Here is a 57,671-nt window from a genome sequence, read left to right on the forward strand (position 1 = left end):
GGGTCGTTAGCTCAGTTGGTAGAGCAGTTGACTTTTAATCAATTGGTCGCAGGTTCGAATCCTGCACGACCCACCAATGTAAAAAAGCGCCCTAAAGGCGCTTTTTTGCTATCTGCGATATTCAAAGATTCGAACCTGCTGCAGGTTCGAGTAGAGCGCAGCGAAACAACGGAGCCGCTTGCGGCGACGGCCCGAAGGGCGAGCGAAGTGAGTCATCCTGCACGACCCACCAATGTAAAAAAGCGCCCTAAAGGCGCTTTTTTGCTATCTGGGATATTCAAAGATTCGAACCTGCAGCAGGTTCGAGTTGAGCGCAGCGAAACAACGGAGCCGCTCGCGGCGACGGCCCGAAGGGCGAGCGAAGTGAGTCATCCTGCACGACCCACCAATGTAAAAAAGCGCCCTAAAGGCGCTTTTTTGCTATTCAGGCATCTCTCAATTTCAATTCTTGACCCTGATGACATACTCCGCGCTTGCTGCGTAAACGACTCTACGTCGGAGGAATAAGACGCAAAGTGTGGCATTCGTCATCTCATACGTATTTCGAGTGACTTTTCCCCACCATTCGACTATCTTGTTTAGCATATAAAACAAATTATGCCGATAATAGCGAATATCACGCTTATGTCGGTTTTAATGTTAAGCCTGTAAAACGAGATGGTAAGATGAGCGTGATGTTTGATCCTGAAGCGGCGATTTATCCTTTCCCCCCGAAGCCGACGCCGTTAAGCATTGATGAAAAAGCGTATTACCGCGAGAAGATAAAACGTCTGCTAAAAGAACGTAATGCGGTGATGGTTGCCCACTACTATACCGATCCCGAAATTCAACAACTGGCAGAAGAAACCGGTGGCTGTATTTCTGATTCTCTGGAAATGGCGCGCTTCGGTGCAAAGCATCCCGCTTCTACGTTGTTAGTCGCTGGGGTGAGATTTATGGGAGAAACCGCCAAAATTCTCAGTCCGGAAAAAACAATTCTGATGCCGACACTTCAGGCTGAATGTTCACTGGATCTCGGCTGCCCTGTTGAAGAATTTAACGCATTTTGCGATGCCCATCCCGATCATACTGTCGTCGTCTACGCCAACACTTCTGCTGCGGTAAAAGCGCGGGCAGATTGGGTGGTAACTTCAAGCATTGCCGTCGAACTTATTGATCATCTGGATAGTTTGGGTGAAAAAATCATCTGGGCACCCGACAAACATCTGGGGCGTTACGTGCAAAAACAGACGGGCGCAGACATTTTATGCTGGCAGGGTGCCTGCATTGTGCATGATGAATTTAAGACTCAGGCGTTAACCCGCTTGCAAAAACAATACCCGGATGCTGCCATACTGGTGCATCCAGAATCACCGCAAGCTATTGTAGATATGGCGGATGCGGTCGGTTCCACCAGTCAACTGATCGCTGCTGCGAAAACATTGCCACATCAGCGACTTATCGTGGCAACCGATCGGGGTATTTTCTACAAAATGCAGCAGGCGGTGCCAGATAAAGAGTTACTGGAAGCACCAACCGCGGGTGAGGGCGCAACCTGCCGCAGCTGCGCGCATTGTCCGTGGATGGCCATGAATGGCCTTCAGGCCATCGCAGAGGCATTAGAACAGGAAGGAAGCAATCACGAGGTTCATGTTGAGGAAAAGCTGCGAGAGAAGGCGCTGGTGCCGCTCAATCGTATGCTGGATTTTGCGGCTACACTACGTGGATAACTAATAATAAGGCGTCACGTTACGCTTTGGGGGAAAGATGGATTTTTTTAGTGTGCAGAATATCCTGGTACATATACCAATAGGAGCAGGCGGTTATGATCTCTCATGGATCGAAGCGGTAGGCACGATCGCCGGGTTGCTGTGTATTGGCCTTGCCAGTCTGGAGAAGATCAGCAACTACTTCTTTGGCCTGATCAACGTCACCTTGTTTGGCATTATTTTCTTTCAGATTCAGCTGTATGCCAGCCTGCTATTACAGGTGTTTTTCTTTGCCGCGAATATTTACGGTTGGTATGCGTGGTCGCGACAAACCAGTCAGAACGAGGCGGAGTTGAAAATTCGCTGGTTGCCATTGCCGAAGGCGCTCAGCTGGTTGGCGGTTTGCGTTGTTTCGGTTGGTCTGATGACGGTATTTATCAATCCGGTGTTTGCATTTTTGACCCGCGTGGCAGTCATGATCATGCAAGCATTAGGATTACAGGTTGCGATGCCTGAACTGCAACCGGACGCTTTCCCGTTCTGGGATTCCTGCATGATGGTGTTATCTATCGTGGCAATGATTCTGATGACGCGTAAGTATGTGGAAAACTGGCTATTGTGGGTGATTATTAACGTGATTAGCGTCGTTATTTTTGCACTTCAGGGCGTTTACGCCATGTCTCTGGAGTACATCATCCTGACCTTTATTGCCCTCAACGGCAGCCGGATGTGGATCAACAGCGCACGCGAAAGAGGTTCACGCGCGCTGTCCCATTAATGATGATGATGTGAATGGCCAGACACCCCTTCATTCAGGTGGCAGTCTGGCCCATGACAAGGTTGATATTCCATCTGGATGGTGGCGTGTGCAATCTGATAGTGATCCATCAGATAATGTTGGATCTGATCCAACAACGCGTCGTGATCGTGTGGCGGGATCACCTGTACATGCAGTGTCATCACTGGCTTTTCACCCACCATCCAAACATGCACATGGTGCACATTGCGGACTTCCGGGATTTCCCGGCACATACGACGCTTCAGTTCGGCGATATCCAGCGATACCGGTGCACCTTCAAGTAATTCATTCACGCTATCTTTCAACAGTCGCCACGCGCTACGCAGAACCAGAAGCGACACCAGTATTGAGAGAATGGGGTCAGCAGGTGTCCAGCCGGTCCAGATAATAATCAACGCGGCAATAATAGCTCCAACCGAACCCAGAAGGTCCCCGAGGACATGCAGTGCCGCTGCGCGCACGTTGAGGTTTTTCTCTTCGCTGCCGTGATGAAGTAACCAGAAAGAAAGTATATTTGCCAGTAGCCCAGCCACGGCAATTGCCATCATCATGTCGCCCTCGACCGGACGCGGCGTGCGGAAGCGTTCTATCGCCTCCCAGACAATCAAAATAGTAATCACCACCAGGGCGATGGCATTCACAAACGCCGCGAGCGTGGTCAATCTTAGCCAACCGAAAGTGTGGCGAATGGTGGGAGGACGACGGGAGAATTGCACTGCGAGTAGGGCGAAAAGCAGGGCGGCAGTATCGGTCAACATATGACCCGCATCGGCCAGCAATGCCAGAGAACCGGAAAGAAAACCACCAATGACTTCTACGAGCATAAACCCGGCAGTCACGCCGAAAGCATACAACAAGCGACGAGCATTATTATCTTCTGGCAGGTGTGAGGAAGTGTGTGAGTGTGAGTGCGCCATGACGAGTCATCCCTTAATTATTCTCACTTAACTTTATGACATCATACTGCTTTTAGAAGGGAAAAATTAAAAGGGAGAGACTCCGCTCTCCCATTATTGGCTATTTCGCAGGCTTACTGCGTGGTACCGTCGGTTTTGGTATCGACATCATTGTTGATGCCATCACCGGTTTGGACTTTTTTATTGATATCCGGGCAGCGACCATCTTTGCACATGGTGTTCTTGTGCTCTTCATCTTTGGTCATGCCGTCATTGTTCATTGAAGAACCATCCGGATGCAGCATTGTGCCGCCAGAACCGGTATTTACCCCGTTATTGTCGACGTTATTTGGCGCGACATTTTCACGGGCATCAGGGGCTACCTGGCCCGCATCAGCTGCGGCGTTTGCTTGGCCGTTATTGCTTTGCGCTCCGCTATCGGCAGCCAGTGCGGCACCGCTGGCAAGGCTTAGAGTGGCAGTCAAAAATAGTGTGGCCAGTTTTGTCATTTTCATAGGATGCTCCTGTTATGGTCGTTATGTCGGATAACCTCTTCCAACAGTGCATTTGCAGGTGAATATAAGGCAATGGTTTAAGATTTCAGCCAGGCAAAGATACCCAGCAGAGAATCTTGAAATAATTAACAAACAAAGGAGTTACAGTTAGAAATTGTAGGAGAGATCTCGTTTTTCGCGACAATCTGGCGTTTTTCTTGCTAATTCCAGGATTAATCCGTTCATAGTGTAAAACCCCGTTTACACATTCTGACGGAAGATATAGATTGGAAGTATTGCATTCACTAAGATAAGTATGGCAACACTGGAACAGACATGAATTATCAGAACGACGATTTACGAATCAAAGAAATCAAAGAGTTACTTCCTCCTGTCGCATTGCTGGAAAAATTCCCTGCTACTGAAAATGCCGCGAATACGGTTGCCCATGCCCGAAAAGCGATCCATAAGATCCTGAAAGGTAATGATGATCGCCTGTTGGTGGTGATTGGTCCGTGTTCTATTCATGATCCCGTCGCGGCTAAAGAGTATGCCACTCGCTTGCTGGCGCTGCGTGAAGAGCTGCAAGATGAGCTGGAAATCGTGATGCGCGTCTATTTTGAAAAGCCGCGTACCACGGTGGGCTGGAAAGGGCTGATTAACGATCCGCATATGGATAACAGCTTCCAGATCAACGACGGTCTGCGTATTGCCCGTAAATTGCTGCTTGATATTAACGACAGCGGTTTGCCAGCAGCGGGTGAATTTCTCGATATGATCACCCCACAATATCTCGCGGACCTGATGAGTTGGGGGGCAATTGGCGCACGTACTACGGAATCGCAGGTGCACCGCGAACTGGCGTCTGGTCTTTCTTGTCCGGTCGGCTTCAAAAATGGCACCGACGGTACGATTAAAGTGGCTATCGATGCCATTAATGCCGCCGGTGCGCCGCACTGCTTCCTGTCCGTAACGAAATGGGGGCATTCGGCGATTGTGAATACCAGCGGTAACGGCGATTGCCATATCATTCTGCGCGGTGGTAAAGAGCCTAACTACAGCGCGAAGCACGTTGCTGAAGTGAAAGAAGGGCTGAACAAAGCAGGCCTGCCAGCACAGGTGATGATCGATTTCAGCCATGCTAACTCGTCGAAACAATTCAAAAAGCAGATGGATGTTTGTGCTGACGTTTGCCAGCAGATTGCCGGTGGCGAAAAGGCCATTATTGGCGTGATGGTGGAAAGCCATCTGGTGGAAGGCAATCAGAGCCTCGAGAGTGGGGAACCGCTGGCCTATGGCAAGAGCATCACCGATGCCTGCATTGGCTGGGAAGATACCGATGCTCTGTTACGTCAACTGGCGAATGCAGTAAAAGCGCGTCGCGGGTAAAGTTTAATTGTCGGATGCGCCGTCACAGTGGTTATCCGATGAATCACCGTAGGCCTGATAAGACGCGCAGCGTCGCATCAGGCAATGTGCTCCATTGTTAGCAACAAAAAAGCCGACTCACTTGCAGTCGGCTTTCTCATTTTTAAGCGAATGACGTTTACTTCGCTTTACCCTGGTTAGCAACGGCCGCTGCTTTCGCCGCGATCTCGTCAGCATTACCCAGATAATAGCGTTTCAGCGGTTTGAAATTCTCGTCGAATTCATAAACCAGTGGCACGCCAGTCGGGATATTCAGCTCAAGAATCTCTTCTTCGCTCATATTATCGAGATATTTCACCAGCGCACGTAACGAGTTACCGTGTGCGGCGATGATCACGCGCTCACCGCTCTTCATTCGCGGCAGAATAGTTTCATTCCAGTAAGGGATCACGCGGTCAATGGTCAGCGCCAGGCTTTCCGTCAGTGGCAGCTCTTTCTCGCTCAGCTTCGCGTAACGTGGATCGTGGCCCGGATAACGCTCATCATCTTTAGTCAGTTCCGGCGGAGTTACCGCAAAACCACGACGCCACTGTTTCACCTGCTCGTCGCCATACTTTTCAGCAGTTTCCGCTTTGTTCAGACCCTGCAACGCACCGTAGTGACGTTCGTTCAGTTTCCAGGATTTCTCAACGGGCAGCCATGCCTGATCCAGTTCGTCCAGCACATTCCACAGGGTATGGATAGCGCGTTTCAGCACAGAGGTGTAAGCAAAATCAAAGCTGTAACCTTCCTCTTTCAGCAGCTTACCAGCTGCTTTTGCTTCGCTTACGCCTTTCTCAGACAGATCCACGTCGTACCAACCGGTGAAACGGTTTTCTTTGTTCCACTGACTTTCGCCATGACGAACCAGAACCAGCTTAGTTACAGCCATATACTTACTCCTCAAATCATCTTTTAATGATAATAATTCTCATTATATTGCCGTGACGAAGCAACAGCAATGCTTACGCATAACCATAGCGAAAATAGTGTCGCAGTGTAAGGTTGTTGTGAATATTGAGTTGCAAATATGTCGGTGTTTGCTGGTGATTTGAACAATATGAGGATAAAGCCCTCATGACGAGGGCTTAACATTACTCAGCAATAAACTGATATTCCGTCAGGCTGGAATACTCTTCGCCAGGACGCAGGAAACAGTCCGGTTGCGGCCATTCAGGGTGGTTCGGGCTGTCCGGCAGAAACTCGCTTTCCAACGCCAGCCCTTGCCAGTCGGCGTAAGGTTCGGTTCCCCGCGACGGTGTGCCGCCGAGGAAGTTGCCGGAGTAGAATTGCAGAGCCGGAGCGGTGGTGTAGACCTTCAGCTGCAATTTTTCATCTGCTGACCAGACATGCGCCGCCACTTTCTTGCCATCGCCTTTGGCCTGTAACAAGAACGCATGATCGTAACCTTTCACTTTGCGCTGTTCGTCGTCGGCAAGAAACTCACTGGCGATGATTTTGGCGCTGCGGAAATCAAAAGATGTTCCGGCGACAGATTTCAGACCGTCGTGCGGAATACCGGCTTCATCAACCGGCAGATATTCGTCCGCCAGAATCTGCAACTTGTGATTGCGCACGTCAGACTGCTCGCCGTCGAGGTTGAAATAGACGTGATTAGTCATATTCACCGGGCAAGGTTTATCAACTGTGGCGCGATAAGTAATGGAGATACGGTTATCGTCGGTCAGACGATACTGCACTGTCGCGCCGAGATTCCCCGGAAAGCCTTGATCGCCGTCTTCTGAACTCAGGGCAAATAGCACCTGACGATCGTTCTGATTTACAATCTGCCAGCGACGTTTGTCGAACCCTTCCGGGCCGCCGTGCAGCTGGTTAACGCCCTGACTTGGCGAAAGCGTCACGGTTTCACCGTCAAAGGTATAACGGCTATTGGCGATGCGGTTGGCATAACGACCAATAGAGGCCCCCAGAAACGCGGCCTGATCCTGATAGCATTCCGGGCTGGCGCAGCCAAGCAGCGCCTCGCGGACGCTGCCATCGGAAAGCGGAATACGGGCGGAAAGTAAAGTCGCACCCCAGTCCATCAGCGTGACTACCATCCCTGCGTTGTTCCGCAAAGTTAACAGTCGGTACGGCTGACCATCGGGTGCCAGTGCGGGAGTTTCGTTCAGCACTGTCCTGCTCCTTGTGATGGTTTACAAACGTAAAAAGTCTCTTTAATACCTGTTTTTGCTTCATATTGTTCAGCGACAGCCTGCTGTACGGCAGGCACCAGCTCTTCCGGGATCAGTGCGACGATACAGCCGCCAAATCCGCCGCCAGTCATGCGTACGCCACCTTTGTCGCCAATCACAGCTTTGACGATTTCTACCAGAGTGTCAATTTGCGGCACGGTGATTTCGAAATCATCGCGCATAGAAGCATGAGACTCCGCCATCAACTCGCCCATACGTTTCAGGTCGCCTTGCTCCAGTGCGCTGGCTGCTTCAACGGTACGGGCGTTTTCAGTCAGGATATGACGCACGCGTTTCGCCACGATCGGGTCCAGTTCATGTGCAACAGCGTTGAACTCCTCAATAGTGACATCGCGCAGGGCTGGCTGCTGGAAGAAACGCGCGCCGGTTTCGCACTGTTCACGACGGGTGTTGTATTCGCTGCCAACCAGGGTACGTTTGAAGTTACTGTTGATGATGACGACAGCCACACCTTTCGGCATGGAAACCGCTTTGGTGCCCAGTGAGCGGCAATCGATCAGCAAGGCATGATCTTTTTTGCCGAGCGCGGAAATCAGCTGATCCATGATCCCACAGTTACAGCCAACAAACTGGTTTTCTGCTTCCTGGCCGTTAAGTGCGATTTGTGCGCCGTCCAGCGGCAGATGATAAAGTTGCTGCAATACGGTTCCGACCGCGACTTCCAGTGAAGCGGAAGAACTTAACCCTGCACCCTGCGGCACATTGCCGCTGATCACCATGTCCACACCGCCAAAGTTGTTGTTACGCAGTTGCAGATGTTTCACTACGCCACGGACGTAGTTAGCCCATTGATAGTTTTCATGTGCGACAATAGGCGCATCAAGGGAAAACTCGTCAAGCTGATTTTCATAATCGGCTGCCATCACGCGAACTTTACGGTCATCGCGTGGTGCACAACTGATCACGGTTTGATAATCAATCGCGCAGGGCAGAACGAAACCGTCGTTGTAGTCGGTGTGTTCACCAATCAAATTCACGCGGCCAGGCGCCTGAATGGTGTGAGTGGCAGGGTAGCCAAATGCGTTGGCAAACAGAGATTGTGTTTTTTCTTTCAGACTCATTTCTTACACTCCGGATTCGCGAAAATGGATATCGCTGACTGCGCGCAAACGCTCTGCTGCCTGTTCTGCGGTCAGGTCTCGCTGGGTCTCTGCCAGCATTTCATAACCAACCATAAATTTACGTACGGTGGCGGAGCGTAACAGAGGCGGATAAAAGTGCGCGTGCAGCTGCCAGTGTTGATTCTCTTCGCCATTAAATGGCGCGCCGTGCCAGCCCATAGAGTAGGGGAAGGAGCACTGGAAGAGGTTGTCATAACGACTGGTCAGCTTTTTCAACGCCAGCGCCAAATCGCTGCGCTGGGCGTCGGTCAAATCGGTGATCCGCAAAACGTGGGCTTTGGGCAGCAGTAGCGTTTCGAACGGCCAGGCAGCCCAGTAAGGCACAACGGCTAACCAGTGTTCGGTTTCGACAACGGTACGGCTACCGTCTGCCAGCTCGCGCTGAACATAATCCACCAGCATTGGTGATTTCTGCCCGGCGAAATATTCTTTTTGCAGGCGGTCTTCGCGCTCAGCTTCGTTAGGCAGGAAGCTATTTGCCCAAATCTGTCCGTGCGGATGCGGGTTAGAGCAGCCCATCGCCGCGCCTTTGTTTTCAAAGACCTGCACCCACGGGTATGTTTTCCCCAGTTCTGCGGTTTGCTCCTGCCAGGTTTTGACGATTTCCGTCAATGCCGCAACGCTCAGTTCTGGCAGCGTTTTACTGTGATCCGGTGAAAAGCAGATCACCCGGCTGGTACCGCGCGCGCTCTGACAACGCATCAAAGGATCGTTGCTTTCTGGCGCATCTGGCGTGTCAGACATCAAGGCCGCAAAGTCATTAGTGAAAACGTAAGTCCCGGTGTAATCGGGGTTTTTATCGCCTGTCACCCGCACATTACCTGCGCAGAGGAAGCAATCTGGATCGTGCGCAGGTAACACCTGTTTGGCTGGCGTTTCCTGCGCCCCCTGCCAGGGGCGCTTAGCGCGGTGCGGTGAAACCAGAATCCATTGCCCGGTGAGCGGGTTGTAGCGGCGATGTGGATGATCAACGGGATTAAATTGCGTCATGGTCGTTCCTTAATCGGGATATCCCTGTGGATGGCGTGACTGCCAGTGCCAGGTGTCCTGCGCCATTTCATCGAGTGTGCGCGTTACGCGCCAGTTCAGTTCACGGTCGGCTTTGCTGGCGTCCGCCCAGTAGGCCGGAAGGTCGCCCTCGCGACGCGGTGCAAAATGATAATTAACCGGTTTGCCGCAGGCTTTGCTGAAGGCATTAACCACGTCCAGCACGCTGCTGCCCACGCCAGCGCCGAGGTTGTAGATGTGTACGCCTGGCTTGTTCGCCAGTTTTTCCATCGCCACGACGTGACCGTCCGCCAGATCCATTACGTGGATGTAATCGCGCACGCCAGTACCGTCTTCGGTCGGATAATCGTTACCAAAAATCGCCAGCGAGTCGCGACGGCCTACAGCAACCTGGGCGATGTATGGCATCAGGTTATTCGGAATACCTTGCGGATCTTCGCCCATATCGCCCGACGGATGCGCGCCAACCGGGTTGAAATAGCGCAGCAGGGCAATGCTCCAGTCCGGCTGGGCTTTTTGCAGATCGGTGAGGATCTGTTCCACCATCAGCTTGCTTTTGCCGTAAGGGCTTTGCGGTGTGCCGGTCGGGAAGCTTTCAACATATGGAATTTTGGGCTGATCGCCATAAACGGTGGCGGAGGAGCTAAAAATAAAGTTTTTGACGTTAGCGGCGCGCATGGCGCTAATCAGGCGCAGGGTGCCGTTGACATTGTTGTCGTAATATTCCAGCGGTTTTTGTACCGATTCGCCAACGGCTTTTAGCCCGGCGAAGTGGATCACGGTGTCGATAGCGTGATCGTGCAGGATCTCGGTCATCAACGCTTCGTTACGGATATCGCCTTCAACAAACGTTGGATGTTTGCCGCCTAAACGCTCGATAACAGGCAGTACGCTGCGCTTACTGTTACAGAGGTTATCAAGAATGATGACATCATGACCGTTTTGCAGTAATTGCACACAGGTATGACTTCCAATGTAACCGCTACCACCGGTAACCAGAACTCTCATAATTCGCTCCATTAGGCTTATGGTATGAAATAACCATAGCATAACAAAGATGCGAAAAGTGTGACATGGAATAAATTAGTGGAATCGTTTACACAAGAATTTAGCCGTTTTTTATGCGCGATTAAGTGATTATAAAACAGCGGCTTTATGAATGATTGCGCTTTTTATCTGAAAAAAAAGACGCGGTTTCATGCCTGGATGCGTCGAACTGTAGGCCGGAGAGGGCGCTTAGGCCGCCTCCGGTACAGTCAGCATTACCGACTCAGTTTATTTTTGTCAGCACATAGCGATAGAGTTCACCGTCCGGCACGAACTCAAGACGATGGGTAATACAGGCAGGCGCATCTTCGGCGTGGTGCGAAACAAACAACAATTGCGTTTCACCTTCGCTAATCAGCACATCAACAAACCGGCGGATAAGCTGGCGATTGAGCGGATCAAGCCCCTGTAGTGGTTCATCGAGAATAAGCAACGTCGGATGTTTCACCAGCGCGCGGACGATCAGCGCCAGACGTTGCTGTCCCCAGGAAAGACTATGGTAAGGCGCGTCAGCCGTGCGTTTATCAATGCCGAGAATATCCAGCCACTGCTGCACCAGTTTTTGCTGGCGATCTGAAACGGCCTGATAAATGCCAATCGAATCAAAATAGCCAGAAAGGATCACATTACGCACGGTAGTGCTGACCCGGTAATCCAGATGCAAACTACTGCTGACGTAACCGATATGCTTTTTGATGTCCCAGATGGTTTCGCCGCTGCCGCGACGTCGGCCGAAAAGTGTTAAATCGTTGCTGTAACCTTGCGGATGATCGCCTGTAATCAGGCTTAATAGCGTCGATTTTCCCGCGCCATTTGGCCCGACAATTTGCCAGTGTTCGCCTGGATTCACCTGCCAGCTAAGGTTATTAAGAATGGGGCGATCGTTATAAGAAACCACGCCATTGTTCAGCACAATGCGCGGTTCGTTGGCGGGTAAGGCGTGACGTGCTGAAGGTACATCCGGCTCCGGCAGTTGTACACCTTCTAGCCGCTCGCTATGCGCCAGTTGCGCGACAAGTGCCTGTTGCAGCAGTTCCTCTTTAGCACCAGTTTCCGCTAACGTGCAATCCGCCAGCACGCCAGCAAACTGGACAAATTCCGGGATCTCATCGAAGCGATTGAGCACCAGTACCAGGGTAATACCGGACTGATGTAACGAGGCGAGTCGCTCAGCCAGCTGCTGACGTGAGGCAACATCCAGGCCATCGAACGGCTCATCAAGAATCAACAAGTCTGGCTCCGACATCAGCGCCTGACACAGCAGGGTTTTTCGCGTCTCGCCAGTGGAAAGGTATTTAAAGCGTCGGTCGAGAAGGGCGGTAATGCCGAACTGCTGCGCCAACTGCGCACAACGCTGTGCATCCTTAATTTCATCCTGAATGATTTCAGCCGTAGTGCGTCCGGTGTCATCTTCGCCAGGGCCGAGCATATCGGTGTTATTCCGTTGCCATTCGTCGCTGACGAGCTTTTGCAATTGCTCGAAGGAGAGACGAGTGATGTGGGAAAACTGACTTTGTCGTTCACCTTTCAAAAACGGAAGTTCCCCCGCCAGCGCGCGGGCCAGCGCCGACTTCCCGCTTCCATTCGAACCGACAAACGCCCAACTATCACCCGCGTTTAACGTTAGCTGAGACAATTGCAGCGTTTTTGTGTCGCTAAGACGAAACGTGCCTTGCAAAATTTGCAACGATGACATTTTATATCCCATTTTTTGCAGCGATTACTGACAGGGATACGTGTTTCATAACAAATTGTCAACACGCTTAGCAAAGCGTAGCGATAATCACGCTGTCGGCGTTAAAGTAAGCCGTGGCATTCTGCCCTTGTTCAAGAGAAGCTGCTTCATTTATCGGCACCGTGGCGCACAGAGTTTGCCCGTCAGGTAACGCCATTAATACTTCGCACTGTTCTGCACCGCGCTCTATATGACGAATAATGCCCGGCAATTGGTTGTCGGCACCCTGGGCGACAGTGTCATCCTGAGTAATGTTCACCCACGGCGCTTTCAGCAGAATCAACACTTCTTTGCCTTCATCCAGTCCCAGACGTGCGCCACTTTGTGCGGTAATCGCGACTTTAAGGCGTGTTTTGCCATCGGCCAGTAAGACATCAACATGTTGTTGAATGTCATCATGATCGCGGGCGGTGATGGTGCCAAACCACTGGTTACGGGCACTGGTCTGCAGTGAAAAACGTGAGATCGCGGCCAGCAGGCTGTTCAGCGGCAAGGCGTCATCGTCACTTAACACATCAAAGGCTTTTTGCTGGATTTGCGCCAGTAAATCATAGAGCTGAATCAGTCGCTGACCATAGCGGGTCAGTACTGCGCCGCCGCCACCTTTACCGCCTGTTGCGCGCTCAACCAGAATATGCTCACTTAACTGATTCATCTCGTTAATGGCATCCCAGGCGCTTTTATAGCTGATACCGGCATCTTTCGCTCCCTGGCTAATGGAACCGGAAAGCGCAATGTGTTTTAGTAACGAAATGCGGCGCGGGTCGGCGAATAATTTTTGTTGGAGCTTAAGGGTGAGAAGGATTTCGGCCTGCATAACAATGTCCTGGCAAAAGTCTTATTGTGACGGAAAACGAACGCCACGCAAAGCTGACCGCACAAAAGGGGAGTGCTTTTCTGTGCTTAGCGGTTAGAATAGTCTCATGACTATATCTGGAGTTGACCATGTTAGAGTTATTAAAAAGTCTGGTATTCGCCGTAATCATGGTACCTGTCGTGATGGCCATCATCCTGGGTCTGATTTACGGTCTTGGTGAAGTATTCAACATCTTTTCTGGTGTTGGTAAAAAAGACCAGCCCGGACAAAATCATTGATTCTCTGAATGCCCGCTTAGTCGGGCATTTTCTTTTTCTCAACTTCCTGCTTTTCCTGCCGATATTTTTTTCATCAACCTCACAAAGGTTAGCAATAACTGCTGGGAAAATTCTGAACTTGCCGTTATATTGTCGCCTACATAACGTCACATTAAGGGGTTACCAATGGCTCGTAAATGGTTGAACTTGTTTGCCGGGGCGGCACTCTCTTTCGCTGCTGCTGGCAATGCACTGGCAGATGAAGGGAAAATCACGGTATTCGCCGCCGCATCACTGACTAACGCAATGCAGGACATTGCTACGCAGTATAAAAAAGAGAAAGACGTGGATGTGGTTTCTTCTTTCGCTTCGTCATCTACTCTCGCCCGTCAGATTGAAGCGGGAGCGCCTGCGGATCTGTTTATCTCTGCCGATCAGAAATGGATGGATTATGCAGTTAATAAAAAAGCGATCGATACAGCTTCGCGTCAGACTCTACTCGGTAATAGCCTGGTTGTTGTAGCACCGAAAGCCAGCGAGCAGAAAGATTTCTCCATTGACAGCAAAACCAACTGGACTTCGCTGCTGAATGGCGGTCGCCTGGCGGTTGGTGATCCGGAACATGTTCCCGCTGGCATTTATGCAAAAGAAGCACTGCAAAAACTGGGCGCATGGGATACGCTCTCCCCGAAACTGGCTCCGGCGGAAGATGTTCGTGGCGCGCTGGCGTTGGTCGAACGCAATGAAGCGCCGCTGGGCATTGTTTACGGTTCTGACGCAGTTGCCAGCAAAGGGGTAAAAGTGGTTGCCACCTTCCCGGAAGATTCACATAAAAAAGTGGAATATCCGGTTGCTGTTGTGGAAGGACATAACAATGCGACAGTAAAAGCATTTTATGATTATCTGAAGGGACCGCAGGCTGCGGAAATTTTTAAACGCTACGGATTTACAACCAAGTAATGATACTGACCGATCCAGAATGGCAGGCGGTTTTATTAAGCCTGAAAGTTTCTTCCCTGGCTGTGCTGTTTAGCCTGCCGTTTGGGATCTTTTTTGCCTGGTTACTGGTGCGTTGCACATTTCCGGGCAAAGCTCTGCTCGATAGCGTACTGCATCTACCGCTGGTGTTACCGCCCGTGGTCGTCGGTTACTTGTTATTAGTTTCGATGGGACGGCGCGGATTTATCGGTGAACGTCTGTATGACTGGTTTGGCATTACCTTCGCCTTTAGCTGGCGTGGTGCGGTTCTCGCTGCCGCCGTGATGTCGTTTCCGTTGATGGTGCGGGCAATTCGTCTGGCGCTGGAAGGGGTTGATGTCAAACTGGAACAGGCCGCAAGAACATTGGGGGCAGGGCGCTGGCGCGTGTTCTTTACTATCACGTTACCGCTGACCTTACCGGGAATTATCGTCGGTACGGTACTGGCATTCGCTCGTTCGCTTGGTGAGTTTGGGGCAACGATCACCTTTGTTTCTAACATTCCTGGCGAAACGCGAACCATTCCTTCAGCCATGTATACCCTGATCCAGACCCCCGGCGGGGAAAGTGGTGCGGCGAGACTGTGCATTATCTCTATTGCGCTGGCGATGATCTCCCTGTTGATTTCAGAATGGCTGGCCAGAATCAGCCGTGAACGGGCGGGGCGCTAATCATGTTGGAACTGAATTTTTCCCAGACGTTGGGCAACCATTGCCTGACCATTAATGAAACGCTGCCCGCCAATGGTATCACTGCTATCTTTGGCGTCTCTGGTGCCGGAAAAACCTCGCTGATTAATGCCATCAGTGGGCTGACACGTCCACAAAAAGGGCGGATTGTCCTCAATGGTCGGGTACTAAATGACGCCGAAAAAAGGATCTGCCTTTCGCCAGAAAAGCGTCGCGTTGGTTATGTGTTTCAGGATGCGCGGCTGTTTCCGCATTACAAAGTACGTGGAAATCTGCGCTACGGCATGGCGAAAAGCATGGTCGATCAGTTCGATAAGCTGGTGGCGCTTTTAGGCATTGAACCGTTGCTTGACCGTTTACCGGGCAGCCTGTCCGGAGGCGAAAAACAGCGTGTGGCGATTGGTCGGGCTTTGCTGACAGCACCGGAATTGCTGTTACTGGATGAACCGCTGGCATCATTGGATCTTCCGCGAAAACGCGAGCTATTGCCTTATCTGCAACGGTTGACGCGGGAAATCAACATTCCGATGCTCTATGTCAGTCATTCACTGGATGAGATCCTCCATCTGGCAGACCGAGTGATGGTACTGGAAAACGGCCAGGTGAAAGCGTTCGGTGCGCTGGAAGACGTCTGGGGCAGTAGCGTGATGAATCCATGGTTGCCGAAAGAGCAACAAAGCAGCATTCTGAAAGTAACGGTACTGGAACATCATCCGCATTACGCGATGACCGCACTGGCGCTGGGCGATCAGCATTTGTGGGTCAATAAGCTGGACGAACCGCTGCAAGCTGCGCTACGCATCCGCATTCAGGCTTCCGATGTCTCGCTGGTTTTACAACCGCCGCAGCAAACCAGCATTCGTAACGTATTGCGGGCAAAAGTTGTTAATAGTTATGACGACAACGGCCAGGTGGAAGTGGAACTGGAAGTCGGCGGTAAAACGCTGTGGGCGCGAATAAGCCCGTGGGCCAGGGATGAACTGGCGATCAAACCTGGCCTGTGGCTATACGCGCAAATTAAAAGTGTCTCGATAACCGCCTGATTAAATCAGGTGGTTATAAATGAACTGGGCAATGCTGTCGGTGGTGTTATCACCAATCACAATGTTGGCGCGCGCTTTTACTGCGTCATCAGCGTTGCCCATCGCCACGCCTGTACCAGCGGCTTCCAGCATACTGATATCATTAAAATTATCGCCGAATGCGACAACGTTTTCCATCGACCAGCCTTGCGCCTCAACCCATTTCGTCAGGCGTTTACCTTTGCTGTTACCACCGCGGGCAATATCAACCTGATCGTGCCAGGACCATTCACACTCCAGTCCCAATTCATGTTCAACATGCTTACCAAAATGCTGCAATTGCGGCAGGTCATCGTGTGTCAGGGCGAACTTCCATACTGCGTTAACTTCCTGCGCTGTCTCGGCCAGTGAAGCAACCTGGGTAAAGGTCGGACGCTGTTCCGGCGGCAGGGTTTGCGCCCAGTTAGACGTGCGAATGACATGCCCGGTCGGGTGCTCATAGACCATTGCATCATCCACATACATCAGACCGTGAATGTGGTGTTCATTCAGCATCTCAATGAGTTGCAGGGCTTTATTAACGGGCATTGGATCGGCTTCAAGCACTGTTTTTGCATGATAATCATACAAATAGGTGCCATTACAGCAAATAGCAGGTGTATCCAGCGCCAGCGCCTGATAAAAAGGATGAATAGCGACGTGATGGCGGCCCGTGACGATGATTAATTGATAACCTGCTTCGCGAGCGCGGGCCAGGGCTTCTATCGATGAAGGAAGCAAGGTTTTTTTCGGGGTCAATAAGGTGCCGTCTAAGTCGAGTGCAATCACGCGTGTGGTCATGGCGTATTCCAGATTAAGGTTAAGAATTTTCGTCTGCGCGAATGGTACACCGATACCACTATCGGACAAAATTCTGCGTTTTAATTCAGCATTCACCGCCAAAAGCGACTAATTTTAGCTGTTACAGTCAGTTGCTAAATGCAAAGGAGCATTCATGAAGCAAACAGTTTATATCGCCAGCCCTGAGAGCCAGCAAATTCACGTCTGGAACCTGAATCATGAAGGCGCACTGACGCTGACACAGGTTGTCGATGTGCCGGGGCAGGTGCAGCCGATGGTGGTCAGCCCGGACAAACGTTATCTCTATGTTGGTGTTCGCCCTGAGTTTCGCGTCCTGGCGTATCGTATCGCCCCGGACGATGGCGCACTGACCTTTGCCGCAGAGTCTGCGCTGCCGGGTAGCCCGACGCATATTTCCACCGATCACCAGGGGCAGTTTGTCTTTGTAGGTTCTTACAATGCGGGTAACGTGAGCGTAACGCGTCTGGAAGATGGCCTGCCAGTGGGCGTCGTCGATGTGGTCGAGGGGCTGGACGGTTGCCATTCTGCCAATATCTCACCGGATAACCGTACGCTGTGGGTTCCGGCATTAAAGCAGGATCGCATTTGCCTGTTTACGGTCAGCGATGATGGTCATCTGGTGGCGCAGGACCCTGCGGAAGTGACTACCGTTGAAGGGGCCGGCCCGCGTCATATGGTATTCCATCCAAACGAACAATATGCGTATTGTGTCAATGAGTTAAACAGCTCAGTGGATGTCTGGGAACTGAAAGATCCGCACGGCAATATCGAATGTGTCCAGACGCTGGATATGATGCCGGAAGACTTCTCCGATACCCGTTGGGCGGCTGATATTCATATCACCCCGGATGGTCGTCATTTATACGCCTGCGACCGTACCGCCAGCCTGATTACCGTTTTCAGCGTTTCGGAAGATGGCAGCGTGTTGAGTAAAGAAGGCTTCCAGCCAACGGAAACCCAGCCGCGCGGCTTCAATGTTGATCACAGCGGCAAGTATCTGATTGCCGCCGGGCAAAAATCTCACCACATCTCAGTTTACGAAATTGTCGGCGAGCAGGGTCTACTGCATGAAAAAGGCCGTTATGCGGTCGGGCAGGGGCCAATGTGGGTAGTGGTGAACGCACACTAACCGCTGATTCACCCGGCGCAGTATCTCCTGCGCCGGAGTATTACCCCATTTCCTGTAACGCATGTCTTTGGCGTTCGACGATATTGGTCCACAAGTTGTCTTTATCGTCAGTCCACAAATTAATCAGCAAGGCAAAAAAGCGTTCTGCTGCCGGAGAAAGCACGGCATCTTTGCGGCGAATAATCCCCAATGTCCGACGTATAACCGGTTCCACCAGCGGGATACCAATAATCGAAGAATAGGGTGCATGGGGCATTGCCAGACCAGGAAGCGCCGAAATCCCCAGTCCCGCCTCCACCAGTCCTAATGACGTCGAAAGATGACGCACTTCGTAAAACCAGTCCAGCTTCCAGGGCTTGTCGGCCAGCTGTTGTTCTATCAAAAGTCGGTTGCCGCTGGAGGAGCGTACGCCAATCATTTTGTAACCTACTAACTCCTGCCATTCTACAAGCTGCTTTTTGGCCAATGGATGGTCACGCCGACAGGCCAGCACAAACGGCTCGTTGACCAGTGGGGTAAAATCAATGGATGAATTTGTGACGTTGTTCATGTTTATGCCAAAGTCTGATTCGTTACACAGCACCGATTCCATGCAATTATTCGTGCCTTGTTCCAGAATCCGCACTTTAATATTGGGATACAGCTCATTAAATTTACCGATTGCCAGTGGTAAAAAATAAAATACTGCGGTCGGAATACACGCTAACGTCACCATACCACGATGATAAGCATTCATATCACGAATATTAAAAAGCGTTTCATCGAATTTCTTTATTAATTCCCGCGCCTCCGGGAGCAACCTTTTTCCTGCTTTTGTTAACATAACCTTGCGAGTTGTACGCTCAAATAGTTGAATATGTAAATCCTCTTCCATTTTTTTTATTCTTCGCGTTAATGCAGGTTGCGTAATATTGAGTAATTTAGCAGCATTGTTAAATGAACTGGACTCTGCCAGTATGACAAATGCCTTCATACTTGATAATTCATGCTTCATTATTACTCCGAAAAATGGATGCGACGATTTTGGATGACAGGCCGTTAAAAATTTTAACTGCATTTAGCCAACTTAAATTAATGAAAAAATGTTATTAATCGTTGAGCTAAAGTCATTAGAGATGCTTTGCCCTTAATGTAACCATATCGCAATAAGTTATGTTTTTAAATTGAGGGCATTATTATGAAAAAAATACCCTGCGTGATGATGCGAGGTGGAACCTCGAGGGGCGCGTTCCTGTTAGCGGAACATCTACCCGAAGATCAAACGCAGCGCGATAAAATATTGATGGCAATTATGGGTTCCGGTAACGATCTGGAAATTGACGGTATTGGCGGCGGTAATCCACTGACCAGTAAAGTCGCCATAATTAGCCGTTCCAGCGATCCGCGTGCTGATGTCGATTATCTGTTTGCTCAAGTTATCGTCCATGAGCAACGTGTCGATACCACGCCTAACTGCGGCAATATGCTGTCTGGCGTTGGGGCATTTGCTATTGAAAATGGTTTGATTGCAGCGACTTCGCCAGTTACCCGCGTATGTATCCGCAACGTCAATACGGGTACGTTCATCGAAGCTGATGTGCAAACGCCAAATGGTGTTGTCGAGTACGAGGGTAACGCCAGAATTGACGGCGTACCGGGTACTGCCGCACCGGTTGCGCTCACTTTCCTGAATGCCGCCGGAACAAAAACCGGAAAAGTCTTCCCGACTGATAATCAGATTGATTATTTTGACGATGTTCCAGTGACCTGTATCGATATGGCGATGCCAGTCGTCATTATTCCGGCTGATTATTTGGGTAAAACAGGCTATGAATTACCGGCGGAACTGGATGCCGACAAAACATTATTAGCCCGCATTGAATCTATCCGCCTACAAGCGGGTAAAGCAATGGGCTTAGGTGATGTCAGTAATATGGTTATCCCTAAACCTGTGCTTATTTCTCCTGCGCAGAAAGGCGGGGCAATTAATGTGCGTTATTTTATGCCGCACTCCTGCCATCGTGCGCTGGCGATAACCGGTGCTATTGCCATTTCCAGTAGCTGTGCATTGGAAGGCACCGTCACCCGACAAATCGTCCCTTCTGTAGGATATGGCAATATCAATATTGAACATCCCAGTGGTGCGCTCGACGTTCATTTAAGCAATGAAGGTCAGGATGCCACAACCTTACGCGCATCTGTTATTCGGACGACCAGAAAAATATTTTCCGGTGAAGTTTATCTTCCCTGAAAAGGTCGTTGTCGTGATAAGGGCAATTAACAAAGGACTTCTGTATAAGTCATACAGAAAGAACAGGATTTTAAATGAATAAAAAATCGTTATGGAAGCTAATTCTGATATTAGCGATCCCATGTATTATTGGCTTTATGCCAGCTCCGGCAGGATTAAGCGAACTGGCGTGGGTGCTTTTTGGTATTTACCTGGCAGCAATCGTCGGGCTGGTTATCAAGCCTTTCCCGGAACCTGTCGTACTGTTAATTGCCGTTGCTGCCTCAATGGTGGTGGTCGGTAATTTATCCGATGGTGCATTTAAGACTACCGCCGTATTAAGCGGTTACTCTTCAGGTACCACCTGGCTGGTGTTCTCGGCGTTTACCTTAAGCGCCGCATTTGTGACCACAGGGTTAGGTAAACGTATTGCCTATTTATTGATTGGCAAAATTGGTAGCACTACCCTGGGGCTGGGTTACGTTACGGTATTCCTCGATCTGGTACTGGCTCCGGCAACACCGTCTAACACCGCGCGTGCGGGCGGCATTGTGTTACCGATCATCAACAGCGTGGCGGTGGCTTTGGGGTCAGAACCTGAAAAAAGCCCACGTCGTGTTGGACATTACCTGATGATGTCCATTTACATGGTCACTAAAACCACCAGCTATATGTTCTTTACCGCAATGGCGGGGAACATTCTGGCGCTGAAAATGATCAATGATATTCTGCACCTACAAATTAGTTGGGGTGGATGGGCGCTGGCTGCTGGATTGCCGGGCATCATTATGCTGCTGGTCACTCCGCTGGTGATTTACACCATGTATCCGCCAGAAATTAAGAAAGTGGATAACAAAACCATCGCCAAAGCGGGCCTTGCTGAACTGGGGCCGATGAAAATCCGCGAAAAAATGCTGCTCGGTGTCTTTGTGCTGGCGCTGTTGGGCTGGATTTTCAGTAAAACGCTCGGGGTAGATGAATCCACTGTGGCAATCGTTGTTATGGCGACCATGCTGCTGCTGGGGATCGTTACCTGGGAAGACGTGGTGAAAAATAAAGGCGGCTGGAATACCTTAATCTGGTACGGCGGTATTATCGGCTTAAGCTCCTTATTATCGAAAGTTAAATTCTTCGAATGGTTAGCTGAAGTCTTTAAAAATAACCTGGCATTTGACGGCCATGGTAACGTAGCTTTCTTCGTTATTATTTTCCTTAGCATCATCGTGCGTTATTTCTTTGCTTCCGGTAGTGCCTATATCGTTGCCATGTTACCGGTATTTGCCATGCTGGCGAACGTCTCCGGCGCACCGTTAATGTTAACTGCGCTGGCGCTGCTTTTCTCCAACTCCTATGGCGGCATGGTTACTCACTATGGCGGTGCGGCAGGTCCGGTCATCTTCGGCGTAGGCTATAACGATATTAAATCCTGGTGGTTGGTCGGTGCGGTACTGACGATATTAACCTTCCTGGTACATATCACCCTCGGCGTGTGGTGGTGGAATATGCTGATCGGCTGGAACATGCTGTAAATATACTCGTCATACTTCAAGTTGCATGTGCTGCGTCTGCGTTCGCTCACCCCAGTCACTTACTTATGTAAGCTCCTGGGGATTCACTCGCTTGCCGCCTTCCTGCAACTCGAATTATTTAGAGTATATCCATTTATTATCTTTCTGCGCACTTAACGGTGCGCAGATATCTGGAGCATTTGATGATCAAGTTATCTGAAAAAGGCGTGTTTCTCGCCAGTAATAACGAAATAATTGCCGAAGAACATTTCAGCGGCGAAATTAAAAAAGAAGAAGCCAAAAAAGGCACTATTGCCTGGTCTATTCTCTCTTCTCATAATACGTCCGGAAATATGGACAAACTTAAAATTAAGTTTGATTCATTAGCCTCTCACGATATTACCTTTGTTGGTATTGTACAGACCGCTAAAGCGTCCGGTATGGAACGTTTCCCGCTGCCGTATGTGCTGACCAACTGCCATAACTCACTCTGCGCCGTCGGCGGCACCATTAACGGTGATGACCATGTTTTTGGTTTATCGGCAGCGCAGCGTTATGGCGGTATTTTTGTGCCTCCACATATTGCGGTCATCCATCAATATATGCGTGAGATGATGGCAGGAGGCGGCAAAATGATCCTCGGGTCAGACAGCCACACCCGTTACGGTGCATTAGGGACAATGGCAGTCGGTGAGGGTGGCGGTGAGTTGGTAAAACAGCTGCTTAATGACACCTGGGATATCGACTATCCGGGAGTTGTTGCGGTGCATTTGACCGGAAAACCTGCGCCGTATGTGGGGCCGCAGGATGTGGCGCTGGCTATCATTGGTGCCGTGTTCAAAAACGGCTACGTCAAAAACAAAGTGATGGAATTCGTAGGTCCCGGTGTTGCGGCGCTCTCTACCGATTTCCGTAACAGCGTTGACGTTATGACCACTGAAACGACCTGTTTAAGTTCTGTCTGGCAAACTGATGAAGAAGTCCATAACTGGCTGGCGCTGCACGGTCGCGGCCAGGATTATTGTCAGCTTAACCCTCAACCGATGGCGTACTACGATGGCTGCATCAGCGTTGATTTGAGTGCCATCAAACCAATGATTGCGCTGCCGTTCCACCCGAGCAACGTGTATGAAATCGACATGCTGAACCAGAACCTGACTGACATTCTGCGTGAGATTGAAATTGAGTCCGAGCGCGTGGCGCACGGGAAAGCCAAACTCTCATTGCTGGATAAAGTCGAAAATGGTCGCCTGAAAGTGCAGCAGGGGATTATCGCGGGCTGTTCTGGCGGTAACTATGAAAACGTTATCGCTGCAGCTAATGCGCTGCGCGGTCAATCCTGTGGCAATGACACCTTCTCGCTGGCGGTTTATCCATCATCACAGCCGGTGTTTATGGATTTAGCCAAAAAAGGCGTGGTAGCAGATTTGATTGGCGCAGGCGCAATCATCAGAACCGCGTTCTGCGGCCCATGCTTTGGCGCGGGCGACACGCCAATCAACAACGGTTTGAGTATTCGCCACACCACGCGTAACTTCCCGAATCGCGAAGGCTCTAAGCCAGCCAACGGTCAGATGTCAGCGGTGGCGTTGATGGATGCCCGTTCTATCGCTGCAACAGCCGCAAACGGTGGTTATTTAACCTCTGCAAGTGAATTGGACTGCTGGGACATCGTGCCGGAGTATGCCTTCGATGTCACGCCGTATAAAAATCGCGTCTATCAGGGCTTTGTGAAAGGGGCGACCCAGCAATCGCTGATCTACGGACCGAACATCAAAGACTGGCCGGAATTGGGGGCGCTGACTGACAATATCGTCCTCAAAGTGTGCTCGAAGATCCTCGACGAAGTGACCACCACCGACGAATTGATTCCTTCCGGTGAAACCTCTTCTTATCGTTCAAATCCGATTGGTTTGGCGGAGTTTACCCTGTTACGCCGTGATCCGGGCTATGTTGGCAGAAGTAAAGCGACTGCCGAGCTGGAAAATCAGCGTCTGGCGGGCAATGTCAGCGAGCTGACAGAGGTGTTTGCGCGCATTAAGCAGATTGCTGGTCAGGAGCATATTGATCCGCTGCAAACTGAAATTGGCAGCATGGTCTATGCGGTGAAACCAGGCGATGGTTCTGCGCGTGAGCAGGCGGCGAGTTGCCAGCGTGTGATTGGCGGTCTGGCGAATATTGCCGAGGAATACGCGACTAAACGCTACCGTTCTAACGTCATCAACTGGGGGATGTTACCGCTGCAAATGGCGGAAGCACCGAACTTTGAAGTGGGCGATTACATTTACATCCCTGGCATTAAAGCGGCGCTGGATAATCCGGGGACGACGTTTAAAGGTTATGTGATCCATGAAGATGCGCCGGTAACAGAGATTACGCTCTATATGGAAAGTCTGACTGCTGAAGAGCGCGAGATTATCAAGGCGGGTAGTTTGATTAACTTCAATAAAAACCGTCAGATGTAAAAAGCGCCATGTGAATGTAGGTCGCATCCGGCACTTATTGTCGGATGCGATGCTGACGCATCTTATCCGACCTACGAATCGCATCGAACCGTAGGCCGGATAAGGCGTTTACGCCGCATCCGGCACTTATTGTCGGATGCGATGCTGACGTATCTTATCTGACCTACGAATCGCATCGAACTGTAGGCCGGATAAGGCGTTTACGCCGCATCCGGCAAAAAGTTAATCGCTTTTACTTCTTCGCCTCTGCAACCACTTTGCTACCCACGCCGCGGTTATTGTATTCCCACATGCGGTTGTAGTTAGTGTCATTCAGATTACGCTGTACTTCGTCGTTATCATCAACGTTGCCAGTATTACCCGCAAACGGACGATTGGAAATCACCGCATCGGCCCACGGTTTAGCCGTGTTAAAACCTTCGTTGATGGCGCTATCACGGATCACCACCTGACCGTTGGTATTGGCATCAACATCCAGCGAGCGGCCCAGTTGCGCCACGCCATCACCGGAAGCATTGAAGCGGCTGTTTACGGCGAGGAAACCGTAATAGATGTTAGACAGCGTAGCCGGTGCAAACACATACGCTTCTTGCTGGGTACGGGAGTTCACCACGCGGAATTCGGTATTATCGAACACCACTGCGCCGCGACCAGAAACGATATCCACATCCCCTTCAATATAGCTATTCGTCACCAGCGTACGTGGTTGACGATTGGTTTCCAGACGGTTCTGTACACCGCTGTTGGTCACAAAGAAGGTATTCTGACGACCGAGAATGTTGACGTTGTTGATCTGCACTTTATCGCCATCAGTACGCAGTGCCACCGCCGGATGGTTACCCGCATCTACGCTATCACCCAGCGTGTTTTCGATGGTCAGGTTTTGCAGTTGCAGGCCATTGTTTTGTGACCAGAAGACCGCAGAGCAGAGAACGCCGATACTGTCGCTGCGTTTGCTCTGGCAGCTATCGTACATATACCATGCCGGTTTACCGGGCATGTATTTGCCGCGCGGATTGACATCGTGACGCCAGTCGGCAGGGCTCATGCCCCCATCAAGGGAAAGCCCAATCTTCACATCAATCGGTTTTTCACCTGTACCATAAACGGTAATTCCACCCGGAGCGGCAGGGACATACACCGTTCCCTGATATTCACCAGGCATCACGGCAATATACTGGCGCTTATTGGTACGCTTGATAATTGCCGCATCTACCGCCGCCTGAATCGTGGTATGCGTTACACCCGGAGTACCCGCCGGACCGACAACAAAGTCAGGTTGTGCAGGCAGAGTAATCGGGGAAGGATTCCACGCTGCAGCACCTGGCGTCAGGGACGCAAAATAGTGTTGAGCATCGAAATTCTGCGCTTCTTTTGCCGACAGAATCGGGCGAGAAGAGGTACCAGGCGCGGTTTGATCAGAAGGACGTTGATCGGGCGGTGTTGAGCTACAGGCGGTCAGCGTCACGCCAAAAGCCAATGCCAGCGCCAGACGGGAAACTGAAAATGTGTTCACAGGTTGCTCCGGGCTATGAAATAGAAAAATGAATCCGTTGAAGCCTGCTTTTTTATACTAACTTGAGCGAAACGGGAAGGTAAAAAGACAAAAAGTTGTTTTTAATACCTTTAAGTGATACCAGATGGCATTGCGCCATCTGGCAGAGTGATTAACTAAACATCGCAGTAATCGAGGCGCTTGCCAGAGAGTGGAAATGAACGTTAAACCCGACCATCGCGCCGCTGGCACCTTCATCGACATCAATACGTTCTACATCCAGCGCGTGAACGGTAAAAATGTAGCGATGGGTTTCGCCTTTCGGCGGCGCTGCACCATCGTACCCGGTTTTACCAAAGTCGGTACGCGTCTGCAAAACGCCGTCTGGCATTGCTACCAGACCAGATCCAAACCCTTGCGGTAATACGCGGGTATCAGCGGGTAAATTAACAACTACCCAGTGCCACCAGCCGGAGCCGGTTGGCGCATCCGGGTCGTAGCAGGTGACGACAAAACTTTTGGTTCCCGCAGGAACATCATCCCATGCCAGATGCGGTGAAATATTATCGCCATCGTAACCCATGCCGTTAAAGACATGACGATGCGGCAGCTTATCGCCATCGCGTAAATCATTACTGATGAGTTTCATGAACCCTCCTTTCTAGTTTGCAGAAAGTGTAGCCAGAAACCCTCACGCTGACTTCCCGCTATTGGCAAAAAAATGTTTCATCCTGTACCGCGCGGTTAACCGCTGTGGTCAGGCGCAGCAACTGTTGCGGGCTAATAATATAGGGCGGCATCAGGTAAATCAGTTTGCCAAATGGTCGTATCCAGACATCCTGTTCGACAAAGAATTTTTGCAGCGCTGCCATATTCACCGGACGAGTGGTTTCGACCACGCCAATCGCTCCCAGCACGCGCACATCGGCAACCATTTCGGCGTCACGGGCAGGAGCCAGTTGCTCGCGCAGTTGTACTTCAATAGTCGCTACCTGCTGCTGCCAGTCGCCAGATTCGATAATGGCCAGGCTGGCGTTTGCTGCCGCGCAGGCCAGTGGATTGCCCATAAAAGTAGGCCCATGCATAAAGCAGCCAGCTTCACCGTTACTGATGGTTTCCGCAACCTCGCGCGTGGTGAGCGTGGCGGAAAGGGTCATCGTGCCGCCGGTTAAGGCTTTACCGAGGCACAAAATGTCCGGCGCGATCCCCGCATGTTCGCAGGCAAACAGTTTGCCGGTACGACCAAAACCGGTGGCTATCTCGTCAGCAATCAGCAAGATACCTTCACGATCGCACATTTTGCGGATTCGTTTTAACCATTCCGGATGGTACATGCGCATTCCGCCAGCGCCCTGAACAATCGGTTCAATGATCACCGCCGCGATTTCATGACGATGCGCCGCCATCAGACGTGCGAAGCCCACCATATCGCGTTCATCCCATTCGCCATCCATGCGGCTTTGCGGCGCGGGAGCAAACAGGTTTTCTGGCAGATAGCCTTTCCACAGGCTGTGCATTGAGTTGTCTGGATCGCACACCGACATCGCGCCAAAGGTATCGCCATGATAACCATTGCGGAAGGTCAGAAAACGCTGGCGCGCTTCGCCTTTGGCTTGCCAGTACTGCAACGCCATTTTCATCGCCACTTCCACCGCTACGGAGCCGGAGTCCGCGAGAAAAACGCATTCCAGCGGTTGCGGCGTCATTGCCACCAGTTTGCGGCACAGCTCGACAGCGGGCGCATGGGTGATACCGCCAAACATCACATGCGACATGGCATCAATTTGCGACTTCATTGCCGCATTGAGCTGCGGGTGATTGTAGCCGTGGATTGCCGCCCACCAGGACGACATACCGTCAATCAGGCGTCTGCCGTCAGACAAAATCAGCTCGCAACCTTCGGCGCTCGCCACCGGATAAACCGGTAGCGGGGAGGTCATGGATGTGTATGGGTGCCAGATATGGCGTTGGTCAAAGGCAAGATCGTCCGTTGTCATAATCGACTTGTAAACCAAATTGAAAAGATTTAGGTTTACAAGTCTACACCGAATTAACAACAAAAAACACGTTTTGGAGAAGCCCCATGGCTCACCGCCCACGCTGGACATTGTCGCAAGTCACAGAATTATTTGAAAAACCGTTGCTGGATCTGCTGTTTGAAGCGCAGCAGGTGCATCGTCAGCATTTCGATCCTCGTCAGGTGCAGGTCAGTACTTTGCTGTCAATTAAAACCGGAGCTTGCCCGGAAGATTGCAAATACTGCCCGCAAAGCTCGCGTTATAAAACCGGACTGGAAGCTGAGCGGTTGATGGAAGTTGAACAGGTGCTGGAGTCGGCGCGAAAAGCGAAAGCGGCGGGATCGACACGTTTCTGTATGGGCGCGGCGTGGAAGAATCCCCACGAACGCGACATGCCGTACCTGGAACAGATGGTGCAGGGGGTAAAAGCGATGGGCCTGGAGGCGTGTATGACGCTGGGCACGTTGAGTGAATCTCAGGCGCAGCGCCTTGCGAATGCCGGGCTGGATTACTACAACCACAACCTCGACACCTCGCCGGAGTTTTACGGCAATATCATCACCACACGCACTTATCAGGAACGTCTCGACACGCTGGAAAAAGTGCGTGATGCCGGGATCAAAGTCTGTTCAGGTGGCATTGTAGGTTTAGGCGAAACGGTAAAAGATCGCGCTGGATTATTGCTGCAACTGGCAAACCTGCCGACGCCGCCGGAAAGCGTACCAATCAACATGCTGGTGAAGGTGAAAGGCACTCCACTGGCAGATAACGATGATGTCGATGCCTTTGATTTTATTCGCACTATTGCAGTCGCGCGGATCATGATGCCGACCTCTTACGTGCGCCTTTCTGCCGGACGCGAGCAGATGAACGAACAGACTCAGGCGATGTGCTTTATGGCTGGCGCAAACTCGATTTTCTACGGTTGCAAATTGCTGACCACGCCGAATCCGGAAGAAGATAAAGACCTGCAACTGTTCCGCAAACTGGGGTTAAATCCGCAGCAAACCGCAGTGCTGGCGGGCGATAACGAACAACAGCAACGTCTTGAACAGGCGCTGATGACCCCGGACACCGACGAATATTACAACGCGGCAGCACTATGAGCTGGCAGGAGAAAATCAACGCGGCGCTCGATGCGCGGCGTGCTGCCGATGCCCTGCGTCGCCGTTATCCGGTGGCGCAAGGGGCCGGACGCTGGCTGGTGGCGGATGAATGCCAGTATCTGAACTTTTCCAGTAACGATTATTTAGGTTTAAGTCATCATCCGCACATCATCCGTGCATGGAAGCAGGGTGCGGAGCAATTTGGCGTCGGTAGCGGCGGTTCCGGTCACGTCAGCGGTTATAGCGTGGCGCATCAGGCGCTGGAAGAAGAACTGGCCGAGTGGCTGGGCTATTCGCGGGCACTGCTGTTTATCTCTGGTTTTGCCGCTAACCAGGCAGTCATTACCGCGATGACGGCGAAAGAGGACCGTATTGTTGCCGATCGGCTGAGTCACGCCTCATTGCTGGAAGCTGCCAGTTTAAGCCCGTCGCAGCTTCGCCGTTTTACCCATAACGATGTCGCTCATCTGGCGCGACTGCTTGCTTCCCCCTGTCCGGGGCAGCAACTGGTGGTGACAGAAGGCGTGTTCAGCATGGACGGCGATAGTGCGCCACTGGCGGAAATCCAGCAGGTAACGCAACAGCACAACGGCTGGTTGATGGTCGACGATGCCCACGGCACGGGCGTGATCGGTGAACAGGGGCGCGGTAGCTGCTGGCAACAGCAGGTGAAACCGGAACTTCTGGTGGTGACTTTTGGCAAAGGATTTGGCGTCAGCGGGGCAGCGGTGCTTTGCTCCGATACGGTGGCGGATTATCTACTGCAATTTGCCCGCCATCTTATTTACAGCACCAGTATGCCGCCCGCTCAGGCGCAGGCATTACGTGCGTCGCTGGCGGTCATTCGCAGTGATGAGGGTGATGCACGGCGCGAAAAACTGGCGGCACTCATTACGCGTTTTCGTGCCGGAGTACAGGATTTGCCGTTTACGCTTGCTGATTCATACAGCGCCATCCAGCCATTGATTGTCGGTGATAACAGCCGTGCGTTACAACTGGCAGAAAAACTGCGCCAGCAAGGCTGCTGGGTCACGGCGATTCGCCCGCCAACCGTACCCGCTGGTACTGCGCGACTGCGCTTAACGCTAACCGCCGCGCATGAAATGCAGGATATCGACCGTCTGCTGGAGGTGCTGCATGGCAACGGTTAATAAACAAGCCATTGCTGCGGCATTTGGTCGGGCAGCCGCACATTATGAGCAACATGCGGATCTACAGCGCCAGAGTGCTGACGTCTTACTGGCAATGCTCCCACAGCGTAAATACACCCACGTACTGGATGCGGGTTGTGGACCTGGCTGGATGAGTCGCCACTGGCGGGAACGTCACGCGCAGGTGACAGCGTTAGATCTCTCGCCGCCAATGCTTGTTCAGGCACGCCAGAAGGATGCCGCAGACCATTATCTGGCGGGAGATATCGAATCCCTGCCGTTAGCGACTGCAACCTTCGATCTTGCATGGAGCAATCTCGCGGTGCAGTGGTGCGGTAATTTATCCACGGCACTTCGCGAGCTGTATCGCGTGGTGCGCCCCGGAGGCGTGGTCGCGTTTACCACGCTGGTGCAGGGATCGCTCCCCGAACTGCATCAGGCGTGGCAGGCGGTGAACGAGCGCCCGCATGCTAATCGCTTTTTACCGCCAGATGAAATCGAACAGTCGCTGAACGGCGTTAATTATCAACACCATATTCTGCCCATCACGCTTTGGTTTGATGATGCGCTCAGTGCCATGCGTTCGCTGAAAGGCATCGGTGCAACGCATCTTCATGAAGGGCGCTACCCACGAATATTAACGCGTTCGCAGTTGCAGCGATTGCAACTGGCCTGGCCGCAACAACAGGGGCGATATCCTCTGACGTATCATCTTTTTTTGGGAGTGATTGCTCGTGAGTAAACGTTATTTTGTCACCGGAACGGATACCGAAGTGGGGAAAACTGTCGCCAGTTGTGCACTTTTACAAGCCGCGAAGGCAGCAGGTTATCGGACGGCAGGTTATAAACCGGTCGCCTCTGGCAGCGAAAAGACCCCGGACGGCTTACGTAATAGTGACGCGCTGGCGTTACAGCACAACGGCAGCCTGCAGCTGGATTACGCAACGGTAAATCCTTACACCTTTGCAGAACCCACTTCGCCGCACATCATTAGCGCGCTAGAGGGCAGGCCGATAGAATCATCGGTAATGAGCGCTGGATTACGCGCGCTTGAACAACAGGCTGACTGGGTGTTAGTGGAAGGTGCTGGCGGCTGGTTTACGCCGCTTTCTGACACTTTCACTTTTGCGGATTGGGTAACACAGGAACAACTGCCGGTGATACTGGTAGTTGGTGTGAAACTCGGCTGTATTAATCACGCGATGTTGACGGCACAGGCAATACAACACGCCGGACTCACTCTGGCGGGTTGGGTGGCGAATGATGTCACGCCTCCTGGAAAACGTCACGCTGAATATATGACCACGCTCACCCGCATGATTCCCGCGCCGCTGCTGGGCGAAATTCCCTGGCTTGCAGAAAATCCAGAAAATGCGGCAACCGGAAAGTACATAAACCTTGCCTTGTTGTAGCCATCCTGTATTTGGTTAAATTGCGAGCGAGATCGCGTCTTCGGTTGACTGCAATTTAACCAATTAAATTCTAAAATAATCACGAAAAAAATTTTACTTCCGCATCATGCGGTGAATGTGGGAATTGCCCAGGCGGCGGGGGATAGGGGCTGCAGACAGTTATCCACTATTCCTGTGGATAACCATGTGTATTAGAGTTAGAAAACACGAGGCAAGCGAGAGAATACGCGGCTTGCACGCGAATTGGCGTTAAAGACGGCTCAAAGAAATATCTTTTATTTTTTAACTGGTTAGATAATTGCAATGGCAGTCACTGAAGAGGCATCTCTTGCCATAAAACTGTCATCACTCATCTTGACAAATGTTAAAAAAGCCGTTGCTTTGGGGATAACCCCGTAAGGCCGGAGTTTTATCTCGCCACAGAGTAAATTTTGCTCATGATTGACAGCGGAGTTTACGCTGTAACAGAAATATTATGGTGGGGAACTGTTTTTTTATCCAGTATAATTTGTTGGCATAATTAAGTACGACGAGTAAAATTACATACCTGCCCGCCCAACTCCTTCAGGTAGCGACTCATGAGTAAACCGTTCAAACTGAATTCCGCTTTTAAACCTTCTGGCGATCAGCCAGAGGCGATTCGACGTCTCGAAGAGGGGCTGGAAGATGGCCTGGCGCACCAGACGTTACTCGGTGTAACTGGCTCCGGGAAAACCTTCACCATCGCCAATGTCATTGCTGACCTTCAGCGCCCAACCATGGTACTGGCGCCCAACAAAACGCTGGCGGCTCAACTGTACGGCGAAATGAAAGAGTTCTTCCCGGAAAACGCGGTGGAATATTTCGTCTCATACTACGACTACTATCAGCCGGAAGCCTATGTTCCGAGTTCCGACACCTTCATTGAGAAAGATGCCTCGGTAAACGAACATATCGAGCAGATGCGTTTGTCCGCCACCAAAGCGATGCTGGAGCGGCGTGATGTGGTTGTGGTGGCGTCTGTTTCCGCGATTTATGGTCTGGGCGATCCTGATTTATATCTCAAGATGATGCTCCATCTTACGGTCGGTATGATTATCGATCAGCGCGCGATCCTGCGTCGACTGGCGGAGCTGCAATACACCCGGAATGATCAAGCCTTCCAGCGTGGCACTTTCCGCGTTCGTGGCGAGGTGATTGATATCTTCCCGGCAGAATCGGATGACATTGCACTTCGCGTGGAGCTGTTTGATGAGGAAGTTGAACGATTGTCGTTATTTGACCCGCTAACCGGGCAGATTGTTTCTACTATTCCACGTTTTACCATCTACCCGAAAACGCACTACGTCACGCCGCGCGAGCGCATTGTGCAGGCGATGGAAGAAATTAAAGAAGAACTGGCCGCCAGACGCAAGGTGCTGTTAGAGAACAACAAACTTCTGGAAGAGCAGCGGCTGACTCAGCGTACCCAGTTTGACCTGGAGATGATGAACGAACTGGGATATTGCTCGGGCATTGAAAACTACTCACGCTTCCTCTCCGGCCGTGGACCAGGTGAGCCACCGCCGACGCTGTTTGATTACCTGCCTGCCGATGGGTTGCTGGTCGTCGATGAATCTCACGTCACCATTCCACAAATTGGCGGTATGTATCGCGGTGACCGGGCGCGTAAAGAGACGCTGGTGGAGTACGGTTTCCGCCTACCATCAGCGCTGGATAACCGTCCGCTGAAGTTTGAAGAGTTCGAAGCATTAGCGCCACAAACCATCTATGTTTCGGCGACGCCGGGTAATTACGAGCTGGAAAAATCCGGTGGTGATGTGGTGGATCAGGTCGTACGTCCAACCGGATTGCTTGATCCGATTATCGAAGTGCGACCGGTGGCAACACAGGTTGATGATCTTCTTTCGGAGATTCGCCAGCGAGCGGCAATTAACGAACGCGTGCTGGTCACAACATTGACTAAGCGGATGGCGGAAGATCTTACGGAATATCTCGAAGAACACGGCGAGCGTGTGCGTTATCTTCACTCAGATATCGATACCGTCGAGCGCATGGAAATCATCCGCGACTTGCGTCTGGGTGAGTTCGACGTGCTGGTAGGGATCAACTTACTGCGCGAAGGTCTGGATATGCCGGAAGTTTCGCTGGTGGCGATCCTCGACGCCGACAAAGAAGGCTTCCTGCGTTCCGAACGTTCGTTGATCCAGACCATTGGTCGTGCGGCACGTAACGTTAACGGTAAAGCGATTCTCTACGGCGATAAGATCACCCCATCAATGGCGAAAGCGATTGGCGAAACCGAACGTCGCCGCGAGAAACAGCAGAAGTACAACGAGGAACACGGCATTACGCCGCAAGGCTTGAACAAGAAAGTGGTCGATATCCTGGCGCTGGGGCAGAACATTGCTAAAACCAAAGCGAAGGGCAGAGGAAAATCGCGACCGATTGTTGAGCCGGATAATGTGCCGATGGATATGTCGCCTAAAGCGTTGCAGCAGAAAATCCATGAACTGGAAGGGCTAATGATGCAACACGCGCAGAATCTGGAGTTCGAAGAAGCGGCGCAAATTCGTGACCAGTTGCATCAGCTGCGTGAATTGTTCATTGCGGCTTCGTGATGTTGGAGATGGGAAAATGCTCGGTTTCGCTTGTTATGTTCAAAAGCAGTTAACATGCATAGTGCAGTTACACTGGTGAAAAAGGAAGCGTACCAGAGTTGCAAGCGGCTCTGGTACGTTGATGTGCTAAACTAAAACTCATTACTTATTTACGTTATTCATAAAATTTGGCATGTTTTGAATGGTTGCGTTAATACAGAAAGATTTCTTTTTGTTCTCTGGGAAGTAGGATTTTCTGTATTTATTTTCTCTATGACGTCAATCAAGGCATTTGATATCTTAATATTTCCATTGTTAAATGCATATTTGATAAAGCTAAAATATTTATCATGGTCAGTGAGAATTAAATATGGTTTTCTTTTGTACATATCAGTAAGCTCGTTTAAATATTCTAATACGGTTTTATTCACATGCTCGATTGTTAACTCAGGCAATGCAAGTATTAATCTTGTTTCAAAGTCTTGAGTTTTGAAATTACATAATGGAAGACGTTTAATCAAATGGCTAAATAGATTTATTTTATTGATGCTTTCGGTATTCTGGTTTATTAAATAAAGTATGGTGTTGTAATAACTCACTCGTCCTTCGAATGTGCTGAAATCAATCATTTCTCGAAAAAGTTCATCGAAAATGAAAACGTTTTCTGGCGATACTCTGTACAGTTCACTAAGCATTTGAAATGTCAACCCATCTAAAGGTATTCTAAGTTGATACTCTGGTTCACCAGGAACTCTTAACTTATAATAATCACATAATCTGTTTACTTTAGTATCCTGAAATAATTTTAAAAGAAAGGTTGAGTAATCTGAAAGATTAATTCCGGAGAGGCAGTATGCATGACCCAATTTAGTTATGAATTGAAATTTATCTTCAATGTCAGGAATGTTTGTAACTAAATTTAATAGTTCAGTTAATTGTTTTGGCATATCTTCTTTATAGGCTGATTCAATAGTAAAATATAGTGATATAATATCGCTCCCTTTTATTTCAGGTAATGCTTTGAATAAATGGGTATAGAGTTCAATCTTAATTTTTATATTAGAAAATCTTAGCTTCTCCAGGAAATCCTTTAAGTTAATCTTGATTTTAATAGCTAGATTTTCAAGATAAGAAATAAATAAAATAATACCTCTTATTTTGTCTTCATCATTATTAAAATGATTGATTATTTCCAGGAATGAGTTTTGTAAGTGTGGTTCTGATAATAACATCTCTTTTTTAAAAGAAAAGACATAATTGTTAGCGATATCAAGTAAAAAATGTAAATTGCACGGTTCGTAAAAGCAGGGATCATCTATCGATTGAGTAAAAATATTCTGAATAATGAAACTTATGGCCTCTTTATTATGAATTTTATTTAGAGCGTTTTTATATATTTCAATTAGTAGTGTGTTATTGTTTGTTATATATTGTATTAGGGCTGCTTTAAAGAGGTTTGCAAACAAAGGTATATTTGCGAATATTCTGTTATATTCACTTTCAAATAACTGTCCCATAACTAATAATGTGTCTAAACTTTCCGAAAGCGGCATTCTTGATGTGTTTTCAATTAATAAATCATGTATTGTATTAATATTATTATGTAAACCATTTGATATATTCTGGTAGGTGCTGATATTATTATTTATATATGAACTTATAAACTGATTATTGAAATCATTTTCACGCCCGAGCTCTTTCCAGCGTGCAAATTCCTCATTAAATTTTTTTGCGCCATTATCAAACCATGAATGCAAAACTTTTGGGGGGCATTTTTCTGGAAATCTTTCCGGAAGACGGGGAGTGCATGATGTAAAAAATCTAGGGTGCATAATTATTTCCTTTTAATGTTAAAGTACTAAATTCGCCGCATAATAAGATAATCGTTGCTTTTTGAGGGTACTTACTTACTCAATCGTTTGTTATCAAATTGAGTAATTTTTTAAACAAGTAAAGATATTTTTCTATCAAAAATCGCTCATTTAGTCGGACAAAATTAATGTGTTAATGAAAGTTCGAAGTTAAGTGTGTTTAGATCCTTCTACGCAAGACATAACATGAGTCAAGTTTATCCAATGGACTCAATTTATATTAACGACAATACTCTTTATCTCAATTATCTTAAGTTTAATATAATGATAATGCATATATATTAATTGTTATAATTATAGGTGTAATTATTTAAAAGTTAATAAATAATATGCTTTTATTTGTGTAATCGGGAACAAGCCTATTTGAAATGAGCGATTTTTGATAGTAAATAAACTGTATTCAGGAAGACTGCAGCAATTAATTGTTTATCTGATGGAGGCAGCATGATGTTATCAGTTAATCATCGACAGTCATCTTTTGAAATTGATGAAAAGCGCGCAGAGCAATTGCTTCTTGCTGACAATGACCATACTTTTTATATGAGTAAATGGGAGCGGCTTTTTGATGTGCTGCGATTCATTTTGGGTTTCGAAACGAAAAAAGATTTTTTAAGTAGAATGTATAATGATATCCATTCTCGCTATGGATTGTTTTTATCACCTTACCTTACCGATGAAAAAAAAGAATATAATAAAGAACGTAATGAGTTTTTGACCCTGAAAAATTTTTGTCCTCCGCACATGCATGAGCTTTTTAAGTGCAAGATAGAATTTTCAGACAGTGTGATGACAACAACTTATTTTATTGGAGATAAACCAGTCAGAACTCGACAACTAATTATTTTGCAGGATCCCAATGGGCGCTTTGATTTTTCGAGGCTCAATTTTGAAGATACTGAATTCGGTGAATCAAATTTTTCTAACGTTAATTTTAATGATGCTAATATGAAGAGAGCAACACTCATGGATTGCAAATTGAGCGGTGCTAGTTTTGTAAGGACAGATCTAACAGAAGCCAAGGGTTGTGCAGATTTTTCAGGATGTTATATGGAGTATGCCATATTGAATGGCGCACAGTTTGAAAATAGTTCATTCAAGAATGCCACTTTATTTTCCTGTGATGTTGCTGGTACGAATATGTCGGGGGTAAATTTTGAATACGCAACTATAGAGAGAGGTGACTTTAGTACTTGTATTTTAAAAAATATAGTGTTGCGTGAAGCGAAAATAATAAAAATGCATACGGGATCTATGCGGAAATTTTTCTTTGACGATACTCCTCCATTACAAGATTTAATCAGGGTTGATATATGTAAAGCAAAAGAACATATCCAGAAAATTTATCAAATCTTTGAAGATATCTCTGAAGATTCAATGCCTGAAATAAAAAAAATCCTCGCCAACGAACTGAGTACAAAAAATTGTATCTATGACCTTGCAAAATTAAAAAAGGATGTATCAGAAATTAATTGCTTAGCAAAATACTATACGTCTAACAGACCACCAGAGGGATTAAATGATATATTGCAAAATGATGATATAAATATATTTGATAACTTTATTTTGTCATTAATTACAGTTGATTGCTGTATCTCTTCTTCTTTTTTGTTTAATCTTAGTGAAGAGAGGATTAATTATTATTTAGATCGCTTTACAGAACAACCTACATTAATGTTATCATTTAGTACTGCATATGTAATGATGACTGATCTGGCACTAAAAAGTAAAAATAATATATTGGCAGAAAAAGCATATAATATTTATAAAACATATTTACAACATAAGGATGTTAAACCTTATACTGAAGGAAATGATTATCCAGACTTCTCGGAATGGCGTAAACAACAAGATCATGATGATGCTTGGTACGTATTGTTTTCAGCACAGCAAAATAATCGTGCAATGCGTCTTTCATCTAATGCCTTAAATAAAATGTTGGATACCACTATTAAAAATAAGGACTGGGACCATTTTTATCTATATGCAGCACCAGAACAAGTGTGCTCGCTTGCAGATATTAATCTTAATACCGTATTGATGACCGAATTCCCAGTGTTTTCCTACCCATGGAAACGGTCACAACATAATATTTTATTAAAAAATTATCTCAAAATCCTTCAGCTTGGTGAACTATACGAACCATTTGTCACTGCATCACAAAGTTGTTGTTCTCAAACCAAAATGGATGGTATTGATGAACAAATAAAATTAAATGAAATTTTTGCGCCTCTTATGAAACTCATAGATAATTACTCATTGCAGGCGCAATCTATAGAAGGTGCGGGTTACGAAATGTTAAGTAAAAATAAAAAGATAAAACAAAAAAAGAATGTTAGCGAACTATTGAAGTATAAGTCTTGTTTAAATATTAAGGGAAACCATTATAAAGATTTAATGAAGGCTTGCAGAATGGAAAATGCAAATAAAACGGAACAAGCAATGCTTCTGATAAGTTTTGCTGTCGTGTTCGCAAGATATTCTTCAGCTTCAAGTTTAGGAACGGAATACAATTCTCCGCAAATCCTCAGAATTTACTCTGCTGCTCTTTTACTAAAAGCATATGAACTGGAAAACTCGATTGTTGAATCTGAAGCTCTGGATAACTGGTTAACGGTACTACTGGGATTAGGCTCTGGTTTAAATTGCACGGCCATTTTATCAAAAAATATAGCAGATTATACTCGTTCTCATCATATTGATAAATATTTAGATTCGGTGGCTCCCAAAGCATGGGGATTATAACATTATTAGAATAGTCATGGCACAAGAAACATCAAGAAGCAAAACTAAATTCCAGAAAGTGGAAAGATAAATGAGCTGCTAACAATGGGGTTGTGCCAAAAAAAGGTGACTATGGCCTTCTATAATTTAAAACGCCATAGTCACAGTCGTATTTTTCTGCCCCCGGCACAGGCGCTTAACCTAGTGCCTGTAAAGCCTTTTCCAGTGCGTTATGCAGCAACTGGCGGTCATGACGATAAGGAATATCGCTGGCCTCCAGTACTTCCTGAATCACAATTCTGTTGTTAACTGCGGATACATCAGCTTTCGGTCCAACAACTACCGCATCAATCACTTTTTTACCAACATACTGCTCCATAATCGCCAGCTTATTTTCCAGCTTGAGATTTGCAGCAGGCAGGCTTAATTCTCGCCCCAAATTACCGATATACACCATCGGGGCAGGCGTTCGGCGTAATGCCTGAGCCATTTCCTTGAGCAGCAGAATGGGCATAAGACTAGTATAAAAACTCCCTGGCCCAATAATGATCAGATCCGCCTCATTAATCGCCAGCACCGCTTCACGTGTGGCAGGTACGTTGGGGGTTAAGAGTAGCTCCTGTATCGGCGCAGTGAGCTGGTCAATATTGACCTCGCCGTATACTTCATGCCCCTGATCGTCAATCGCCATTAAATCAACAGGATGCTCCGACATCGGAATCAAATGTGCGTCCACTTTCAACAGATTGCGAATCAGATTAATCGCTTCAAGAGGCCGCACGCTAAGGTGATCCAGTGCCTTCAACATCAGGTTTCCAAGGTTGTGCCCGGAAAGTTCGCCATTACCGCCGAAACGATATTCAAACATTGCGGAAGCGACGCTGGGTTCCGTTATCAACTGGTTAAGGCAATTGCGCATATCGCCCCAGGCAATTCCACCTTCTGAGCGGCGAATACGCCCCGTTGAACCACCGTTATCCGTGGTGGTCACGATACCCGTTAAACGAGAACCCAAAGATGAAAGTGATGAGAGAACGCGTCCCAGTCCATGCCCTCCGCCGAGAGCAACGACACGATCAAGGTCAGCCAACGTACGATTGCGCATTATAGTTTCCTGGAGTCAGATTTTCCGCGTTACAGTAGCGCAAATTGCGGGGAAACAGCAATTAACCTGCCAATATTGAGGATACAAACTATTTTCTTCTACCTCTAAAGGACGATGTACGCTATGCATCCCTGATGATGTATATCAAAGTAAAACCGCTATTTTCCCTTATTCTGTAGCGAAATAGCACGATCATGACGCTATATATATGATTACATAGCGAAAGTGTGGATGGTAAAAATCCTGTTTACACGCTAGTATCGGCTTAACCACTAAACACTCTAGCCTCTGCACCTGGGTCAACTGATACGGTGCTTTGGCCGTGACAATGCTTACAAAGATTGCCACCAGGGCGAAGGAAGAAATGACTTCGCCTCCCGTATCTGGAAAGGTGTACATGGCTTCACAACTGACTGATGCATTTGCGCGTAAGTTTTACTACTTGCGCCTGTCGATTACCGATGTGTGTAACTTCCGTTGCACCTACTGCCTGCCGGATGGCTACAAACCGAGCGGCGTCACCAATAAAGGCTTTCTTACCGTCGATGAAATTCGCCGGGTTACGCGCGCCTTCGCCAGTCTGGGCACCGAAAAAGTCCGTCTGACGGGCGGAGAGCCGTCTTTGCGTCGTGACTTTACCGATATCATCGCCGCTGTGCGAGAAAACGACGCTATTCGCCAGATAGCGGTCACCACCAATGGTTACCGTCTGGAACGCGACGTGGCGAACTGGCGTGACGCTGGTCTTACTGGTATCAACGTGAGTGTCGATAGCCTCGACGCTCGCCAGTTTCATGCTATTACCGGACAGGATAAATTCAATCAGGTCATGGCAGGGATCGATGCTGCATTTGAGGCCGGTTTTGAGAAGGTCAAAGTCAATACCGTGCTGATGCGTGATGTTAATCATCACCAACTCGACACCTTTCTGAACTGGATCCAGCATCGCCCTATCCAGCTGCGTTTCATCGAACTGATGGAAACGGGCGAGGGCAGCGAGCTCTTCCGTAAGCATCACATCTCTGGTCAGGTTCTGCGTGACGAGTTACTGCGTCGCGGCTGGATCCACCAATTACGTCAACGCAGCGACGGTCCCGCGCAAGTCTTTTGTCATCCGGATTACGCCGGAGAGATTGGCCTTATCATGCCGTATGAAAAAGACTTCTGCGCCACTTGCAACCGCCTGCGCGTCTCCTCCATTGGTAAACTCCATCTCTGCCTGTTCGGTGAAGGCGGCGTTAACCTGCGCGATCTGCTGGAAGACGATACCCAGCAACAGGCGCTGGAAGCGCGTATTTCAGCGGCGCTGCGGGAGAAGAAACAGACCCATTTCCTGCATCAAAACAACACCGGTATTACGCAAAACTTATCGTACATTGGCGGCTAAAACGTCAAAAGGAGAGATCAGATGAGTCAGGTAAGCACTGAATTTATCCCGACCCGTATTGCTATTCTTACGGTTTCTAATCGTCGCGGTGAAGAAGACGATACCTCCGGTCACTATCTGCGCGATTCGGCGCAAGAAGCGGGCCATCACGTTGTCGATAAAGCCATTGTGAAAGAAAACCGCTACGCTATTCGCGCTCAGGTATCTGCGTGGATCGCCAGCGACGATGTACAAGTGGTGTTGATTACGGGGGGTACTGGCCTGACGGAAGGTGATCAGGCTCCCGAAGCACTGCTGCCGTTGTTCGACCGTGAAGTTGAAGGTTTTGGTGAAGTGTTCCGGATGTTGTCGTTCGAAGAGATTGGCACCTCAACGTTGCAATCTCGTGCGGTAGCGGGTGTGGCTAACAAAACGCTAATTTTCGCCATGCCCGGTTCAACCAAAGCGTGCCGTACCGCCTGGGAAAATATCATCGCACCGCAGCTGGATGCCCGTACGCGTCCGTGTAATTTCCATCCACATTTGAAGAAATAAGTATGTCGCAACTGACTCATATCAACGCCGCTGGCGAAGCGCACATGGTGGATGTCTCCGCCAAAGCGGAAACCGTGCGTGAAGCGCGCGCCGAAGCCTTTGTCACCATGCGCAGCGAGACGCTGGCGATGATTATTGATGGTCGCCACCACAAAGGCGACGTATTTGCCACTGCGCGTATCGCCGGTATTCAGGCAGCAAAACGCACATGGGATTTGATCCCGCTGTGTCATCCGCTGATGCTCAGTAAAGTTGAAGTCAATTTGCAGGCCGAGCCGGAGCACAATCGGGTGCGTATAGAAACCTTATGCCGCCTGACCGGGAAAACCGGTGTCGAAATGGAAGCGTTAACCGCGGCCTCTGTGGCGGCGCTGACCATTTATGACATGTGCAAAGCGGTGCAAAAAGATATGGTAATTGGTCCGGTACGTTTGCTGGCGAAGAGCGGCGGCAAGTCAGGTGACTTTAAGGTGGAAGCGGATGATTAAAGTTCTTTTTTTCGCCCAGGTGCGCGAGTTGGTGGGAACAGATGCAAGCGAAGTGGCTGCGGATTTCCCAACCGTTGAAGCGTTACGCCAACATCTGGCTGCGCAGAGCGATCGCTGGGCGCTGGCGCTGGAAGATGGCAAATTGCTGGCTGCCGTCAACCAGACGCTGGTGAGTTTTGACCATCCGCTGACTGACGGCGACGAAGTGGCTTTCTTCCCGCCGGTGACTGGAGGCTAAAATGGCAGAAACCAAAATTGTTGTCGGCCCGCAGCCGTTCAGTGTAGGAGAAGAGTACCCGTGGCTGGCTGAGCGTGACGAAGACGGTGCGGTAGTCACCTTTACCGGTAAGGTGCGCAACCATAACCTGGGCGACAGCGTCAAAGCATTAACCCTCGAACACTATCCGGGGATGACTGAAAAAGCACTGGCAGAAATTGTCGATGAAGCGCGTAACCGCTGGCCGCTGGGGCGCGTCACTGTGATTCACCGCATCGGGGAATTATGGCCGGGCGATGAAATCGTTTTTGTCGGCGTCACCAGTGCGCATCGTAGCAGTGCGTTTGAAGCCGGGCAGTTTATTATGGACTATCTCAAAACCCGCGCACCGTTCTGGAAGCGCGAAGCCACGCCGGAAGGCGACCGCTGGGTTGAAGCTCGGGAGAGCGATCAGCAGGCAGCAAAACGCTGGTAGTTTTTTATTAGCCGGATAAGGTAACGCTGCGTCCGGCAATTTCACCACTCAGTATATGCGTTTACGCTGCGTCGATGCACAGCCTCATCATTTGCAGTATCCTTAAGATATTCCTTATATCTTCAGGAGATCGTCATGGACAGATTCCCACGTTCTGATTCAATCGTACAACCCCGGGCTGGCTTGCAAACTTATATGGCGCAAGTCTATGGCTGGATGACCGTTGGCTTGTTGCTGACCGCATTTGTTGCCTGGTATGCGGCTAATTCTGCGGCCGTGATGGAGCTATTGTTCACTAACCGTGTTTTTTTAATCGGTCTGATCATCGCGCAATTAGCACTGGTTATTGTGTTATCAGCGATGATTCAAAAGCTTAGTGCAAGTGTAACGACCATGCTCTTTATGCTTTATTCGGCGCTGACGGGTCTGACGCTTTCCAGTATTTTCATTGTCTATACCGCCGCCTCGATTGCCAGTACTTTCGTCGTTACTGCCGGGATGTTCGGCGCAATGAGCCTGTACGGTTACACCACAAAACGTGATCTAAGCGGCTTTGGCAATATGCTGTTTATGGCGTTAATCGGCATTGTGCTGGCATCGCTGGTCAACTTCTGGCTGAAAAGCGAAGCATTGATGTGGGCAGTTACCTATATCGGCGTGATTGTCTTTGTCGGATTGACGGCATATGACACTCAGAAATTGAAAAATATGGGTGAGCAGATTGATACCCGCGACACGTCAAACCTGCGCAAATATTCCATTCTTGGCGCGTTAACCTTATATCTGGACTTCATCAACCTGTTCCTGATGTTGTTGAGGATCTTCGGCAACCGCCGTTAATTCTTTTTCACCATCAATATCCCGGCCATGTGTCGGGATTTTTTTCGGATTTTATAAAGACTATTCCGCTCATTTACATGAGAACTCAGTCGCTGCAAATGTCACACTATCCGTATGCGTCAATTCAGGGATAGATAACTCATTTGAACCGTCAATACGCTGTCACTTACTTGCCCGGAAAAAACCGGCCCCTCATTGGGTGGCTGGTAGCTGGCGGGGTAAAACACTATTGCGATTTTATTCGCTTGTTTCGGTTTCCTGCCATGAACGCTCTTGTGCTTGTCTGGCCCAGGCATTCACGGTGCAGGTAATGGACGCATATTGAAGAAATCAAATGATGAATGTAATAAAGATAATTATTGCGATTACAGGTGTTATGATTATGGTGATGGCACATGACCTCGGTCGCGAGATATATACGTCATATTTCAGGCCGTCAAGTCACGGAGTTGGTTTGGGATTTATCCGCTTTTATATGCTTTTTGTTCTCCTTCCCGTGGTATTCCTGACGCCATTTATAGCAAATAAGTACACGCACACACTATCTTATATTGCAACATTATATTTATTGTTTTCGTGGGGCGGTTCGCATCCATTGAGAGTTATTTTAATGATTTTATCATTCATGCTATCGTATATGGCGGTGTTATTTCTAAAGAAAATTGATGCAAAAAGGAAATGAAATGCCACATATATTTAAAAATATTTATAATATTAAGCAAGGGAGGTTTTTATGTCATTAGTTTGCACAATAGAAAATAAATATGTAGATAAATTTATGGCTATTCTGCTTTTAGGGGCTTTACACTCGCTGGAAAGGGGAGCAGTAACCATAGATGAATCTGAATTGCTTGTTTTCTGTCCTTTTTTTGCCCGTACTCTACGGAGGAAAGGTTGTGATAAAGAATTAATAGATATAATTTATCATGGTTGTGAGCTTGAGGATATCGAATCGCTCCTCCCTGAAAGGCTCGAGACTGTCATACAAGAACTAATTCTCCAAACAAACGATTTTATCTATACAAAAAGAGATGATTATCCCTTAAGTGATGAAAGGGAAAATAAAGTCTCTTTTAAATTTACGGATAAATAGGTTTATGAGATATGCAAATATGAATAGCTAATAAGCTTGTGCAAGGATATATGGTTTTTATAGACTTGAAAGTCTTATTATAAGGATGAATGTTGTAGATGGTTATGGACATTAAAAATGAGTGTAATCAGGCAATTAAGACATCTTATCTTGATATGGCGAACCCCAATTTTGCATTTGTGATGGAAGGATACAATTCATCCAAATATAAAGAAATAATTTCTGCGTTTAGTTCACGATTTGATATTAGAGATAACACTGAGTTAAATTATGATGTCTGTCTTTCATTAGAAGTTGTTTTGCAAAAAGGCATTGCCTTTATCTATATATCTCTTGTTGGGCAATATGCTTTTATAATATTCAAGGATGACGTTATAACAAGCTCGATGAATATAGGTGCAGAGATTGCAGACTTAATTAATGTATTAATTCGTCATGACTTTAAGATTTTGGATAAGGATTTTTTATTGAGTAAGCCTGGTTGCGATATTTATCCGGGTTTGTCCAATTCGAATGAAATGTATCTAAATTATTTATTTTCTCCTGGGTTGAAAATAAAATGATATTATGGTGAAGTAGTTTAATGAAATGTTGTGAGTTGCCAATTACGATAAAAGGATGACTTGTGTTAACAAAACTAATTAATTTACAGCCTGATAAGGTTTTTAAAAAAATAAACTCATCTTCATCCAATTTAATTAAGGAAATAAAAATAAAATTGCCGCTTCTTATTCCCTATGAAAATCAAGAGGTGACGTTTTATTGTGATGAATTATATGTATTCGACTCCGATGAGTACATTGTATTTGGTCATGATTTAGATGGTTATTTTATTGTTAGCGTAAAAAATAAGAAAGTTTATTACTTGTATGATATAGACGAATGCGCAAATTTTACGATGATGTATTGCAATTCTGGGATAAATGATTTTGTTATATTCAATAATATTTTTATGCATGCGGTTTTTAAACAATCAGAATTGATGAAAAAACAATTGTTAACAGATGATGAAATTTTATCCGATGCAATGGATGCTATATTTACCCAATGTGATAGCGAGGCTATGAAAGATGATGCCTTCTGGGGCTTAAGATGCTACGAGCTTCGCGATGGCTTTTTTCCTTTAAATGATGCCCAAATCAAATTTTATAGTGAAATGGAAAAAGTTCCTCATCAAGGCAAAAGTGAATCCATTCGAGACTGATGACAAAGGTAAAATTGCCTGATGCGCTATGCTTATCAGGCCTACATGGTCCATGCAATATATTGAATTTGCAGGCTTTTGTAGGTCGGATAAGGCGTTTACGCCGCATCCGGCATAAACAACGCGCACTTTGTCAACAATCTGATTCACAAGAGCAAGTTGAACAAAAATGATTAAATGAGAGGCTCTTCACATCGCCGCTTCATTTTTCGCTCGTAGCTTCTTCGCCTGGCTTTCCAGCAACAGGTAACAGATCAGCGCCAGCAGCAGCGGGATAAAGTAATACAGCACACGGTAAGCGAGCAGGGCGGCGATAATTGTGCCTTTGGAGGTATGCTCCCCAGCCAGTAGCGCGATAAACACCGCTTCCAGTACACCAATTCCCGCCGGAATATGCACGATGACGCCAGCAATACTACTAACCAGCAACACGCCCAGTACAAAGAAATAGTTCACGTTTTGACCCAGCAACAGCCAGATAATCGCTCCCATTACCATCCAGTTAACGCTGGAAATCAGCATCTGGGCGAGGGCGAATTTCCATGAAGGCAGCACCAGCTTTTGCCCTTTGATGGTCATATGGCGGTGCTTCGCGAAAGCGCAAAACCACAAATAAACCGCGATAATCAGCAGTAAGCCAATGCCGAGAATACGCAGCGTAGTTTGATCGACATACCAGTGATCCGGCAGCTCCACCACGCCTGCGGTAAAGATAATCCCGGCCAGCAAAATATAGCCCAGCCAGTTGGTGGTAATACTGAGCGAGAAAATCCGCGTAATAGTGCTGCCCGGTAACCCTAGCCGGGAGTACAAACGATAGCGCATACCAATGCCGCCGACCCAGGTACTGAGCGTCAGGTTGAAGGCGTAGCAGATAAACGACACCAGCATCACCTGGCGCTTTGCCAGTTTATGACCGCAGTAGAAGCGGGCGAGCAGATCATAGCAGCCATATATCAGATAGCTGACGACCACCAGCCCAATCGCACTGAGCAACGCAACGCGATTGTAATCGCGGATGACCTTCCAGACCTCTTCCCAGTCTACCTTTTTGGCGTAGATCACCAGCAACACAATCACTGCGATAAAAAATAGCCAGGTGAGGATCTTCTTTGCTAAGCGCCAGCGTGGGTGTGATTTACTCATCAGGGTTTTACCCCCGTGTTTTCAGTTTCTACCCGATCCTGCGTTTCCATTGTCGGCTGAGCGGGCGGGTCAACCTGCGCCAGACGTGGCGTGTGTGCCGGAAGCCAGCCAACCAGCGCCGGGAAGTGGCGTAAAAAGTGGAACGCCAGCACGCTTTTCGTCAGGTTCCACCAGGTGCGTTTCGGCAGCATGGATTCATCCACTTGTTGACAGTCGGCGGCGATGATGCCGTTCAGATTATCGCGTAGCGTCTGGTTAAAATTACGATCGTGAATGATGACGTTTGCTTCGAGATTTAGCGACAAACTGAGCGGATCGAGATTACTGGACCCTACCGTCGCCCAGTGATCGTCCATCAATGCCACTTTACCGTGGAGCGGGCGGCGGCGGTACTCAAATACCTGAACGCCGCCTTTAACCAGATAGTTGTACAGTAAACGCGCGCCGACTCTGACAATGGGCATATCCGGTTCGCCCTGAATGATCAGTTTGATCCGCACCCCGCGCCGTGCCGCTTTACGTAAGGCGTGCAAAAATCGATAGCCGGGGAAGAAGTAGGCGTTGGCGATAATCACTTCCCGGCGCGCCTGAGTGAGCATTTTCAGATAGTGACGTTCGATATCATCGCGATGTTCTTCGTTATCGCGCCAAACCAATAATACCTGCGCTTCTCCCGGCTGGCGGTTCTCTTCTGCTTTATGATGACGTCGCCACCAGCGTCGTGCTGCGCTCTGTCCTGGCAAATTTTCCAGTTCAAATTGCAGAATATCTTCGACAATCGGTCCTTCCAGACGTACCGCGTAATCCTGTTTAGCCTCCGGGCCGTAGCTGGACATATGCTCGGCAGAGTAATTCAGTCCACCAATAAAGGCGATACGTGCATCGACCACCACAATTTTGCGATGCATCCGGCGGAATACATTAGTACGCATACCGAACAGGCGAGGGCGGGGATCGTAATAACGAAATACCACGCCAGCCGCAGTCAGTTCATTGACAAACTCATCGCTGAGATCCGGTGAACCGTAGCCATCCAGCAAGACTTCCGCTTTTACCCCGCGTTGCGCTGCTGACAGTAGCGCCGCATGCAGCTGTTTGCCGACGTCATCCTCAAACCAGATAAACGTTTCAAGAATGATGCGTTCTTGCGCCTCGCCAATTGCTTTAAACACCGCGGGATAATATTGCTCGCCGTTTTCCAGCAACTGGATTTTATTGCCTTCGCGCCAGCTACATTTCATAAATGAATCTCCGCACTTAAAGGGGCATGATCAGAAAGGTGTCGCCAGGTCCGTAGTGGCAACGCGGTCGGCGCGCTGGCGCTGGCATTTTTGACATAGATCCTGTCCAGTCGTAGTAGAGGAAATTGCACCGGAAACGTACGCGCCGGGCGTCCGTGGGCGCGGGTAAATATCTCATCCAGCCCGGCCTGCACTTTTAAGGGATGATTGGCTTTTTGCCGCCAGTCGTTGAAATCACCTGCCACTAATACCGGTTCGCCGTCCGGCAGCGCATTCACCCATTCAGCGAGCATCGCAAGCTGCGCCTGACGGTGCGCCTCACGCAGGCCCAGATGTACGCACATCACATGAATCGCTTTCCCGGTCATCGGCGGCACAATACGGCAGTAGAGCACGCCGCGCTTTTCCGCACCATCGACCGAAACATCGCGATTCTCATAATGTTCAATGGGATAACGTGAAAGAACCGCGTTGCCGTGATGCCCTTCCGGGTATACGGCATTGCGACCGTAGGCGAAATCGCTCCACATGGTGTCGGCGAGAAACTCGTAGTGCGAGGTATCGGGCCAGTTTTCCACATGCAGCGGATGAACTTCGTGCGCACCCATCACTTCTTGCAGGCAAACAATATCGGCACTGACGGTACGCACGGCGTCGCGAAGTTCCGGCAAAATGAAGCGTCGGTTAAACGCGGTAAAGCCTTTGTGAATGTTGATGGTGAGCACCTTGAACGAAAATTGTTGTGTTTGATCGGGCATAATTTTCCTGTCTTTGCCTCTTATCTCATTGAAATAGTGTAGTCGGCGTCACAAAAAGGTGCGGTCTTACGGAATTTTCCGTAAAGTTCGGTACTCTGAGTAAGTAGAGATAAATTCTTCAGGAGAGAAGCCATGAAGTGGCAACAACGTGTTCGTGTCGCAACGGGTCTAAGTTGCTGGCAGATTATGTTGCATTTACTGGTAGTGGCGCTGCTGGTGGTGGGCTGGATGAGTAAGACTCTGGTTCACGTCGGCGTGGGATTATGCGCACTGTATTGTGTCACGGTAGTGATGATGCTGGTGTTTCAGCGCCACCCCGAGCAACGCTGGCGTGAGGTGGCAGACGTGCTGGAAGAGCTGACTACGACCTGGTATTTTGGCGCAGCGCTGATTGTGCTGTGGCTGTTGTCCCGCGTACTGGAAAACAACTTTTTGCTGGCAATTGCAGGGCTGGCGATCCTTGCTGGCCCGGCGGTAGTGTCTTTGCTGGCGAAAGATAAGAAGTTACATCACCTTGCGTCTAAACATCGCGTACGCCGCTGACCCTGTCGTGGCCGTTATCACCAGTAGCGGCCACAAACTATTCCACACAATATCCAGACTCGCATCCTTCAAATAAATCTGCTTGGTAATGTCCGTAAAGTGGCGGATAGGGTTAATCCACGTCAGGTTTTGCAGCCACACCGGCATGTTCTCCACTGGCGAAACGTAACCGGAAAGGAGAATGGCGGGCATCATAAAGACAAACACGCCGATAAACGCCTGCTGTTGTGTTGAACAGAGTGATGAAATCAACAGACCGAATCCCACCAGCGATAAACCGTAAATCACCATCGTAAAGTAGAACAGCGCCAGCGATCCGGCGAAGGGGATTTGATACGCCCAGATACCAATCGCCAGCACAATGGTTGCCTGAAACGTGGCGACAATTAACGCAGGTACGGCTTTGCCGATAAATATCTGCCAGGTGGTGAGGGGAGAAACCAGTAACTGATCGAGCGTACCCTGTTCACGTTCGCGGGCGACGGAAAGTGACGTGACGATCATCACGCCGATAGTGGTGATCATGGCGATCAGCGACGGCACCACAAACCATTTGTAGTCGAGATTCGGGTTATACCAGTTGCGTACCACCAGCTCGCTGTTGTTGGGTTTCGGTTTTCCTTCCAGCAGCTCCTGCTGATAATTTTTGACGATCTGTTGCAGGTAGTTGGCGGCAATTTGCGCACTGTTGGAGTTGCGTCCGTCGAGGATCAACTGCAATGGCGCGGTCTGGAAGGTATCCAATTTGCGTGAGAAATCAGCCGGGAAACGTACCAACAATAACGCCTTTTGCGTGTCGATGGTTGGGCGGATCTCCTGCGGGCTTTTCAGCAGCAACACATGGGTAAAGGCGCTTGCACGGGCAAAACGCTGGGTCAGCTCCACCGAATGCTCGCCGTTATCTTCATCGTAGATGGCGATGGTGGCGTTGGTCACTTCCAGTGTGGCGGCGTACGGGAACAGGATCACCTGAATCAGCACGGGTAAAATCAGAATCGCGCGGGTTTGCGGTTCACGCAGCAACGACTGCAACTCTTTGCGGATTAACGTCCATAAGCGATGAAACATGCTCTTCTCCCTAATCCAGCCGACGTTTGGTTTTCAGCCACGTCAGGCCGATAAACATCACCGCCGAAGCGATCAAAAACAGCACGTTCACCACCAGCACCACCGGAATATTCCCGGCGAGGAACAGGCTTTGCAGGGTGCTGACGAAATAACGTGCGGGAATAATGTACGTCACCGCGCGGATCACCGCGGGCATACTGTCTATCTGAAAAATAAAGCCGGAAAGCATAATCGACGGCAGAAAAGCGGCGTTCAGGGCAACTTGTGCGGCGTTGAACTGGTTGCGGGTAATTGTGGAAATCAGCAGTCCCATTCCCAGAGTACTGAGCAAAAACAGGCTGGAGATAAAAAACAGAATCAGCAGCGACCCGCGATACGGCACGCCGAGAATAAACACTGACACCAGCATACACAGCAACATCGCCAGCATCCCAAGGAAGTAATAAGGGATCAGCTTACACAGCAACAGTTCCGTGCGGGTTATCTCCGTAGAGAGTAACGCCTCCATGGTGCCGCGTTCCCATTCTCGCGCCACCACCAGCGAGGTGAGAATCGCGCCGATAACCGTCATGATGATGGTTACCGCACCGGGGATAATAAAGTGCTGGCTAATCGCCGCCGGGTTAAACCAGTAGCGAGTCTGGACGTCGATAAGTGGTTCAAAAGTCTGCCCGTTGTCCTCTGCCCGCTGCATTTGCCAGATCTGCCAGATCCCTTCGACATAACCTTGCACAAAGTTAGCGGTATTCGGCTCACTGCCGTCGGTGATCACCTGAATCGGCGCGGTAGCGTTGGCGCGCTCCATCTGTTCGGCGAAATCCACCGGAATCACCACCAGGCCACGAATTTTTCCCGCCTGCATTTTGGCGATCAATTCCTGACGGTTATCGCTGATGGTGGCGTCGATGTAGGGCGAACCGGTCATGGTATGGGTGAAATCCAGCGCCGCTTCGCTACGCTGTTCCAGCAAAATCCCAACCCGCAGCTTGCTGGAGTCGAGGTTAATGCCGTAGCCAAATATAAACAGCAGCAACAGTGGGATCACCACTGCAATCAGCCAGCTACTCGGATCGCGAACGATCTGCCGTGTCTCTTTGACGCACAGCGCCCGCACGCGACGCCAGGACAGGATCGGATTACTCATTGCCATGCTCCTTATCCCAGTCGTGGATCAACTGAATAAAGGCCTGCTCCATTGTGGGATCGGGTTGCTCGTCGTTGGCCGACTGCGCTTTCAAATCATCTGGCGTGCCGCTGGCGATTAATTTCCCACGATACACCAGGCCGATGCGGTCACAATATTCTGCTTCATCCATAAAGTGGGTGGTGACCATTACCGTGACGCCTTTCTCTACCATGCTGTTGATATGCAACCAAAATTCACGGCGGGTGAGGGGATCAACGCCGGACGTCGGTTCATCGAGAAACAGAATGTCCGGTTCATGCATTAGCGAACAGGCCAGCGCCAGCCGCTGTTTAAAACCTAAGGGCAGTTCATCGGTCGCGTGGGAGGCGATACTTTTCAGGCCGAACGCCTCGCTCATACGGGAGATTTTTTCGTTCTGCGCCCGACCGCGTAAGCCATACACACCAGAGAAAAAGCGTAAATTCTGTTCGACCGTCAGGTTGCCATAGAGCGAAAACTTTTGCGCCATATAGCCGAGATGCTGGCGCGCTTTGCCAGAACTCTCTTTCAGATCCATCCCCAGCACCAGCGCCTGGCCAGAGGTCGGTACCAACAAGCCGCACATCATCTTAAAGGTGGTCGATTTCCCTGCACCGTTTGGCCCGAGCAAACCAAAGATTTCACCGCGTTTGACGGAAAAGTTGACGTGATCGGTGGCGGCAAAATCGCCAAACTTTTTGGTCAGCTCTTTCGCTTCGATCACCGTCTCGCCAGGTGTACCTTCCACCGTATGCAATATTGCGCCCAGCGGTGATTCCGAGGTTCCAGCTCCGCCCAGCAAATCAATAAACGCATCTTCAAAACGCGGTGTGGTTTGGCTGATGTCGATTTCTGGCATCCCGTCGGCGTGGCGAATATCGTCTGGCGTGGCCTCTTTTTTGAGGATCAGACGCACCGATTTCCCCTGAATCATGCCGTCGCTCACCTGTGGCAGTTTCAAGGCGCGTTGCAACAATTTGCGGTTGCCCTCGTGCGGGCTGGTCATCAGAAAGCTACGTCCGGCCATGGTTTGCGTCAGGGCCGTCGGTTCTCCCTGATACAGCAACTCGCCTTCGTTCATCAGTAACACGTCACGGCACTGTTCGGCTTCGTCGAGATACGAGGTACTCCAGAGGATTAACATCCCTTCGCCTGCCAGCTCATGCACCATCTGCCACAGTTCACGCCGTGAGATAGGGTCAACGCCGACGCCGGGTTCATCGAGCAGCAACACTTTCGGTTCGCCCACCAGGGTACAGGCCAGGCCGAGTTTTTGCTTCATCCCGCCGGAGAGCTTGCCCGCCAGGCGTCCGGTAAACGGGCCAAGAGACGTAAACTCCAGCAGGCGAGAAAAAGTCTGCTTCCGTGCCTCGCCGGTGACGCTGCGCAAATCCGCGTAAAGATTGAGGTTCTCCATCACCGTCAGATCTTCATACAGACCAAATTTCTGCGGCATATAGCCAAGCACGGCGTGCAGCGCGCCGTCATTTTTGATCGGATCAAAGCCAATCACCGTGGCACTGCCGCTGTCGGGTTTCAGTAATCCCGCCAGCATGCGCATCAGCGTGGTTTTGCCTGCGCCATCCGGCCCCACCAGCCCCGTTACATAACCAGCATGAATGGTACAGTCGAGCGGCGCGACAGCGGGCTTGTCCATGCCCGGAAAGCGTTTTTCCAGGCCGTTCAGCGTAATAACGGCATCATTCATGTCCTGCCTCGTTACCGAATTGCACCGTCACCGGCATTCCCTGGCGTAAGGCATCATCGGCGTCGGTCACCACAATACGCAGGCGATAGACGAGGTCGGTACGCAGATCCGGCGTTTCGACAGTTTTCGGGGTAAATTCAGCAGTCGGTGAAACGAAACCAATCTGCCCGTGATACGGCTTGTCCGGGCGACCGTCGGTATAAAGCAGCACTTTGCGCCCCGGCTGGGCCTGGTCAAGATTACGTTCATCAACATAAGCGCGCACCCACACCGGACGCGTTAGTGAAACGGTAAACACCGTGCCACCTTCGTTGAGGACCGTGCCTGGCTCCACCGCGCGCGTTAACAGCGTGCCATCAGACGGTGCTATCAACGTTGAGTCCTGTAAATTCAGCTCCGCCTGCGCCAGTTGCGCCTGCGCCTGTTCGAGACTGGCTTTCGCCTGGGCGATGTCCTGTTCACGATTACCGGAGCGATACTGACGCAATTTATCCTGTGCTGATTTCAGCGTTGCCTGCGCCTGGTCGCGCGAGGAGCGGGCATTTTCCAGGTCGTTTGCCGAAATAGTGCGACTTTTCCACAACCCTTGCTGGCGGTTGTAGAAGTTCTGCGCATAGTCATATGCGGCCTGCGCCTGTTTTACGGCGGCGGCGGCCTGAGCGATTTCTTCATCGCGATACCCGGCAAGCATCAGGTCATACTGCGCCTGTGCCACCGAAACACCCGCTTTTGCCTGCATCAGGGCAATTTCATACGGCTTATGATCCAGTTCGCCCAGCACCTGGCCCGCTTTAATCGCATCACCTTCGTCTACGGCCAGCGATTCAACGCGACCACCGACACGGAAGCTAAGATTCACGGTGCGAATATCCACGTTGCCATACAGCGTCAGGCCGTTATCCTGGCGGCTTTGATACCACCAGTAGCCTCCGGCAACCACGGCGGCAAGTACCACTACCGCCAGTCCGATCACGACAGGTTTTTTCATCACTACAAACTCCTTTGCGATAATCCTTGCAAAATCAGGTCGATATGACAGGTTACCGTCTGGTTAATCAGTTCGGTCTTTTCTTCATCGAACGCGGTCCAGCCGGTACGTAACAAAATAGTTTCTTTGCCAAGACGAAACGCCAGAATCTCACCAATCAACGCATGGGTATGGAGGATCATGCGGGTGTCGTTGGCGTCGCAGCCGGTCCAGGCGGCAATCAGGCGTGTAAGGTGGCTGTGTAGCGGGCTAATCACCTGTTCATGCACCAGGTGGTAGGCTGCCGTAGGAGAGAGTTGCTCACGGGAGATAAACTTGCTGAGGTTGACGGTGTCATCCTGGGTGAGCAGCTTAATCATGTTCCTGCAGGCACGAAGGATCAGTTCACGAATAGCTGCGCGATCAGGCTGTGGTTGCGCGAACAAGCGTTCGGCTTCTTCAGCGTGCGGACGGAACTGCTCGCCAATAAAATCGGCAATCCACTGGGCGCAGGCGAGATACAAATCTTCTTTCGAACCGAAGTAGTAGGTGATGGCAGCGATATTCTGCCCGGCCTGGGCGGCTATCTCGCGGGTGGTGGCGTTCATTCCATATTCACCAAACTGCGCCAGTGCGGCAGCAATCAGCTGTTTTTTCGCCTGTTCACCCTTGATTGTCATGGCAGGATTATTCATCGCACAGTCCATTCTTAATCAAATGATTGATTAAGATTATGACTCCATATGGGAGTTGTCCAGTATGACCAGGAATTTTAGCAACGCCAGTCACAGGGATAATTTATGCGCTGCGTCACAAAAACTGCTACACTCCGCTCCCTCATGACATTGTGGTTTTTGTCATTTTCCTTTTCAGTATCTCCCTGAAAACTACACCGGTAACGGTCGGGGCGGTTCGGAGTAGTTATGTCTTTCGATTCTTTGGGTTTAAGCCCTGATATCCTGCGCGCCGTTGCCGAGCAGGGTTACCGTGAACCCACCCCTATTCAGCAGCAGGCGATCCCAGCGGTGCTGGAAGGCCGCGACCTGATGGCCAGTGCCCAGACTGGCACCGGCAAAACGGCAGGCTTTACGCTGCCCCTGTTGCAACATTTGATTACTCGCCAGCCGCACGCCAAAGGGCGTCGTCCGGTCCGTGCGCTCATTCTTACCCCAACCCGTGAACTGGCGGCGCAGATTGGCGAAAACGTCCGTGATTACAGCAAATACCTGAATATTCGTTCGCTGGTGGTGTTTGGCGGCGTCAGCATCAACCCGCAGATGATGAAGCTGCGCGGTGGCGTTGATGTGCTGGTGGCAACGCCGGGGCGTTTGCTGGACCTGGAACATCAGAATGCAGTGAAGCTGGATCAGGTTGAAATTCTCGTCCTCGATGAAGCTGACCGCATGCTCGACATGGGCTTTATCCACGATATCCGTCGTGTGTTGACTAAGCTGCCAGCGAAGCGCCAGAACCTGTTGTTCTCCGCCACGTTCTCTGACGATATTAAAAACCTGGCGGAAAAACTGCTGCATAACCCACTGGAAATTGAAGTGGCACGCCGCAATACCGCGTCTGATCAGGTGACCCAGCACGTTCACTTTGTCGATAAGAAACGTAAACGCGAATTACTGTCGCACATGATTGGTAAAGGGAACTGGCAGCAGGTGCTGGTGTTTACCCGTACCAAACACGGTGCTAACCATCTGGCTGAACAGCTCAATAAAGATGGTATCCGCAGTGCGGCGATCCACGGTAATAAATCGCAAGGTGCGCGTACTCGTGCACTGGCCGATTTTAAATCGGGCGATATTCGTGTTCTGGTGGCAACTGACATCGCTGCACGCGGTCTGGATATCGAAGAGTTGCCGCACGTCGTCAACTATGAACTGCCAAACGTACCGGAAGATTACGTCCACCGTATCGGGCGTACCGGTCGTGCAGCGGCAACTGGTGAAGCGTTATCGCTGGTGTGTGTGGATGAACACAAACTTCTGCGTGATATCGAAAAACTGCTGAAAAAAGAGATTCCACGCATTGCGATTCCGGGCTATGAGCCGGACCCGTCAATCAAAGCCGAACCGATCCAGAACGGTCGCCAGCAACGTGGCGGCGGCGGTCGTGGGCAAGGTGGTGGTCGCGGTCAACAGCAACCACGCCGTGGGGAAGGTGGCGCAAAATCTGCAAGCGCGAAACCTGCAGAAAAACCGTCTCGCCGCCTCGGCGATGCCAAACCGGCAGGCGAACAACAACGTCGCCGCCGTCCGCGTAAACCTGCCGCTGCGCAGTAATACCATGTAAGGGCAAAAGAGTATCACAGGCTTTTGCCCTTTATTCAGGTAACACGGTCAGACATGAATGTCATGTCTGATTTTATTGTTTTTAATAAATTTGCTTTATGATCTATCTAGTGTATTTAAAATGGCAATGAAATTATTTCTTCTTGCAATTTCACTTATTGTTAATAACATTGGTTGATATTCATAAACAAATTCTGGGAAAGTCTGGAATAAACATGCTATTGCATAAAGTGTTTGTTCATCATCTGGAAAATTATTATGAGATATGTGATTTAGTATTAGCTTGATTCTGTCCCTGATTTTATTATTTTCATTGTCTATAGTGTATCCGACTATCTCCCTAAGCAAAATAAAGTGTGCAGTCGTTTCATTACCGTATATCTTTAGCAGTTCCAATAAACTGTCAAATTCTGACGCCTGAATATTTTTGGCACATAACTTTAACACTTTATCGAGTAACTCCAGATGCCCCGGTTCATAAACTGTTTTTTGTAGAATATTAAGTAATGTTGGCAATGATGAATATGCATAAGGAATATCTGTATTCAATAACAATTTCAAAGATTGAGCGGCAATTTTAGGTTGATATAAATGCCGGGATTCAATTCTGCTAATTAAAAAAGCAGTTGTATTCTTTTTAGTTTCATTGTCGGTAATCTCTATCATCTCAAACAGTCTGCTGAAATATCCTCTCAGATCGTATTGTGTAACAATAGAAATACAATCCGTGAATAAA

Annotated in this window: 53 protein-coding genes, 1 tRNA gene, 2 other RNA genes and 1 riboswitch (1 of these 57 running past the window's edge); of the genes, 31 read left to right on the forward strand and 25 right to left on the reverse strand. The window is 49.3% G+C overall.

The window, feature by feature from the left end:
• From BGE37_RS05020 to pnuC, 5 genes are all read left to right on the forward strand, one after another.
• Nucleotides 1–76: transfer RNA gene (locus BGE37_RS05020), tRNA-Lys, on the forward strand.
• Between the two features lie 33 nt (nt 77–109).
• Nucleotides 110–232: non-coding RNA, RtT sRNA (locus BGE37_RS05025), on the forward strand.
• Between the two features lie 30 nt (nt 233–262).
• Nucleotides 263–388, forward strand: a non-coding RNA gene (locus BGE37_RS05030) — RtT sRNA.
• Between the two features lie 277 nt (nt 389–665).
• Nucleotides 666–1,709, forward strand: a complete 1,044-nt coding sequence (gene nadA / locus BGE37_RS05035; RefSeq protein WP_105277793.1) for a quinolinate synthase NadA — start codon at nt 666–668, stop codon at nt 1,707–1,709.
• A gap of 37 nt (nt 1,710–1,746) precedes the next feature.
• Nucleotides 1,747–2,466 carry a nicotinamide riboside transporter PnuC gene (gene pnuC / locus BGE37_RS05040; protein ID WP_032183721.1) on the forward strand — a complete coding sequence of 240 codons (720 nt, stop codon included), beginning with the start codon at nt 1,747–1,749 and terminating at the stop codon, nt 2,464–2,466.
• On the opposite strand, the gene zitB is transcribed toward pnuC, so the two are convergent.
• The gene (gene zitB, locus BGE37_RS05045) at nt 2,463–3,404 is read right to left on the reverse strand and encodes a CDF family zinc transporter ZitB (protein WP_105287825.1); all 942 of its coding nucleotides are present in this window, start codon (nt 3,402–3,404) and stop codon (nt 2,463–2,465) included. The two genes, pnuC and zitB, sit on opposite strands and share 4 nt — an antisense overlap.
• Nucleotides 3,405–3,517: 113 nt before the next feature.
• Entirely contained in the window at nt 3,518–3,898 is a 381-nt protein-coding gene (locus BGE37_RS05050; protein ID WP_000784342.1) for a YbgS-like family protein, read from the reverse strand.
• Between the two features lie 315 nt (nt 3,899–4,213).
• On the opposite strand from BGE37_RS05050, the gene aroG reads away from it, so the two are divergent.
• A complete protein-coding gene (gene aroG / locus BGE37_RS05060; RefSeq protein ID WP_089575663.1) occupies nt 4,214–5,266 on the forward strand; it encodes a 3-deoxy-7-phosphoheptulonate synthase AroG in 1,053 nt (350 codons plus the stop codon).
• A gap of 157 nt (nt 5,267–5,423) precedes the next feature.
• Here the strand turns inward: aroG and gpmA are convergent, their stop codons facing one another.
• The 7 genes from gpmA to modE form a co-directional block, all read right to left on the reverse strand.
• Nucleotides 5,424–6,176 (reverse strand): 2,3-diphosphoglycerate-dependent phosphoglycerate mutase, encoded by a 753-nt coding sequence (gene gpmA, locus BGE37_RS05065; protein WP_001295305.1) that lies wholly within the window; start codon nt 6,174–6,176, stop codon nt 5,424–5,426.
• Between the two features lie 202 nt (nt 6,177–6,378).
• On the reverse strand, nt 6,379–7,419 hold the full coding sequence (galM, locus tag BGE37_RS05070) for a galactose-1-epimerase (protein ID WP_088541601.1): 1,041 nt from the start codon (nt 7,417–7,419) through the stop codon (nt 6,379–6,381).
• A complete protein-coding gene (galK, locus tag BGE37_RS05075; protein ID WP_000053408.1) occupies nt 7,413–8,561 on the reverse strand; it encodes a galactokinase in 1,149 nt (382 codons plus the stop codon). Before galK ends, galM begins: the two co-directional genes overlap by 7 nt.
• A 3-nt stretch (nt 8,562–8,564) precedes the next feature.
• Nucleotides 8,565–9,611, reverse strand: coding sequence for a galactose-1-phosphate uridylyltransferase (gene galT, locus BGE37_RS05080; protein ID WP_000191512.1), 1,047 nt, complete (start codon nt 9,609–9,611; stop codon nt 8,565–8,567).
• A 9-nt stretch (nt 9,612–9,620) separates the two neighbouring features.
• Nucleotides 9,621–10,637, reverse strand: a complete 1,017-nt coding sequence (galE, locus tag BGE37_RS05085; protein WP_001265443.1) for a UDP-glucose 4-epimerase GalE — start codon at nt 10,635–10,637, stop codon at nt 9,621–9,623.
• 262 nt (nt 10,638–10,899) lie between these two features.
• Nucleotides 10,900–12,372 (reverse strand): molybdate ABC transporter ATP-binding protein ModF, encoded by a 1,473-nt coding sequence (modF, locus tag BGE37_RS05090; RefSeq protein ID WP_105287826.1) that lies wholly within the window; start codon nt 12,370–12,372, stop codon nt 10,900–10,902.
• Between the two features lie 67 nt (nt 12,373–12,439).
• The gene (gene modE / locus BGE37_RS05095) at nt 12,440–13,228 is read right to left on the reverse strand and encodes a molybdenum-dependent transcriptional regulator (RefSeq protein ID WP_001147432.1); all 789 of its coding nucleotides are present in this window, start codon (nt 13,226–13,228) and stop codon (nt 12,440–12,442) included.
• Nucleotides 13,229–13,356: 128 nt separating this feature from the next.
• On the opposite strand from modE, the gene acrZ reads away from it, so the two are divergent.
• The 4 genes from acrZ (at nt 13,357) to modC (ending at nt 16,195) form a co-directional block, all read left to right on the forward strand.
• On the forward strand, nt 13,357–13,506 hold the full coding sequence (gene acrZ / locus BGE37_RS05100) for a multidrug efflux pump accessory protein AcrZ (protein WP_000891515.1): 150 nt from the start codon (nt 13,357–13,359) through the stop codon (nt 13,504–13,506).
• A gap of 165 nt (nt 13,507–13,671) precedes the next feature.
• On the forward strand, nt 13,672–14,445 hold the full coding sequence (gene modA, locus BGE37_RS05110) for a molybdate ABC transporter substrate-binding protein (protein WP_105287827.1): 774 nt from the start codon (nt 13,672–13,674) through the stop codon (nt 14,443–14,445).
• A complete protein-coding gene (gene modB / locus BGE37_RS05115; protein ID WP_000604034.1) occupies nt 14,445–15,134 on the forward strand; it encodes a molybdate ABC transporter permease subunit in 690 nt (229 codons plus the stop codon). The genes modA and modB overlap by 1 nt, the downstream gene beginning before the upstream one ends.
• Nucleotides 15,135–15,136: 2 nt before the next feature.
• Nucleotides 15,137–16,195 carry a molybdenum ABC transporter ATP-binding protein ModC gene (gene modC / locus BGE37_RS05120; RefSeq protein ID WP_105287828.1) on the forward strand — a complete coding sequence of 353 codons (1,059 nt, stop codon included), beginning with the start codon at nt 15,137–15,139 and terminating at the stop codon, nt 16,193–16,195.
• On the opposite strand, the gene ybhA is transcribed toward modC, so the two are convergent.
• A complete protein-coding gene (gene ybhA, locus BGE37_RS05125; protein ID WP_032302725.1) occupies nt 16,196–17,014 on the reverse strand; it encodes a bifunctional pyridoxal phosphate/fructose-1,6-bisphosphate phosphatase in 819 nt (272 codons plus the stop codon).
• Between the two features lie 154 nt (nt 17,015–17,168).
• Here ybhA and pgl point away from each other — a divergent pair, with 154 nt between their 5' ends.
• Nucleotides 17,169–18,164, forward strand: a complete 996-nt coding sequence (pgl, locus tag BGE37_RS05130; RefSeq protein ID WP_000815429.1) for a 6-phosphogluconolactonase — start codon at nt 17,169–17,171, stop codon at nt 18,162–18,164.
• Nucleotides 18,165–18,204: 40 nt separating this feature from the next.
• On the opposite strand, the gene BGE37_RS05135 is transcribed toward pgl, so the two are convergent.
• On the reverse strand, nt 18,205–19,158 hold the full coding sequence (locus tag BGE37_RS05135) for a LysR family transcriptional regulator (RefSeq protein ID WP_105287829.1): 954 nt from the start codon (nt 19,156–19,158) through the stop codon (nt 18,205–18,207).
• 183 nt (nt 19,159–19,341) lie between these two features.
• On the opposite strand from BGE37_RS05135, the gene BGE37_RS05140 reads away from it, so the two are divergent.
• The 3 genes from BGE37_RS05140 to BGE37_RS05150 all read left to right on the forward strand — a co-directional run bounded on the left by BGE37_RS05140 (nt 19,342) and on the right by BGE37_RS05150 (nt 24,346).
• On the forward strand, nt 19,342–20,394 hold the full coding sequence (locus BGE37_RS05140; RefSeq protein WP_105287830.1) for a 4-oxalomesaconate tautomerase: 1,053 nt from the start codon (nt 19,342–19,344) through the stop codon (nt 20,392–20,394).
• A 74-nt stretch (nt 20,395–20,468) separates the two neighbouring features.
• Nucleotides 20,469–21,902, forward strand: a complete 1,434-nt coding sequence (locus tag BGE37_RS05145) for an anion permease (protein ID WP_001036488.1) — start codon at nt 20,469–20,471, stop codon at nt 21,900–21,902.
• 182 nt (nt 21,903–22,084) lie between these two features.
• Nucleotides 22,085–24,346 carry a hydratase gene (locus BGE37_RS05150; RefSeq protein WP_105287831.1) on the forward strand — a complete coding sequence of 754 codons (2,262 nt, stop codon included), beginning with the start codon at nt 22,085–22,087 and terminating at the stop codon, nt 24,344–24,346.
• A gap of 232 nt (nt 24,347–24,578) precedes the next feature.
• Here the strand turns inward: BGE37_RS05150 and BGE37_RS05155 are convergent, their stop codons facing one another.
• From BGE37_RS05155 to bioA, 3 genes are all read right to left on the reverse strand, one after another.
• Nucleotides 24,579–25,862: a putative acyl-CoA thioester hydrolase gene (locus BGE37_RS05155; RefSeq protein ID WP_039021614.1), complete on the reverse strand. Its 1,284-nt coding sequence runs from the start codon at nt 25,860–25,862 to the stop codon at nt 24,579–24,581.
• A 151-nt stretch (nt 25,863–26,013) separates the two neighbouring features.
• The gene (locus BGE37_RS05165; protein WP_000767391.1) at nt 26,014–26,490 is read right to left on the reverse strand and encodes a kinase inhibitor; all 477 of its coding nucleotides are present in this window, start codon (nt 26,488–26,490) and stop codon (nt 26,014–26,016) included.
• A 58-nt stretch (nt 26,491–26,548) separates the two neighbouring features.
• The gene (gene bioA / locus BGE37_RS05170) at nt 26,549–27,838 is read right to left on the reverse strand and encodes an adenosylmethionine--8-amino-7-oxononanoate transaminase (RefSeq protein WP_105287832.1); all 1,290 of its coding nucleotides are present in this window, start codon (nt 27,836–27,838) and stop codon (nt 26,549–26,551) included.
• 86 nt (nt 27,839–27,924) lie between these two features.
• On the opposite strand from bioA, the gene bioB reads away from it, so the two are divergent.
• The 5 genes from bioB (at nt 27,925) to uvrB (ending at nt 34,128) form a co-directional block, all read left to right on the forward strand.
• Nucleotides 27,925–28,965: a biotin synthase BioB gene (gene bioB / locus BGE37_RS05175; RefSeq protein ID WP_000951213.1), complete on the forward strand. Its 1,041-nt coding sequence runs from the start codon at nt 27,925–27,927 to the stop codon at nt 28,963–28,965.
• Complete coding sequence (gene bioF, locus BGE37_RS05180; protein WP_032302731.1) at nt 28,962–30,116, forward strand: 8-amino-7-oxononanoate synthase; 1,155 nt, start codon at nt 28,962–28,964, stop codon at nt 30,114–30,116. Before bioB ends, bioF begins: the two co-directional genes overlap by 4 nt.
• Entirely contained in the window at nt 30,103–30,858 is a 756-nt protein-coding gene (gene bioC / locus BGE37_RS05185; RefSeq protein ID WP_105287833.1) for a malonyl-ACP O-methyltransferase BioC, read from the forward strand. The genes bioF and bioC overlap by 14 nt, the downstream gene beginning before the upstream one ends.
• Nucleotides 30,851–31,528 carry a dethiobiotin synthase gene (bioD, locus tag BGE37_RS05190; RefSeq protein WP_000044826.1) on the forward strand — a complete coding sequence of 226 codons (678 nt, stop codon included), beginning with the start codon at nt 30,851–30,853 and terminating at the stop codon, nt 31,526–31,528. Before bioC ends, bioD begins: the two co-directional genes overlap by 8 nt.
• Nucleotides 31,529–32,106: 578 nt before the next feature.
• On the forward strand, nt 32,107–34,128 hold the full coding sequence (gene uvrB / locus BGE37_RS05195; protein WP_000042541.1) for an excinuclease ABC subunit UvrB: 2,022 nt from the start codon (nt 32,107–32,109) through the stop codon (nt 34,126–34,128).
• Nucleotides 34,129–34,286: 158 nt separating this feature from the next.
• On the opposite strand, the gene BGE37_RS05200 is transcribed toward uvrB, so the two are convergent.
• Nucleotides 34,287–35,939, reverse strand: coding sequence for a hypothetical protein (locus BGE37_RS05200; protein WP_000553521.1), 1,653 nt, complete (start codon nt 35,937–35,939; stop codon nt 34,287–34,289).
• Between the two features lie 483 nt (nt 35,940–36,422).
• Here BGE37_RS05200 and BGE37_RS05205 point away from each other — a divergent pair, with 483 nt between their 5' ends.
• Nucleotides 36,423–38,720, forward strand: coding sequence for a pentapeptide repeat-containing protein (locus BGE37_RS05205; RefSeq protein ID WP_105287834.1), 2,298 nt, complete (start codon nt 36,423–36,425; stop codon nt 38,718–38,720).
• A gap of 175 nt (nt 38,721–38,895) precedes the next feature.
• Here the strand turns inward: BGE37_RS05205 and yvcK are convergent, their stop codons facing one another.
• Nucleotides 38,896–39,804, reverse strand: a complete 909-nt coding sequence (yvcK, locus tag BGE37_RS05210) for a uridine diphosphate-N-acetylglucosamine-binding protein YvcK (RefSeq protein WP_001246025.1) — start codon at nt 39,802–39,804, stop codon at nt 38,896–38,898.
• Between the two features lie 265 nt (nt 39,805–40,069).
• Nucleotides 40,070–40,214, forward strand: a riboswitch (molybdenum cofactor riboswitch).
• Here yvcK and moaA point away from each other — a divergent pair.
• From moaA to BGE37_RS05260, 9 genes are all read left to right on the forward strand, one after another.
• The gene (gene moaA / locus BGE37_RS05215) at nt 40,202–41,191 is read left to right on the forward strand and encodes a GTP 3',8-cyclase MoaA (protein ID WP_001295301.1); all 990 of its coding nucleotides are present in this window, start codon (nt 40,202–40,204) and stop codon (nt 41,189–41,191) included. It overlaps the preceding riboswitch by 13 nt.
• A gap of 21 nt (nt 41,192–41,212) precedes the next feature.
• Entirely contained in the window at nt 41,213–41,725 is a 513-nt protein-coding gene (gene moaB / locus BGE37_RS05220) for a molybdenum cofactor biosynthesis protein B (RefSeq protein WP_000084639.1), read from the forward strand.
• A 2-nt stretch (nt 41,726–41,727) separates the two neighbouring features.
• Nucleotides 41,728–42,213, forward strand: coding sequence for a cyclic pyranopterin monophosphate synthase MoaC (moaC, locus tag BGE37_RS05225; RefSeq protein ID WP_000080885.1), 486 nt, complete (start codon nt 41,728–41,730; stop codon nt 42,211–42,213).
• The gene (moaD, locus tag BGE37_RS05230) at nt 42,206–42,451 is read left to right on the forward strand and encodes a molybdopterin synthase sulfur carrier subunit (RefSeq protein ID WP_000598604.1); all 246 of its coding nucleotides are present in this window, start codon (nt 42,206–42,208) and stop codon (nt 42,449–42,451) included. Before moaC ends, moaD begins: the two co-directional genes overlap by 8 nt.
• 1 nt (nt 42,452) lies before the next feature.
• Nucleotides 42,453–42,905, forward strand: a complete 453-nt coding sequence (gene moaE / locus BGE37_RS05235) for a molybdopterin synthase catalytic subunit MoaE (protein ID WP_000852287.1) — start codon at nt 42,453–42,455, stop codon at nt 42,903–42,905.
• A 135-nt stretch (nt 42,906–43,040) separates the two neighbouring features.
• Nucleotides 43,041–43,745, forward strand: a complete 705-nt coding sequence (locus BGE37_RS05240) for a Bax inhibitor-1/YccA family protein (RefSeq protein WP_039021609.1) — start codon at nt 43,041–43,043, stop codon at nt 43,743–43,745.
• 733 nt (nt 43,746–44,478) lie between these two features.
• The gene (locus BGE37_RS05250) at nt 44,479–44,838 is read left to right on the forward strand and encodes a DUF3969 family protein (protein WP_105287835.1); all 360 of its coding nucleotides are present in this window, start codon (nt 44,479–44,481) and stop codon (nt 44,836–44,838) included.
• 98 nt (nt 44,839–44,936) lie between these two features.
• Nucleotides 44,937–45,401: a hypothetical protein gene (locus BGE37_RS05255; protein ID WP_000244907.1), complete on the forward strand. Its 465-nt coding sequence runs from the start codon at nt 44,937–44,939 to the stop codon at nt 45,399–45,401.
• Nucleotides 45,402–45,463: 62 nt separating this feature from the next.
• Entirely contained in the window at nt 45,464–46,042 is a 579-nt protein-coding gene (locus BGE37_RS05260) for an SUKH-4 family immunity protein (RefSeq protein WP_241956674.1), read from the forward strand.
• Nucleotides 46,043–46,231: 189 nt separating this feature from the next.
• On the opposite strand, the gene BGE37_RS05265 is transcribed toward BGE37_RS05260, so the two are convergent.
• From BGE37_RS05265 to BGE37_RS05275, 3 genes are read right to left on the reverse strand one after another with little or no spacing between them, the layout of a single operon-like run.
• On the reverse strand, nt 46,232–47,188 hold the full coding sequence (locus BGE37_RS05265) for a lysylphosphatidylglycerol synthase domain-containing protein (RefSeq protein WP_105287836.1): 957 nt from the start codon (nt 47,186–47,188) through the stop codon (nt 46,232–46,234).
• Nucleotides 47,188–48,429 (reverse strand): cardiolipin synthase ClsB, encoded by a 1,242-nt coding sequence (gene clsB, locus BGE37_RS05270; RefSeq protein WP_105287837.1) that lies wholly within the window; start codon nt 48,427–48,429, stop codon nt 47,188–47,190. The genes BGE37_RS05265 and clsB overlap by 1 nt, the downstream gene beginning before the upstream one ends.
• Complete coding sequence (locus BGE37_RS05275) at nt 48,426–49,187, reverse strand: endonuclease/exonuclease/phosphatase family protein (protein ID WP_105287838.1); 762 nt, start codon at nt 49,185–49,187, stop codon at nt 48,426–48,428. The genes clsB and BGE37_RS05275 overlap by 4 nt, the downstream gene beginning before the upstream one ends.
• Before the next feature lie 132 nt (nt 49,188–49,319).
• Here BGE37_RS05275 and BGE37_RS05280 point away from each other — a divergent pair, with 132 nt between their 5' ends.
• Nucleotides 49,320–49,730, forward strand: a complete 411-nt coding sequence (locus BGE37_RS05280; protein WP_000871981.1) for a YbhQ family protein — start codon at nt 49,320–49,322, stop codon at nt 49,728–49,730.
• Here the strand turns inward: BGE37_RS05280 and BGE37_RS05285 are convergent.
• From BGE37_RS05285 to cecR, 5 genes are read right to left on the reverse strand one after another with little or no spacing between them, the layout of a single operon-like run.
• On the reverse strand, nt 49,692–50,798 hold the full coding sequence (locus tag BGE37_RS05285) for an ABC transporter permease (RefSeq protein WP_105287839.1): 1,107 nt from the start codon (nt 50,796–50,798) through the stop codon (nt 49,692–49,694). The two genes, BGE37_RS05280 and BGE37_RS05285, sit on opposite strands and share 39 nt — an antisense overlap.
• A 10-nt stretch (nt 50,799–50,808) precedes the next feature.
• A complete protein-coding gene (locus BGE37_RS05290) occupies nt 50,809–51,942 on the reverse strand; it encodes an ABC transporter permease (protein ID WP_000070131.1) in 1,134 nt (377 codons plus the stop codon).
• Nucleotides 51,935–53,671, reverse strand: a complete 1,737-nt coding sequence (locus BGE37_RS05295; protein ID WP_105287840.1) for an ATP-binding cassette domain-containing protein — start codon at nt 53,669–53,671, stop codon at nt 51,935–51,937. The genes BGE37_RS05290 and BGE37_RS05295 overlap by 8 nt, the downstream gene beginning before the upstream one ends.
• Nucleotides 53,664–54,659 (reverse strand): secretion protein HlyD, encoded by a 996-nt coding sequence (hlyD, locus tag BGE37_RS05300; protein WP_001296990.1) that lies wholly within the window; start codon nt 54,657–54,659, stop codon nt 53,664–53,666. The genes BGE37_RS05295 and hlyD overlap by 8 nt, the downstream gene beginning before the upstream one ends.
• A gap of 2 nt (nt 54,660–54,661) precedes the next feature.
• Nucleotides 54,662–55,333 (reverse strand): DNA-binding transcriptional regulator CecR, encoded by a 672-nt coding sequence (cecR, locus tag BGE37_RS05305; RefSeq protein WP_001296991.1) that lies wholly within the window; start codon nt 55,331–55,333, stop codon nt 54,662–54,664.
• A gap of 228 nt (nt 55,334–55,561) precedes the next feature.
• On the opposite strand from cecR, the gene rhlE reads away from it, so the two are divergent.
• Nucleotides 55,562–56,926, forward strand: coding sequence for an ATP-dependent RNA helicase RhlE (rhlE, locus tag BGE37_RS05310; protein ID WP_088541626.1), 1,365 nt, complete (start codon nt 55,562–55,564; stop codon nt 56,924–56,926).
• A 105-nt stretch (nt 56,927–57,031) separates the two neighbouring features.
• Here the strand turns inward: rhlE and BGE37_RS25315 are convergent, their stop codons facing one another.
• On the reverse strand, nt 57,032–57,671 hold the final stretch of the coding sequence (locus tag BGE37_RS25315; RefSeq protein ID WP_157944749.1) for a hypothetical protein. It continues 1,046 nt past the right edge of the window; 640 of the gene's 1,686 nt are visible here — the last part of the coding sequence; its start codon lies off the right edge, out of view; the stop codon is at nt 57,032–57,034.

The sequence above is a fragment of the Escherichia sp. MOD1-EC6300 genome (genome assembly GCF_002965045.1).
Classification (GTDB): domain Bacteria; phylum Pseudomonadota; class Gammaproteobacteria; order Enterobacterales; family Enterobacteriaceae; genus Escherichia; species Escherichia coli_F.

Bases quoted from the DNA above. Each gene is read 5' to 3' on its own strand.
- nadA (WP_105277793.1), top strand. From the start codon at position 666: ATGAGCGTGATGTTTGATCCTGAAGCGGCGATTTATCCTTTCCCCCCG.
- pnuC (WP_032183721.1), top strand. From the start codon at position 1,747: ATGGATTTTTTTAGTGTGCAGAATATCCTGGTACATATACCAATAGGA.
- zitB (WP_105287825.1), bottom strand. From the start codon at position 3,404: ATGGCGCACTCACACTCACACACTTCCTCACACCTGCCAGAAGATAAT.
- BGE37_RS05050 (WP_000784342.1), bottom strand. From the start codon at position 3,898: ATGAAAATGACAAAACTGGCCACACTATTTTTGACTGCCACTCTAAGC.
- aroG (WP_089575663.1), top strand. From the start codon at position 4,214: ATGAATTATCAGAACGACGATTTACGAATCAAAGAAATCAAAGAGTTA.
- gpmA (WP_001295305.1), bottom strand. From the start codon at position 6,176: ATGGCTGTAACTAAGCTGGTTCTGGTTCGTCATGGCGAAAGTCAGTGG.
- galK (WP_000053408.1), bottom strand. From the start codon at position 8,561: ATGAGTCTGAAAGAAAAAACACAATCTCTGTTTGCCAACGCATTTGGC.
- galT (WP_000191512.1), bottom strand. From the start codon at position 9,611: ATGACGCAATTTAATCCCGTTGATCATCCACATCGCCGCTACAACCCG.
- galE (WP_001265443.1), bottom strand. From the start codon at position 10,637: ATGAGAGTTCTGGTTACCGGTGGTAGCGGTTACATTGGAAGTCATACC.
- modF (WP_105287826.1), bottom strand. From the start codon at position 12,372: ATGTCATCGTTGCAAATTTTGCAAGGCACGTTTCGTCTTAGCGACACA.
- modE (WP_001147432.1), bottom strand. From the start codon at position 13,228: ATGCAGGCCGAAATCCTTCTCACCCTTAAGCTCCAACAAAAATTATTC.
- acrZ (WP_000891515.1), top strand. From the start codon at position 13,357: ATGTTAGAGTTATTAAAAAGTCTGGTATTCGCCGTAATCATGGTACCT.
- modA (WP_105287827.1), top strand. From the start codon at position 13,672: ATGGCTCGTAAATGGTTGAACTTGTTTGCCGGGGCGGCACTCTCTTTC.
- modB (WP_000604034.1), top strand. From the start codon at position 14,445: ATGATACTGACCGATCCAGAATGGCAGGCGGTTTTATTAAGCCTGAAA.
- modC (WP_105287828.1), top strand. From the start codon at position 15,137: ATGTTGGAACTGAATTTTTCCCAGACGTTGGGCAACCATTGCCTGACC.
- ybhA (WP_032302725.1), bottom strand. From the start codon at position 17,014: ATGACCACACGCGTGATTGCACTCGACTTAGACGGCACCTTATTGACC.
- pgl (WP_000815429.1), top strand. From the start codon at position 17,169: ATGAAGCAAACAGTTTATATCGCCAGCCCTGAGAGCCAGCAAATTCAC.
- BGE37_RS05135 (WP_105287829.1), bottom strand. From the start codon at position 19,158: ATGAAGCATGAATTATCAAGTATGAAGGCATTTGTCATACTGGCAGAG.
- BGE37_RS05140 (WP_105287830.1), top strand. From the start codon at position 19,342: ATGAAAAAAATACCCTGCGTGATGATGCGAGGTGGAACCTCGAGGGGC.
- BGE37_RS05145 (WP_001036488.1), top strand. From the start codon at position 20,469: ATGAATAAAAAATCGTTATGGAAGCTAATTCTGATATTAGCGATCCCA.
- BGE37_RS05150 (WP_105287831.1), top strand. From the start codon at position 22,085: ATGATCAAGTTATCTGAAAAAGGCGTGTTTCTCGCCAGTAATAACGAA.
- BGE37_RS05165 (WP_000767391.1), bottom strand. From the start codon at position 26,490: ATGAAACTCATCAGTAATGATTTACGCGATGGCGATAAGCTGCCGCAT.
- bioA (WP_105287832.1), bottom strand. From the start codon at position 27,838: ATGACAACGGACGATCTTGCCTTTGACCAACGCCATATCTGGCACCCA.
- bioB (WP_000951213.1), top strand. From the start codon at position 27,925: ATGGCTCACCGCCCACGCTGGACATTGTCGCAAGTCACAGAATTATTT.
- bioF (WP_032302731.1), top strand. From the start codon at position 28,962: ATGAGCTGGCAGGAGAAAATCAACGCGGCGCTCGATGCGCGGCGTGCT.
- bioC (WP_105287833.1), top strand. From the start codon at position 30,103: ATGGCAACGGTTAATAAACAAGCCATTGCTGCGGCATTTGGTCGGGCA.
- uvrB (WP_000042541.1), top strand. From the start codon at position 32,107: ATGAGTAAACCGTTCAAACTGAATTCCGCTTTTAAACCTTCTGGCGAT.
- BGE37_RS05200 (WP_000553521.1), bottom strand. From the start codon at position 35,939: ATGCACCCTAGATTTTTTACATCATGCACTCCCCGTCTTCCGGAAAGA.
- BGE37_RS05205 (WP_105287834.1), top strand. From the start codon at position 36,423: ATGATGTTATCAGTTAATCATCGACAGTCATCTTTTGAAATTGATGAA.
- yvcK (WP_001246025.1), bottom strand. From the start codon at position 39,804: ATGCGCAATCGTACGTTGGCTGACCTTGATCGTGTCGTTGCTCTCGGC.
- moaA (WP_001295301.1), top strand. From the start codon at position 40,202: ATGGCTTCACAACTGACTGATGCATTTGCGCGTAAGTTTTACTACTTG.
- moaB (WP_000084639.1), top strand. From the start codon at position 41,213: ATGAGTCAGGTAAGCACTGAATTTATCCCGACCCGTATTGCTATTCTT.
- moaC (WP_000080885.1), top strand. From the start codon at position 41,728: ATGTCGCAACTGACTCATATCAACGCCGCTGGCGAAGCGCACATGGTG.
- moaD (WP_000598604.1), top strand. From the start codon at position 42,206: ATGATTAAAGTTCTTTTTTTCGCCCAGGTGCGCGAGTTGGTGGGAACA.
- moaE (WP_000852287.1), top strand. From the start codon at position 42,453: ATGGCAGAAACCAAAATTGTTGTCGGCCCGCAGCCGTTCAGTGTAGGA.
- BGE37_RS05240 (WP_039021609.1), top strand. From the start codon at position 43,041: ATGGACAGATTCCCACGTTCTGATTCAATCGTACAACCCCGGGCTGGC.
- BGE37_RS05250 (WP_105287835.1), top strand. From the start codon at position 44,479: ATGTCATTAGTTTGCACAATAGAAAATAAATATGTAGATAAATTTATG.
- BGE37_RS05255 (WP_000244907.1), top strand. From the start codon at position 44,937: ATGGTTATGGACATTAAAAATGAGTGTAATCAGGCAATTAAGACATCT.
- BGE37_RS05265 (WP_105287836.1), bottom strand. From the start codon at position 47,188: ATGAGTAAATCACACCCACGCTGGCGCTTAGCAAAGAAGATCCTCACC.
- clsB (WP_105287837.1), bottom strand. From the start codon at position 48,429: ATGAAATGTAGCTGGCGCGAAGGCAATAAAATCCAGTTGCTGGAAAAC.
- BGE37_RS05275 (WP_105287838.1), bottom strand. From the start codon at position 49,187: ATGCCCGATCAAACACAACAATTTTCGTTCAAGGTGCTCACCATCAAC.
- BGE37_RS05280 (WP_000871981.1), top strand. From the start codon at position 49,320: ATGAAGTGGCAACAACGTGTTCGTGTCGCAACGGGTCTAAGTTGCTGG.
- BGE37_RS05285 (WP_105287839.1), bottom strand. From the start codon at position 50,798: ATGTTTCATCGCTTATGGACGTTAATCCGCAAAGAGTTGCAGTCGTTG.
- BGE37_RS05290 (WP_000070131.1), bottom strand. From the start codon at position 51,942: ATGAGTAATCCGATCCTGTCCTGGCGTCGCGTGCGGGCGCTGTGCGTC.
- BGE37_RS05295 (WP_105287840.1), bottom strand. From the start codon at position 53,671: ATGAATGATGCCGTTATTACGCTGAACGGCCTGGAAAAACGCTTTCCG.
- hlyD (WP_001296990.1), bottom strand. From the start codon at position 54,659: ATGAAAAAACCTGTCGTGATCGGACTGGCGGTAGTGGTACTTGCCGCC.
- cecR (WP_001296991.1), bottom strand. From the start codon at position 55,333: ATGAATAATCCTGCCATGACAATCAAGGGTGAACAGGCGAAAAAACAG.
- rhlE (WP_088541626.1), top strand. From the start codon at position 55,562: ATGTCTTTCGATTCTTTGGGTTTAAGCCCTGATATCCTGCGCGCCGTT.